The following is a 48,436-nucleotide window of genomic DNA, read 5'->3' as shown; positions in this document are numbered from 1 at the left end:
GCTAGTTCTTGCTCTCGCTGACTAGTACTGGTGTCTTTCTTCGAGTTCTTTCGCCACCCGTAGATTTGAGATTCATGTAAAGAAAGCTGTCTTGCTGTCGCAGCTACTCCCACTTTATCTGCTAACTTCAGGGCTTCTGCTTTAAATTCAGGGGAATGTTTAATTCTAGTTTTCTTAGTTGTCATTGTTCACCTCGTTAGTGATTGTACTCACTTAACTCAGTGTCCAAAACTGCTGGGGCGGATCAAAGTATAAGTCCGTGGCTACATATGCGCCGATGTCTTTCTTTTTATCAGAAGAAGATTGTGCATTTTTAGACAGGTGTTTAGATACTTCCGCTCCAAACTTTTCAGACAATGGATGACGTCGATTTGACTGATAAATCTCAGTGGCAAATTTATCAAAATGTTCGAGTTCTTGTAGACGGCCTTTGATGAACGGAGAGACAAGACAGTAGCATACCGCCACCAGTAAAAAGCAAATTATTGTGAGTGACATGCTATTCAATGGGTTTGTCAAAAAAACAATTATCCCAAATTGAAGAGAGATGTATCCAACAAGAAAATGTAGCGTTTTCATTCCAATACCTCCACCACAGGGCTATTCACAAAGGGATCTGGCATGGAAAGCAACAACCGCCCCCCAGTTGCATTGAGCAATTCAATATTCAGCGGTTCACTGTCATCATTTGTCGCCCTGACTCCATATGTCATGGTATGGCTTTGGTCTTTAAAGGAAGTTTGATACGCAAAAAAGCATGTGGCATTGGACGCCTCAGACTTACAAACTTTTGTTACCAAATTCACAGACTGCACCCCACCATGAGCGACAGCAAAATCAGGCCACTGAATCGCCTTTGAATCTATTGTTGAGTTGTCCATTGCATACAGGTTTAAAATATACTCGCGTGATGATTTTTCCATCATCGTGTAATCACTGAATCGATTCGCTCTCGTTATCCACATCATCACGGTAACAATAGTGATTAAGGCCACAAGTCCACACACCAGAAGCCATGTCACCTTCACGTTGTTGCCTGATTTTTCATTACATTGGTTAGTACTCAACATCCATAACCTCACTCATTCTAATTACTACTTGAGACATTGGAGCCTTGGAGTCCGTTGTTTGCCTCTAGCACGAACGAGTAGTCTTCGATGGACTTAGACCACTTATGTAAGTCCGAACAATCAAGACTCTTCAAAGCATAATTTTGCAATGAGTGGGCAAGTGGGTGTTGGACTGCAATGGAGATCGCCACAAATTGAAGCCCAGTAAGCTCCACAGACGTTTCTACGACTGAATCATAAGGAATGTTACATTGGGCGGAAGCATAGCGTGACAAATAGGCGATGGTGTCCCCACACTCCGTTCCACACGCTTCTTTGTAACGACTGATTATGTCGTCACTGGTGTTAGCCATAGCTGAACTCATGAAGACCAAAGTGCTTAAAACCATAGTTAGAATTTTCATTGCATAGTGACCATTGTTGGGGTGTGATTTTCATTGTAAGGAGCGGTAGAAATAAGTTTTTCAAACAAGGAAGGTAATTTGGACTTTAAATTGACAAGCAGGTTTTGGAGCCTGCTTGCCTATTTGGGAGATCATTTGCATAACTTATTTTCTTTCAAAGAAAGGACATTGTTATGCGGCGTTTTCGACTTGTTCTTCGTCTTCATTTTCCAAGTCATCCATGTCAGTCGCAAATGACTCGACCCGACGCGTCTCTAAAATTTTATCGATGGCTTGGTCTTGGGTGTACCCCCGTTCCATCAGAGCCGCTAATTCCATTTTGTCTTTCGGGTCCGTGGAGTACATCAGCAGCATTGCAGGAGGCGCGTAAAAACGCACAACCTCTTTGATGTCATCACCAATTTGGAAGAAGATTTCTGAGTACCTATTTTTACGGGTCCTAATCGATTTGAGAATTTCGAATTCTTGGTCTGACAATGCCACCAGCTTGTCATTTTTAACTTGATTAATCGTGTCTGATTTCTGATACAGGAAGCAACGATATACACAGTTGGCGGCTATGGCTTTACCTACAGATGAACCATACAAGTCACTCAACAATTGGGTAATAATCCAAGCACTAGCATCCACCTTCCTAAAACGCCTAAAGGCACTCTCAAGGAACGATGATACTGGGTTAGCACCTGTGGACCCTTGCTTTTCTTGAAGGAACTCCCAACACTCATCCACAATGAAGGCTTTCGAACGACGCTGAGAACCGGCTTGAGCATCACCCAAGAAGAAATGTTGGTAACACAGGTTGATGATCTGCATTAAGGCAATTACCTGCAATTCCGGTTGCGACTTCAGCTCTTCTAATTCACAGACAATGAATGGGTTGTCCAGCGTTGGGGGCGGCTTATTGACCGTAAACATATCGCCAAACATTTCGCCTTCACGGAATGGTTTTAACTGTTCACCAATGTCATTAAGCTCTTTACGAGAGCTCGCAGAACACATATCAGCGAAGATAGTGACACTTGAGTCGCGACCATGCTTATCCCACATCAGTTTCAAAATGGTCGTCATACCACGCTTCTGTAACGTCGTGAGCGTACCATTGGGCTCTGCCATCACCGACAGCATTTCCAAAATCATACCAGCCTGCCCTTCCTTACCACTGAACTCAACAATGGACGGGAAAGGGTTGAGTGAGAACTTCATATCTTGACCGAAACTGATAAATTGACCATTCAACGCTTCACACAAACGGTAGTAGCTTCGACCCACATCGATAATCATTGCCATACCACCATCGCGCTTGGCTTCAGCAATATGTTGAGCGGTCTTCATCAGCTTATCGATTTCTGACTTGGGTAAATTCATCATGTTCCATAGATGCTGGCTTGGCATCTTGCCTGACCCCAATATGCACGTCACAATGTATTGGACGAGAACCGACTTGCCCGAGCCCGACTCCGCGACAACGATACCGTTCATTGAGCCATCGGTTTCAAAAGGATTGAACCCAAACATCGACATGTCTCTGGTTACAAAGGGGATCACAGGTTTACTTGGTGAGTTGCCAGATGAACTGGAAATTATCGGGCTCATGAACGCGCAGACATCAGACGGTACTAAGTTATAGCGGTCTAATCTTTTGCGAGTCACAGGGTCTGGTGCGAAAGGTAATGAATGCAGGAACATAGGTGGAGTCATGTACTTGTCTTCTTCCAATTCGAATCCTGCAGGGGTTGAAGCTACTTTCTTGAAGCGTGCAATCTCCGTCTCTAAATGCTCCTCATCATCACCAAAGATCATAAACTGAAGATACGCATTCACCATCTTCGACTTCTTTTGCTCAATTTTGGTAAAAGCTTCATCAAAGTCAGCTCGCTGCCAACGAACAGTATCATTCCAGTTTACTAATTTGTTGTTTGCCTGCATTGTCATGTATTTACGGCGACGCTTAATCTTACCCTCTTCTTTTTTAGAGTTAGGGTAATGGACATTCAATACAATCATGAAGTTCGACCATGCTGTAGAATGCCCATATCGCCAATCACTAAAGACATTCAGCATGTCACCAAAGCCCAGTGTTTTTGGGTATTCTTTGGGAGTAAGCATCGATATAGGCCGCTCATCAATGATGACCTTCGAATCGGTAAACTCGATTTTACCGCCCTGCTCCTGAACTTGATCTCGGGGCATGTAGGCTTCGTTTTTATTAACGTCTCCTTTGCGCCAAGTTGACGAGTCCTTTCTGTTCATGAGCCTTTGCATGAAGTGTAGCCAGCCCCACTGATCCATCGGGGTACAGAACAAGCCGACCTTGTTCAACGACTCTTCTGTATCAGTACGTAGATTATTGAAGTGTTTAAGTTCCTTTTTGGTAGGCACGCCAAAGTTGCCTTTGATTGGAACCTTCACTACGAAGTAACAATCAAACATGCGAGCTCGACAGTCGCTATCACCAAACCCTGATTGTGATGATTGCTGGAAGTGGTTAATCAGCCCCTTTGAAATCGAATTCAGTCTGTCGTTTGCCTCACCTGTTTGTCGACCTCCGTGGTACATAGAAAAGCTATTGGTGAAAGGGCTTAAATTATCATTCGCCCAAAACAAGACCTGAATAAACGTGTCTTCCGGCCAATCGGCCTTATAGATTTGTTCTAATAGCTCCTGTAACTCATCGTTAACGGCTGGCACCGTTTCAATCTTGTACATTAAGCCAATGTAACTGTCTTCGAGCTCGAAATATTTGTGCTTTCGGTTGTAGTCCAAGACAGGGAGAAGATCGCCAAATTTGGAGTTTTCGAATTGCTTAAAAAATCGTGAAATCGCACCCATGATATATGCCCCCTTATTGACGCAGTTGATCGATTAGCGAGTTCGCATTACTTCTGGCATTCTCTCTTAACTCAGAGTCGCTGATAGCCGGTCTTGCATTGCGTGACTCGACGCCAATCTGACCATCATCATTCACATCGTAGTTTTGCTCTTGGCTTTCCTTTCTGACATGGAAATTGACGTATTGAGAGTCATTGGTCTTAGCGCTTCTATCGACGACCCAAGTTCGCTGTGTTGCTTCGATGAATCCATAACCAGGGATCTGTAAGGTTTCTTTGTCTGTATATGGACGCACCAGTGTACGAACAATATCGGCAGGCTTTCGCATGGCTAGGGGTTCTGGAGCCGGAAGAAGTAAATGCTGATATGCCGCTTCGGGTGAAGCTAACGCTGGAGCTTGAGAAAAGTTTGCGTGTTGTTGGGTTTCATTCACTGATGCTGAGTCAGCCTCAATGTCCGTTCCGTATTTTTCTTTGTATTCTTTCCCTGTGATGGTTTCGCCATCTTCGTCTGTGACCATGACACGTTCGTCACCTGTCGCCTTCGCATAGTCTTCAGCATTGTTATAGACATTGGTTAGCTCATAAACTTCTCGGACGGACGCACACGCTACACCACTTTTCGCGCCTGGACACACACCCTCTTCTTCGCCTACGACAGAACAACCGGCTAAAGTAAGCAGCGCAAATGAGATAAATATGGATTGTTTAATCATAGGTCGATTCCTTCTACGATAATGGACGTGAGTTGAGCCTTGCTCGTTGGTAGCCCAATGATGGAAGATGTTTTATTGTTAAAAAACGCAGGAAGTCCAACACGCCCCGGACTCATTATTTGGAGAGACGCGTAAGTTGAATTCACTTTGGTAATGGCTTCTTTACATTGGCTATTCGGTGGGCGGGGGTATTTCGCTTCAGACCAAGTACCTTCATATAAGGCGCGTAGAGCTTTGTCCGGATCATCGGAACATTGTGCTAACAACGTGTTTTCATACTCCTTATCATCAAAGACTGGCACGATGGCTATACGGAACCTTTTATCTGGGTGTTGTTTCTCAAGGATTTCAACGAAGTCACCGCAATGTTTACATCCCGTTGGTGCAATAAAGAGTGTCCCTCCGAATACCTTGGCTAACGGGTTTAAGTTAAACCCCGCAAAATCTTCTTCTGGGTTGATTTTCATTTTCTTCAAGTCGACATGTGACGCCGCGTAAAGTTCTTGAGGGGAGTTAACGAATTTGGTGTGGACAGTTGAGAACAATGAACCGCCCTTAATAAGAAATTTTCCATCACCGGTGGCCAATAACATTTCACCTGTGTCCAGCTCCATCATAATCAGCTTGTCGGTTTCAATTTCATAACTGGAAACCACGTTGATGTCGGCATTGAGGAAATCTTGCGTCGGGGGTTCAGCAGTTGCTTGAGTGCTGGCAAGCAACCCTAAACCCAATATTCTGTGAATTTTGTTTGACCATTTCATAGCAACACTCCTAGTTAGTCCCACGAGTTTGCCAAACTTAGATATGCAGAATTTAAATTAGTGAGCCTTATTTCACGGCTTAATTGACTTTCTGATTGGAGAAAGAGGTGATGTGTTGCAGTTAAGAATGGATTTCAATTTGCAGTAATGAGTAGATGAGGTTCGCTTTCTCAGTATATATCGCACGGTATTGTGTTCATGAACTCCTCCTTTAGAGCTGGGTAATTCATTTTCTTATACTGAAATAAGAGGTCAGTATTCATTTTCATAATGTCATTGAGGCTGTCTGCCATTAATGAAGTCCCACATTTATCCATATACATGCTATCAAGTGTCACGATAAAGTGACTGATTACAGGGGAAACCCCGCTTAGTGCGTTGAGTAATATGTCCTTCTCCGGATCCCCCGTATTTGGGTACTGAGCTTCTTTCGCTAAACGTGTAACAGCTAGAGAGGGATCGGTATACGACAGGGTTTCCAAATCTAGCTTTTCCTCGTAACTTAAGTGTGGTGCTAACCTCTCGATGTCATTCCATGAAATTTGAGTTTCCTCTTCGTTTTCCACGGACGGCTTTGACCAGTTTACCGTCCGAGACTTATCAGGGGTGTCACCAATTAGGGTGTGAGTAGGTGTTGTCTCTACGCGTTTATACTCCAATGTCGATGGTATATCGGTCACATCCAATGCCGTCGTAGTCATGAAGTCTGGAGTTACCGGCACCTCAACGACTGGTCCATTATTCAGGGTATCAACAGAATGTGAAAGTTCGCACTCATCTGACAAATAATGCGTGCCTGTCACTCCGAGAATAAAGCTAACGCTACTTGAGAGTAATAATTTCATGATACCCACCTATATCAATTCTAACGCTAAATAATCACTTTTAATCATCTGCAGCAATTGTCTTCAAATTTGCAACATAAGACTTCATAGTCTTACGTTTCAGTAACTTGCATTTGTTTTATGCAGACTATTCGTGCAAATATGCGAGAATTGTGCAAACTATGAGAACATTTCTTGCAAAAACGTTACCCGTTTGATTTGTCCCTTGCTTTTAATCTCCCCTCAATATCTTTCGCACAAAAGGCTAAAAGCGTTACAGGCAGGCACAACAGCACCGCCCCACCTAATAGGGCTTTAAACCAATCATCTTCATTCCCTGAAATTAACAAGTATTCCCATGGCGCATCTCCTGGAGTAATCATTTCAACTCCGGTCATAAACCATATGACCATGAACAGAACAACGCCACAGTATAATGTATGCATGTTATTGACGCCGCTGACCTTGGAACCTTTACAGATACACGCCAGAGCAATTAAAAAAGCGATCAGTTTAAATCCATAAATAATGTCGTCGTACATAAGAACTTCCTCTCATCCCTAAGTCATGATTTATCCGCAATTGAGATTGCCTATTTGTTTGTCTATACCTGTCATTAGGTAAGACACCTTTCCGCTGTAGTTAGTCTTTCTAAGGTATCGGTTAGAAGACCAAGTGATAATTGCTGGTCGACCAAAATACATTTCGACGTTCCTGATTGATTGTTGCCGTTCTTCAAGTCCCCCATACCACGTAATTGCAAGTCTGCCTCGGCCAAGCTGAATCCATCAGAGTGATTGACCAACAAATCTAGTCGGTCTATGGATGGCGCTTTGAGTTTTGTTGTAGGTAGTAGGTCGCAATGTCCGATACCTCCTTCCCGCGCTACGCGGCCTCGGATCTGGTGCAGCGTAACCACACCAAGATTTTCAGGGTTCAGCACAACGACATAGTTCAGTTTTGGTATTGTGATCCCAACCTCAATCAATGTGGTCGCAATCAATATTTTCCCCTCACCCGACTTCATTGCATTTATGGCAGTCTCATTGTCTTGTTTAGACAACCCGCCATGGGACAATTTAACGATGTCACCATACATCGCTTTCCAGTCATCAAAGAGCTGTTCAGCACTGGCTCGATGTGTGGCAGCTTGAGCTTTGGATTCACCCTTCATGGTGCTGATAATTAACACCTTGTCACCTCGATTGATGCGCTCTTCTACTCGACAGATAACCTCATCGATTTGGGTATGCTCGTAACGAGTAATAATCACTTCTCTAGGTGTGTGGTACTTGGTCAGTTTGAAGTATGGGATCATGCCAAAACTCATCATTGCTTGCGTTCTAGGAATGCACGTAGCACTAGATAACAACAGATGAGTCCGACCCTCAGTTATTAATGTGGATTCTTTTTGTTCAAGCCCCATTTTTTGCTCTTCGTCGATCCAAAGGAGATCGATGGGCATATCGTTGTGATGATGGAGCAAGGCCGTCGTACCAATCACGACACGGGAGCCTTCCGTCATCTCGTTGATGCATCGATAGCCTTTACCTACGAAGTTGTCATGCTCACTCTCAGACAATAAAAACTCGATGCCAATATCTGGCCAACAGTTGTCGATCTCTTTATAGATTTGGGCTCCTAATATTAGGTTGGGAACCATAATGACGACACAACCACCAGCATCAACAACATGACGTGTCAGTATCGCGCCAATGACGGTTTTCCCCGTACCCACATCTCCGAATAAGACACTTCGTGGTGCTCTATTGTTAATCGCGGCTTTGATACCGCTCACGGCATCCAATTGTTCATCCGTCAATTGGAATGGGACCACATCGTTGAAATATGTATCGGCTTTTTCGAGCTGCAATGGGTGAGTTAAATTTGGTTCGCCTTCCACTTCTGAGAACAACAAAGTAGCGGCGATTCTTTGTAGGATAGCGTTGCATTGTTCACTTTCTTCCAATGAATTTGGGAAATGCACAAATCTCAAAACATCTTCTAAACACAACGAGTGCGCTTCTAATAACCGTCGAATTTTCCCGTTGCTTAGGTTTAGTTTCGCTAACTCTTCTCGTATCTTTCTAGCCGTCAAAGGTATCAATTCGTCAATATGCTGCTCTAGAACCTCGGCATACTTCAGACCTTTGAGTTGCTTATTTTTGACTTTATAAACCGGAGTGATTTTACCAATGAATTTTTCATTCAATGGCTGCGGGTGGTTGATAAACAGCGCGTTTCCTACTTGCTTCACTTTGCACAAGTAATAACCACGCTCATTAATTCGACTTGCCAATTCTTGTCCGTATTCACTGTCTAATTTGGCAAAATGAGAAAAACGTTGAGCGACGTTTCGGGAGTCAACAATGCTTCCATTAATGACGGTCGTTCGATTGTATGATTCAGAAATAGAGGTCACAGTCCCTTGGACAACCATACAGTCACTATCCGTAAGATAGGAAAAGTCGGATACCACTTGTCTCGTGTCCAGATACGATTGAGGTAATCGCAACAACACTTGCCAAACAGGAACTTTAAATGTGTCTTTGATGTACTTTAGATCCAGCATTCTCGCGCTTCATTCTGATTCAATAATGCAGTAGTTATACACGCCTGAGCACTATCATTTAGTTTTGATGGCTCTCAGTAATATGAAGTCGATTTAAAACATCTTTGCGAGCGAGCAAATAGTCCTCTTCTGTCACTAATGCATTTTGAGAGATGCAACGATCGATAAAGTCCTTAATATGAGGAAACACTCCTCCCCACACACCCATGATTTCCAATTGTTCCTTGGTGATTTCTTTCAAAGGATAGTGCTTCTCCCCCCTATCACGTAGCTCTATGATTTTTTTTAGTTCCTGTGATCGTAAATACGCTAACCAAGCAAAACATACAGCCAACAATGGTGTTGCCCAAATGAGTTCTGATACATTTCGCTCTATGCCAAGTTGTGTGCCAAGGTCATTTAGTACAAAAGCAGCAACAATAACCGTAACGCCCAGAGTCAACATGAGCATAACCGAGAAAACATTTTGCCAGTACTTGCTACGTATTGTGATAGGGGTTACCGGGGTTAGATTGTTCATAAAAGTTATCCTTGATTTGTTACTGTCATTACGAGCGCTTACTGCTTTAGAGTCAGCCCATAAACCTTCTCGACCGGTTCTTCGATGTACCTACGTGTAACCGTTAACTCAACACCGCTGGTGGTTTTGGTTATTCTAAAGTTTTGGTTTGGAGACTGAGCCAAAACAGAGCCGTCATCATTAACAATCACGTCAACGGGTAATCGTTTCCCAAACGCCTCAATGTAGTCAGCTCCGACGTTAAATTCTGCAGAGCCATCCGACGATACAGAGTTCCATTGACCAACATAGGCGTGAGTTTTATCGAAAAAAGAAGAAGAGAACTTTAAGATAAGAGCACCAGATAACACGAGTACACCACATAGGGTCAGTGTCTTTCGATTTATACGTATGGACATAGTGAATTCCTATAAACATGAGTAATCCATATTAGTCATGTTTTTGTGTGGTTTTGCTAAATAGCGAAGGAAATTGGGGCTACTATTTGCGAGGTTTGAAAACTAAGGTATGTCTAATCTTGATACCAATATTTAGAACAGTTCAAGGCGGGTCGTTTCTGAATGTAGTCCCAGGTTTGCATTGTTCTGATCAAGTAGTTTGTTTTGATGTTGACGGTCTTTGAGTTATAGCAACCGACAGCTTCCCAGACATGACCCTTAGCGTAGGTGAGGCATCCTTTGAATATATCGGCACTGATGCGGATATTGAGATCAGGGTCAGTGGCAACATCTACCCAAGACTTATTAGGATAGTTTCGTAAGATGTATTCTGAATGGATTGTATTCACCTGAGCGGGACCCAAGTCATAGGAATCGTTAGTATTTTTTACTTTGCTGCCAACTTTGCCCCCCTCACCAACCACAAGTAAGTTAAGGAAGTCTCTTGGGACATACTTCTCTCCAGCGACTTCAGCAACAATGCTGCATCTACTCGCGTTGGAGAGAGCAACAGTATCTAATTTGGTGTCATGGATATCTGGCAAGAAAAACACAGTGATTCTCCTATTCGTGGCCAATGATTGAAAGTCAGTTCATAAGTGCTGACTAAGTATGTTCCTGTGGTGATACACCTTTTCTCTTCATCTTTAACCTTCACTCGTTAAGCGGAGGTTTTCGATGAGGGAAGTACCCGAGAAAGGACCATTCTACTTTGGTGTTTCGACTAGCGAAGGCGCATTTCTTAGCTTGAAGCATTCAGACTCGATACAAAGCTTTGCCTCTAGCCTACTGTCTTCTAGCCCAGTAATTGATACCCGTTGCCCCTTAAGGCCACTTACCGCACCGATCACCATAAAGTCGCCTTTACTCGTACTTATTTGAGTCGAGACTGGTTCTAATAACGATGTTTCAAGATACTGTGCTGATTCAAACTCACCAACACTATGTGCTTTATTATCTATTAACTCTTTATCTACAAAGGGCTTCATCAAGCCACTGAGTTGACCAAACTTTTCATCTAGCTCCGCATCATCAAAACCCGACAAAGCGATCACTTTCTGAAAACCAAATAGCATGACTGCGAGCAACGCCAACCTTACAATGAGCATGATTACCTCCTTTGACAATTAGGTGCAGATCTTTATTTAAACAAGCTCGTGCTTCTGAACCATTCTAATAAATTCGGAATAAATGCAGCGAACGCAATACCGCCAAAAGCAATGAGAAGAAATTTAATAGAAAGAATGTCCTTTTCGTTGAGCTGGAACTGCTGCACGAGATTTTCGTCAACAAAGTTAGGCACATATAACGTGTAGATAACTAGAATCACAATTACCACTAGCAGCTTCATTGTTTTCGCTCCTTACCCCACTGCCAGTCTCGATTTGCAAGACCAATAGCCCCATAAATCGCAATGAGCACACCAAAAAGCCCAATTAAGCTACCCCAAGTCACAGTAAAAACATCCAATACACCCAATGCATTTAGTTTGGAAACGACGACAAGAAGTACACCCGCAATTAAAGATATTGCTTGCACTCTCAAACTTAAAAAAAGACGTACAAGTATGTGTTCTTCTGCTGTAATTAGCCTTTCAATCTCAGCTATTGTGGGTTTGTGCTTTGTTTGATTCGCCATCGTCTTTTCCCTACTTTTTTGGTTGAAGCTCAATAAATGGTCGAGCAACCATAATCGACATGCCAGCTATCACGTATAGAATTGCTAGAAGCTTGTGATTGGCAAATTGCACACCAAGTATCACCAAAAGCGGTCCAATGACGTAGGCACGATACCCGATAAAAGGATTTATTAACCCCAATAACTTGTTCATTCTTTTCCCTCTAGTATTTGATTTCAGTGTTGGACTAGTAAGGACTAAAGTTCTATGCGCCTTCTGCACACCAATCTCTGGGACCATACGCCGAGCGCTTATAATTTTGCGATCCAAATTGGGACTCTAACGTCATATTTATAAAGTCAATGGCTTCGAATTTGTTCGCAACTGGCTGTCCTAGTCGATATTCATGATTAACCAATATAAATACTGAGTCGCCTTTTTCTGTAAGCGTTATCGCAGGTTCAGCGCCGCCTATCGGATAACAACTAATAAAATGTGAGTCATGGGCAATCGATAATAACAACCCACCATAGTTCGCCCCTGCTGCAAATCCACAGCGGTCAACTACGGCTTTTATTCTATAAGGCGGTATATCTTCCGATTTTAAAGCTTCATTAAGTGAGCTATGTACGGGTTTTGATATCCAATCAATGGGGTTCTTTTTTTTAAAAAACATACGCTCCCTTACTATGTTTTATCTCATGATAAGTGTCTGAATCTGTGCAATTTTCAGTATCAATTTTCATTGAATCAAGTTCAGCTAAGTCATCAAACAAACGAGATGAGCTAAAGCGGATTATCAGAGAGAATAATGCAGCATTATGTATTTCGATAAACTGTTCACGCTTAGGTTCGGTTTGAACTAAATACTCCGCTATGGTTTCCACCTCAAAATGCTCCTCTACAAAAGCTGTCACGGGCGTAATTGTGGTGATTGTTGGTGCGGCCAAATAAAAGCAAATAGGACATAACAAACCAACCAACATGGGTTTATCTTGCGTTAACCATTCAATGTTCATTTCCCTTTCTTCCTTCTACTTTTTGTCTGACGACACCCACTACCAACTATTTGCACTTTTACTAGGAGCAATTAACTTGCTGAACGTAAATAGCGCGAACGCTGACAATGGAAACAAGTAAACTTTCAACATATTTTCTTTCCACAGTGGACCGTCAATATCAAAATCGCTTGTTACGCAGCTACAGGTTTAAGTTCTACGATTTCGTAGTTAGGAGATTCCTCACATCTCGCAACTCCAAGCACTTCAACTTCAAATGAACCTTCTTCATCCAAATCAATTCCAACGCATTCAAGAACCGCTGTTGCGCCTTCATCGATGAGGTCATTTTCAAACACGTCACAACCTTCAAGAGAATTTAGCCAACGTTCATCAACTTTAGTGACAGCTGCACTTTTCTTGATACCAACAGTGAAATGAATTGTTGCTGCGAAGTTTGGTTTTGCTACATGCATTGCTTTCCCCTCGTTATCGACTTATGCAGCGCCATAGCTGCTTGAAAGTGGCATTTGTATGATGCTTGCGATCAGTGAACCATTCTCTGTATAAAACGCCTTCAGCCACACCTATGTTTCCTTGATTTCCCGCTAACCATGCTCGGTGCATTTCAGTTTTAGCAATAACTCGCCTAAACTTGCGTGATAGAAAAAGCTGTTCATATCCAATGAAATACAATTGTTCGCAGATCACCTTGTATGGATTAAGCACTCCTTTTCTCCTTAGCATCCTTCTGGTTCACCAAAGTTCTGTCTGTATGCTTCTACGTCAATATCGAGACATGTATTCTTAGCGCTACACCACCAAGCCCCACTAGCACCCCTGCAATCACAGTTACATCCCATTTATATTTAAATTCTTTCACCGTTTTGCCCTCTACGGCTCGTTTTCTTGCTTGAACTGGATTTTGTGAGAAACATTACCAGTAATCACGTTTACCTCTTCATTTGACAAGTTTTCAATGTCAGACATATCGATGTTCACAGTCTGTTTAAGACCGTTCAGATCGCTTACTTCTTGAGTTACGTTGACAACTTTTGTACCAAATTTTCTATCTTTCATTTCCTATAAACCCCACGTTACATGTAACTACAGATACGCTACTGTTTTACATGGTTTTGTTTTAAGTTGGGTGTTCATAGCTCTGTCCCTCACTAGTCATTTGAAGCAACTAGCTTCAAGCTAGGTGGAGTTAAACCAAATTTTGCTTTAGGAACTAACCCCCCGATTATTTCTCCGTCACGATTTTTTATTACATGACCAGTGAATGCGAACTGGTCTAAAGCATCGCGCAGTTCAGGATCGTCTGTTCCGATAGTCGCGAGGTACAATTCAGGCTCGTAACCGTAGGCTTTCAATAGCTTTAATGCTTTTTCCTGAGCTTTTTTTTCCTTTTCGGTTCGCAAATAAACAATCGCCTTTTGGACTGCCAATGTCGCTACCACAACTGAAAATATGAATAGAAGATTTGTCATTTGCTATTTTCTCCTTTGTACGAACGCTCTTTATTCACATTTATCTACAATGCAAAGTTCTTCACGGTTATTCTGGTATAGGTTTAGTGTCAGTTCGTCGCCATGCTCTAAATGGAACGAGAAAGCGCGACTCGTGTTGTAAAAACCGTCGTCACTTAGAAGTAGTACTGTTCTATTGAATAAAGAAAACTTGGTAACAACGGTAAGTGATTTGCTTTGCACCAATTCATTTGGGCTTGTTGCTATGCCGTACACAACCATACTGAGCATCAAAATAGGCACCGTCAGAATACCAACCGCTAGTGTTATGCCCGTTTTCTTATCCATTGAATTCTGCTCTGAACTAACCATTTTCCCCTCAATATCCATGTTGTATTTACTGCTTCAGCATTAACGATTCAATTTCCTTTATTTCCTCATTTGATACTGAATGCTCCATGGCAATACCGAGCGAACGACATGCCGCTTTTACATCCAAAATGACTACACGATTCGGTAATATTTCTCGTTCATTGCACCAGTCAGCTATCTTTTGTAACTCTATATTTTTAAACATTTCATCGGCCTTCTATGAATCGATGTTTTGTTTTCACTTAATCACGCAAGTCATCAATATACTCAATAAGAATTTGGCATCCGTTCTTCTTTGGGCATTCTTTAGAGACTATCGATTGCTGTTGAGTTAAATACTCATTTTTATCGGCACCTAATCCAAAATACCCACCAATGTCCAATGCACGAAGACCGATGTATTTCGACATCCTTTTTATGTAGTCCATCTCCACCGTCGTGTATTCAAGAATGATCTTGTCATCTCGGTCAACAAAGTAGTGTATCGACGTGACGATGCTTGGTTCTCCGGCAATATTTGAAACCAATTGTTCATGAGTAATTGGAGCCCGCTGGAATTCACACATGCCTGCAACTGTTCCATAGCAAGCAACTGAATTTGCGGGGAGCTTTAGCGTCGTTTCACTATTTGAATTATCAGCGAGTGCTACCGAAGCGACCGTCATCAAACTCAACAACACAACCATATTTTTCATTAACTACCTCGGCAACTCTAAGAAGATTTAGACTCTGACTGTCAGTTATACACGTCTAATCACTTGGGTTTACGAATTAGCGAAGCCATTTAAGCTTCTTATTTGACAATGGCACTCGAACCCAATCACATGATGAGGGATCGTCTTCAAATGAGGTAAACAGGTAAAATCGTCCCACTAATTACATTTCTACGTCAGTGTCTATGCCATATTTCTCGTACTGGTTGTCTTGATGAATGGAACTGGAAACGTTATGGAAATGAATACAAAGTGTGTCCCTGTCAGAACCGCTGCGTGCTTAATTGTCGCCTTTGCGTGTTTGGCCGTGTATATGCTCACACCCAGCCGCACCGATTATTTAGATGCACGAGTAAACTTGTTATTTTCTCAATGCAGCTCAAGTCTTTTGGAAGATGAATTCAAAATGGAACCATGTGAAGAGCTCTATCGAACCTACGCCAACATCTCGCGCAGTACCGCTTATCACTACATCTCGGATAACGTGATGTTTAAACTTCATGGCGAGATTTCGAAGCTGGGCTACTCGTTGGACATCAACCAGGTCACCGATGGATTTATGCAAAAACTTCCGTCAGGCAAATACCACACGACACGACGCAATAACATTATCGACGCATGGATTAGCTCTCCCACAGAGTCCGTCGAATTTGATTATGAGGGAGGCATCGACGCCTCGCTTTAGTAATTTGGGAAACCCAAAAATCCAATCGTTTGATTGTTACGATTGAACCCACTCCGTTGTTAACTTTTTGGGTTTCCCTACCACCTCCCCCACTCAATTCTCTAAATTCACTCTCAAAAGTTGTATCAACTATGTCCTAGTATCCGATGGGCATTACCATGTTAAAGTTTAATTTATACCACCCTGTGATAAACCTCATCCTCTCCCATGATGGCGTTATTGACGAACTCGACCTAGAAACTAACGTTGTCAGTGATACAGCGACACGGGTTCTCATCGATACCTGCTTCAAATTGCACGAAGATAAACAATCAATCGATTTAAACACGATTAAAGCGCGTGTATACGCTGAGTATGGGCAAGAGGGAGTCGACGCGATTACTACAGTTGCCATGGAGTCACTAGCGCAACCAGCAAACATAAATGCTCTTTCTGACTATGTTTCGCAAATCAACGACACTAACAACAAACGAACACTTCAGGTGGAGCTTCAAAAGCTATTAACACAATGTTCGTCAAACAAGACGACCGATGAAATCATAGGTTCGATGCATTCTGTTGTTGAGTCTTATGACGAAGTGGAAAAGGACAATGAGCAAGGCCCAATTTCATTGAAAGATGCCTTTGCTGCAACGCTGGACAACATGGAGCGCAGAAGCAAAGGGGAATTTAATGCATTTAAGTCGGGCTTTGCATGCTTTGAAGCACTTGGTGGATTCCGACCTGCAGATTTCATCATCTTTGCAGGCCGTCCATCTCACGGAAAAACCACCTTACTCCTGAACGTTATCAAAAACTCAAGTCATCAAAACGATGCACCATTCTTATTTTTCTCCCTTGAAATGAGCTCAGAATCGATTGGAGAGAATTTGCTATCTAACTTGGCAAGCGTACCACTGAGTAATATTCGAAACGCCAGCATGAGTGATACTCAATGGGCTGATTGTTCATCTGCGCTAGGTAGATCCGGTGATTACAATATTGAGATGGATGACGGTTCAATGACCGTCGAGGAGTTGTGTCGTCGCGCACGTCGCTTTTATCGGCAGCATAATGGAAAGATTTCTGGTATTGGTGTGGACTACATTCAGTTGCTAACCAGTGAAAAATACAAAACTGATAATAGAAACTTAGAAGTCTCAGAAATATCACGACAGCTCAAAGCGTTGGGGAAAGAGTTACAAGTACCTGTTGTAGCACTATCCCAATTGTCTCGCGATATCGAGAAGCGTGCTGATAAACGCCCAGTGAATTCCGACTTACGAGAGTCAGGTTCGCTAGAGCAAGATGCGGATATCATCTGCTTTATTTATCGACCGGAAATGTATGATCCTCAAAATGAACCTGGGGTCGCTCATTTGATTATTAGCAAAGCTCGTAAATCAGCTATAGGCTCTGCAAAAACAACCTTCATTGGAAAATACGCTCAAATTAAAGATTCCTTCAATTACACGCAAAGCGCACCACCAGCTGCGTCACCGATTGCTGATCAATACCAAAGGACCGACAACAAAAAGCAGAATACCGAAACTAACGATACTCTGCCAAACAATAGTCCCAATGGGAGTGGAATTGAGTTCATCAACTAAGCAAGCGCACGTTCCCATGACTTAGAAAGTGACTTATGTGCGCCTAGCTTTTGTAAGGCGCTTGTCTTAACTTGGGTATATCGAGACGAGGAGAAACCGAGAGATTCAACCAAGTCGTTTCGATTCAATGTACCGGCTACTAATCCCATCTCATTCATGATGACAATTTTCTCGTTCGCATTGAGGGTCTTTAACTGGGCAATCAAGTGCTGTCTCAACTTAAGATGCGTCAAATTCGACACCACATTGTCGCTACATCCACTAGCTACCCCATATCGATTATCGTTCGAACCATGCTCAAAGTCGTACAATGGTTTGGGTAAGTACGATGATGCACTGGAATCTGGGGTCAGCTTGTTGTTGGTTTTCTCGGAATTAATTTCAATTGCTTTTGAATACGCGCCTGAGATGTCCCGGTCTGATACTTTCACCATCAGTGTATGGTGGAGCTCTTTTCTTGATACAACGGTCTTAACGCGAGCGCTCGCGTAAGTATCAAAGCTCGCTATACCCGTATGCTTATAGCAGCGTGCAGCACGAATCGTTTCCAAGGCAGCCTCTTGTACACGATCTGAAAGATAGTCGATATCATAGTTATGGCGGCGTAGTAACTTGCGGAAACTGTTTAATGACTTCAGCGTTACGTTCTGGATAGCAGTATTCAAATCTTTGAGCTGAGTCGGCTCAGGGCAACCTCGTTCCACCATTTCGTAAACCACGAACGCTGTCACTTGTAATTCGTTAAGAACAAAGTCGTCAGTTGCCTGTGACTGAAGTAGCTCTGCTGGAGTGTGTCTGTTAGAGACAACGTGGCCAACATAATTGGCGCAAGTTGCATCATTGGCAATTTCTGAAAGCTTCTGCCTCCAATTCGGTGTTGTTTGAGTAATTTCTTTGAACACCTTCCTTGTTGTAGTGGCCAATGTTTCAAGCACTTCTGATTGCGATTCTTTTACAGAATTAAAGCTTTCTGTAATGAGGGAATTCATTCTACTGATCGGGTCCATAGTAACGCTCCATACATTTTTTCATAACTGGGGTGGGTAAACTCATTATGGTTTTCCCCGATCATCGCGTCAATTTTCTCCCCCCGTTTCAATCTATCTCGAAAAAAAGTTCTCTTAATTGAAAACATAACGTTGTTCATCGAGCACTATGTTACGACCACTCAAATCGAGGAATCTAATGATGGCACCTTTGTTCAAGAAGACAGCGACGACTTTATTCACAATTTTGGCAATTGGTTCTGCAGCTACCGCATCAGCTTCTGAAGTTGAAATGTCACAACAACAATTCAACTCGATGCTTATGAAAGCGTTCCAATCAAACCCTGAACTCTTAATCGCAGGAGTGGAATCCGTGAGGACATACCAAACAATGAAGCATAAACAAATGTTTTCAAAATCTTTGTATTATGATGAAGATACGCCAGTTCTTAATGAAGCTGGAGAGATCACTATCGTAGAGTTTTTTGACTACGCATGTGGGGTATGTAAGAGAGGTGCAACAGAGTTGGCTCCCCTAATAGGTAAAGACAAACGCATCCGATTCGTGTATAAAGATGTGTCGATTTTAGGCCCTAATTCGGCTGAATTAGCGAAGATAGCCATTGCTGTAAATCAGATCTCTCCCAATGCGTATCCAGCATTCCACAAAGAGCTTCTTTCAATGCAGCAGTCCATCCCACAGAAGGCATACGAGCTTGCTGAACTGATGGGGCTAGACAGTACGCTTATCAAAAAGACTGCGAATTCGTCACAAGTAAGTGCTATTTTAAATAAAAATAATAAACTTTTTAGAGATCTGAAACTTACTGGAACTCCAACTTTTTATATTGGTGAAAAAAAGTTTGGGGGCCTAATCAGTCGTCAACAGATGATCGAAGAAGTGAACCTTCAGTATAGCCAACTGGTAAACCAAACTAATAGGCAGGCAGTTAGTAAATAGGAAGCATCGTATATTGGTGTGGAGGTATTTACTCGTATGGCCCTGCAAAGTCACTCCAAGGAGGGAGTGGAGCAGACTAACTACAAGTAGTAAGGCATAACTACGAAATCACCACACATACTCCCCCGTTCTACGGGGGTTTTTTTTAGCTGTAGTACCACAACGTAATCACTATATTGCTACAAGCGTGTCATCATTGTGCCACAACCTTTCCTGCGGCTGCTTCACCAAGTTCAAAGTTACGCCAACCGCTTTGGATATAAACTATACAAATCCGCCTAGCATAATTATAATTAATTCAGTTCTCAAAACCTTCTAAGTTCTCTACCACTATCCGGTAGTTCCCTTATTAGTCGGGTGATATGTCCCGTTGATCATACCAGTCCTCGACTGAATTTATTGAAAATGTATTTTTCACTGATCCCTCACCGCGTGTAGCAAACGTCACACAGCACACCTAAGCAGATTGTCACAGTCTTCTTTGGCGTGCTGTGTGGTGACAGTTACGTGTGGTGAAAAGTCGGATAACCTGGGGATAGGCTTCGACTTAACAATAATAAAAGTTGCCCTGCATTGGAGCAGGGCCTTTTTTTACCCACAAAAGACTCTTTACCCTTGGCATTTTTGCTTTCCACGCTTGAACAACACTTTGATTTTCATTTTCCTTCATAGAATTGGTCATTGATGTATACAAAAGAAATCAACATGAGATAAGAAAAAGGTTTTCTACCATGACAAAAGTAACTTTGTACTTACTTCCGCGAGGGAACACTCATCACGCTCACCCCGACTTCTATAAATTCATCGGTTCAACTTACAAAAAGGAATTGGAACTGCCTTCTGAGCTGATCCAAAAAGGGGTAATTCTAACGTTCGGTGATGGCGAAGATTCCTATCATGTGTGTATCCAAGAAATCCACTATCTAGTGAATGAAGCAATAACTGAGGTGCTGTGTAGCTACTGCAACAATGATTTTAATGAAATGGGTATATTCGGTAAAAAAGAATTCTTCGATGCCTTTATAACGCGGCTGGTGGCTGACCATTGGGTGGTTTCAGACGACAATTAAACGAAAAAAAAGAACCCGACACACATCGGGTTCTTTTTTTTTAATAGGTAACCATACTTAGTGACTATATCGACTTTATGTGATTTTCAGTCTCTTTAGCTTACTTGAGCCAACTTAGATGAAATGAAAGCGGCAAGCTCATCTAATTCTCCATTAACCCACTGGTTAAATCTCTTGGCTCTCAATAACTTTACACTGTCGATTAATTCACTTTTTGATAACTTGATATTATGCCCAGTTTCCAAGCGGCTCATCAGGCTGTAGAAGTGTTCGGATTCAATTATTGTCTCACCATAAGTGAGTTTCTTAAGATGGCCTTGCACTTTATGTAGCGCTTCTACAGCAACATCTTTATTGGCATTTAAATCCATTGAAACTAAGTGAGCAATACGGTCTATGTGGTGTTCATCGTCATAGGCAGATATTGTGTATTCAGATTCTAATAATTTAAATTTTCGGTAATTCGCGAAACGTCTAGTTGTATGTGTTACATATTTAAACAATAGGTCATCGCGGAGTGCATCTACGAGTACGTTACGTTTCATCTCATCTGCTAACGCAAACTTGTTGACCAACGGGTTCATTATCGTTGGAGCATTCTTTTTGCCTTCCTTGAAGGTTGAACCTGTAGCTTCTATCATCTGTTTCTCATCACAGTCAATTACGGCCACGTAGTTACCATCTTGATTCTTTGTGAATGAAATATAGTACCCGCACAAATTGTAGTCTTTGGTAATCTTTTTATCATTGCGCATCACCAAATCACCAGGTTTGCATTTATAGATTTCCAACGCAGCTGTGATGTCATTATGAAGCTTTTTATCACTCCCATCGAAAAACATATGTTCAGCAATTAAAGATAGATCCAAAGACTCATACCCTACTCGCCTCACACGCAGACACATGTAGAAGAGGAGTAACAGAGGGTCACCAACTGCAATCTGTTTGGGTAAAGTGAAAAATACTTCTTTCTTAGCCAGAATTTCGATTAGTTTGGGATGAAACGTATAGAAGAACAGTGTCGGCTTTACTTCCACGCCGTTTTCATTGATAACGGGGGCGAGTTTTGAGTTGGTTTCCAGTTCAATAATGAACTGGAAGTCTTTTTGCGTGAACAGTTTCTGAAGTTCTTCATCTACAATCACACCGTCTAGATCGGTCCACTCATAAACTGTGTGACGTAATTCTTGAATTTGTTCTCTTATGCGATCACGAGTCTGACCGTTGTCACTCAGACCACGTAGATACAAAACCTCTTCTAGTTTTGCAGCACACTCAGTATTTTCGAACGGACGCGAAAACCGCTTAGTTTTCATTGCTCGGGCGTTATATGCGATAGCTAACGACAATAGTGCCATTAAGGTTTGGATAGCACCTTTAGTCGATACTTGTTCATGCCCTTTTGCAGCAACCGTATAATTACCACCTTTTGGATGCTTGAATTGGACAAGCGCTTTAGGGCTGCCATTCCTCTTGTTTGGAGCCAGTGCTATGTACTCAGTAGGTAAGATTTGTTTGTCATAAGGCATACCCTTTGGAAGATAAGGTCGCAGATCAACATCCTGTTGAGATAGAGATTTCTTCTGAAGAGCATTTTTGACACTTTCACGATTAGACTTTTTATTGCCTTTGGGACGATTGCGATCCGTTAGGGAGTCACGATCAGCAATTATAGCTAGGTCAACTTTTTTAGCTAAGGTGTAAATATTTGAAGTAGACCGTTTTTGACCGTTATGAGTGACTTCATGTAAGACTAAGAACCCTAAGTTCTTAAGCTCCATCAGAGTACGTCGAAGGGTTGCAGGTTTAATTTCATAACGTGCCTCTACGCCTTCTTGAAATACTTTATTGGCTATGCCACTGTGTGATTTAGCTAAGGCGATCAGGTGTTGAGCAATAGTGCGTTGTTTCAAGCCTAAACTCATGTCCTGAATTGTATCAAATAACTCAACATCAGCTGGGTCGAAAAGAAAAAGAGTAAAACGCCTTTTCAGGTCAATTTTTTCTAGCAATTCAGGTGAGATATCGTTGAGTTCTATCGGCATGTGCTCTATCACTGTTTTTCATGATGCTTTAATCATAACTGTTGAACAAGAATAAGCAACCCTATCATGATCATCCAGATTATTTTGATTTAAGTTATTAAAAATATGATCTTTTTATAGATGATTTCTTTAGTTGATAAAGGTTTAGTGATTAGTATGATTACACCCATACCTAACCGCTGATATTTGTTTATACAACTCTTGATCGCTCAATTTAGTGCGGTGATACATACGCTCTACGTAAGTCTATGTTTTATAGTTAAATGCTACTCTTTTAACTTCATATTCTTATGATCGCTCATTTAGGAGCAGTCATAAAATTGGCTTGTGGATAGATCACGCTTTGATCTTTTGATCGCTCAATTGGATCTTTTGATCGCTCAATTCCCAGCTCTTGATCGCTCAATTGCATCTTTTGATCGCTCAATTGTTTATTCTTGATCGCTCAATTGCTTTATACAGCTTATACAGAGTTACTCACACATTACCAACAGGTAATACACGTCAGGTGGATGCTTTAATCACTGGTAAAATGTTATGATCGCTCATTAGAAATGTTATATAATTTCTGAATAATTCTTTGATCATCAATGGTTTAATATCCTCGCTATCACTGCATGAAACTTTTCTTATTATGTGAGCAATATCCCAAAGAATTTCACCACAGCCTTTCTCACTAAGATGGCCATTAGCAATGGCCTTTTATTTGAACTTACCCCAGTAGTGCAATGAGCGATCAAGAACACATTCCTCGGCAAGCACCGCTGTATGTAGCTTTCACATCCCTGCGCCATAATGAGCGATCATAAGTGAATTGAGCGGCAAGTCCCATCATATAAGGGTTCTGCATCACTGCAAGGTAATGAGCGATCAAGAACACAACGTCCAGCAAGCTCCGCTGTATGTAGCTTTCACATCCCTGCGTCATAATGAGCGATCATGAGTGAATTGAGCGGCATTCCCCATTTGATAAGGGTTTAGCATCGCTGCACTGCAATGAGCGATCATGAACGGCTTGACTGGCATGCCCCTTCGGATAAGGGTTTAGCATCACTGCAAAGTAATGAGCGATCAAGAACGGCTTGACTGGCATGCCCCTTCGGATAAGGGTTTGGCATCACTGCACGGTAATGAGCGATCATGAATGCATTGAGTGGCATTCCCCATTTGATAAGGGTTTGGCATCACTGCACGGTAATGAGCGATCATGAACTGCTTGAGTAGAATGGCCCTTCGGATAAGGGTTYTGCATCACTGCAAGGTAATGAGCGATCATGAACTGCTTGAGTAGCATGCCCTATCGGATAAGGGTTTGGCATCACTGCACTGTAATGAGCGATCATGAACTGCTTGAGTAGCATGCCCTATCGGATAAGGGTTTGGCATCACTGCACTGTAATGAGCGATCATGAACTGCTTGAGTAGCATGCCCCATCGGATAAGGGTTTGGCATCACTGCACGGTAATGAGCGATCATGAACTGCTTGAGTAGAATGCCCCTTCGAATAAGGGGTTAACATCGCTGCACGGTAATGAGCGATCATGAACTGCTTGAGTAGAATGCCCCACCGGATAAGGGTTTAGCATCACTGCACGGTAATGAGCGAACAATTTCTATTTCATCTAATGAACCCGCGAACGATTGATTTCAATACTGGGTTGTATTTATACGACTTAGGTGATTTGTCCGGATTTTATACCGGTTATATATTGGTCAGTCGTAAATATTTCAATGGCTTATGTATCGCTGTTTTTCCTGACCATCGCCCTCAACATTCTGAACTTGATATGACTGCACAGGCTGACTGTATTGAGTCCGTATTTGAAAATGATATGACTGTACGGCGTGATTATACCGTGTTAGTTTTTGAAAGTTACATGACTGCACGACGTGACTATACCGTGTCTGTTTTTGAAAGTGGTATGACTGCACGGCGTGACTATACCGTGTCAGTTTTTGAAACTGACATGACTGCACGGCGTGACTATACCGTGTCAGTTTTTGAAAATGACATGACTGCACAGCGTGACTATACAATGTCATCATTTGAAAATGACATGACTGCACAGCGTGACTATATGGTGTCTCGATTTGAAATTAATATGACTGTACAGCGTGACTATATGGTGTCTCGATTTGAAATTAATATGACTGTACAGCGTGACTATACGAAGTCTTCAGTTGATACAGATATGAATCGTACTCAACTTAAATCTGATATCCATACCGATATAAGCGTCTCCCCCTTTTCTTTTCAGTTAGATAGAAGCATGTGTTCAACAGTTTTGTGTTTACCAGTTGTTCTTTTGTGGTTCAACCATCTATGACTGTTCGCCCTGACTGCAAGGTCAACCAAAATGAAATTGATATGACTGTTCGCCTTGACTATTAGGTCAACCAAAATGAAATTGATATGACTGTTCGCCTTGACTATTAGGTCAACCAAATTGAAATTGATATGACTGTTTGCCTTGACTATTAGGTCAACCAAATTGAAATTGATCGAATCTTCACCACTTTAATTTTGTACTCCGATGTACATCGCTAAACAAAAAAAACTAACAGTCGTTACCGCCTCAAAGAAGCCGTTACTTGCTGGCGTCAGCGGCACTCGATACCGAGTAGTGATCGGCCAAAAGAAATTGACGCCTGATTTGGTACAAGCATCTCCCACCAGGTGACCTATATAGCCAAATGTCAGCGAGTATGCCCAAGGAAACTCATACGTCGCACATAAGAACCAAAGCCCGAATGCGGCAAGTAAACTATGTAGCGCTCCTCGATGCCCGAGAATGCCTTCAATCGGTATACTCAAAAACGGAACAATGCGCCCTACCCTGCTATGTCTGGTGTCAATGTCAGGCAGTAATGCTCCTAACATCGCGAAACCCATACCTGCAAATGACATCCAATAGAATGTGTCTTGCATCGTATTCATGCAGATGTAATAGGCGCTTGCTGTTGTTATTTGATGATTGATAGCCTTCACACGGCACCACCCTACTCAACAGCGTTGCCGTTTGTAGCCTTATCTACACGACGCTCTAAGTCTTTAAAAGCAATGTCGCTTGCTGCTCGAACGTCACGGAATAAGTCATCATTGCCATCATTGTTCGAATCGTATGGCATGAATGACAATAAGTAGACGCGGTACTGAGTACCTTCACGGATAATTTCTGTATCCGTTACGTCATAGTCAGAGAGCTGTGCGTTCGCCACCAGCTTATCGATTGTCTTTTCGGTCAACGATACGACTTTGCTTTCCGTGGTCGCTGAATTGGTTGTTTCTGATGTGTACGCACGTTCACTGCCCGATACGATTTGGCGATATTTCTTGGCCAATTCAAACTCAGCGTTAATCTTCGCTTTAGTTACCGCCATGTCTAAGTCAGAACTCATTCCTGTTCCGGCTGCAAAAAAGCCTTCACCGTTAGACTTCGGTGATTTCATGTACCAAGAAGGAATGTTACTCAGCGTCTCATCCACACGGTCAATCGTTGCGTCATGCTTCGCCTTTTCTACTTCCAATTTGGTCATGTCGTTAGATGCACAACCGACTGCCATGATTGAAATCATGAACGCAGCTAACGTTTTCTTTTGAGTCATTTTCATTGGTCTAGTCTCTTTTTAATGAATTAACGCTTTTGTTATACATACGCGAACTCATAGTTGAGAAAATAAATTTAAGTAGCGTTATAGCGACTGGGACTGTTGCGATGATTGCCCCAACACTCATCAAACCTGCCATTTCTTCCAGATAGATATTGACGCTGCTTAGAACGGTTGTTGTGTGTGAAGCTGCGTAGATTAAGCCGACATAAGTAAACACCCCAATCCAAAGTGAGCCAGCCATTGCGATTTTGATGTCAGTGAGAGATGGAAGCATGTGCAGTGTTACTGAAGATAAAACCCAGATGAGAAACCACTGTTGCCACCCTGCTTTATTCATGAACAACGTTAGGTCAATTGTGTTGTTATTAAAAAGATACGGTGTCACTTGTGGTGAGAGGAAATACAGTGCGACGATGCCTGTGAAAATTGGGCCAATACTGACTATTACTTTTCGAATTGAACCGGAGATGGACATTGGGTATTCGTAATTTACGTAGCCGAGCACGGGATTATCTTGAGTCGGCATTTGAAACAGTTTCACTTCGGTTACCTTAAACCCAACCAATTTGCACATCAGGTAATGTCCGAGTTCATGTAAAGGTACACCAACTATTCCCGTGATAAACACGAGTACTCTGCTCTTTTGGAAGCGCTCCATCAGATACTTAAGTACCCAAATGGCGGCAGCAATAGTTAGGAAGTGGATCATAGAGTTACCAATAAACGTAAAGACGGTAATAAGGTAACGTTTCCCTCAAACGATGTTTTCAATTAAAGAGCCAATTTTCGGGCGTTAATTGACAATATTTATTGTTGACCGTGCCGTGCGTCTATCTTTCGGACCTTTATTTGATACAACTCACACCAATGGAGAACTTGTTGAAGTCTTTCTGGTTTCGTAGATTCATCGATCAAAAGCGCAGCCGCATTAGAAAGCTGTAGCTGTTCAAAATTCAATAGCCGCCCAGCTACACGGCCATCATTGTCATAATCCGCGTTCAGCATCTTGGCTTGATATTGGCACTTTGGAAAGGTCGTATAAGGGGAGTCTGACAGTATCGCGACTTCTCCGGATACATTGCCCAGCAGCAGGCTGACTTTTTCCGTCACGGATAATTCACACTTCTGGCCACGCAGGTCGATAACAGAAAGTACAAACGGCGACTCGGGGATAAGCGTTCTTGCCCAAACACCATTGAGCTTCACATTTGAGGGCAGAGAATGTCTCGCAAAGATATTGAGAAACAACTCATCAGGAACAGCCTTTGGTCCTAAGTTCAACCGGGTGATTATAAATTTCTTCGGTATCTTACCGAGCTCCACCAGCGTGCTCGTGAGCATTGATTCCATTTCGGCTTCTTTCAACAACACCCCGCCTTGCTTTATCGGCAAGTTAAAGCAATCACCATAAAGTCCTTCACCATTTGCGAGCCCTTTCGATTTCAATATCAACGGAACACCTGCGCCACTGCCAGTATTTTTTCTGTGTTTGGCGTATGGAATTACATAGTTCATACCTAGCATCTTCGTTGTCCATTTTTGATTCTGTCATCATTGGTTATACACCGATTTTGGACTGGTTTAGACAGTTAGGATTTCTTTCAAAGACATTGATATATAAGGGATCAAGGTGAATTCGCTAATTTTCAAAGTGGGGGGAGATTACTACTAAAAAACGGATTTCGTGATGTATATTCATAACATCACAAACAAGTTTAAGAAGGCATATTATGATTACTGAAATGATTAGCTCGCTAAGAGATTCGGTTACTCCATTCAAATTTGATGGTAGTACTTGTGATGTGCTTAAGGCATACAACAAAGATGGGTCCCCGAGCTGGCTTGATGAAAAAGGTGAGCTCATAGAGGGGATTTACATTGGCATGGAGAACGAGGTTTACCATGCCCTACCCGCGTATTCATCATCTCAGTTGAAGCTGCTCGTAAAGAAATCCCCTGCCCACTTTTACAGAAAATACATAAGCGATATTGACCGTGGTAGAACCGTGTCGAAGTCGCTGCAACGCACCTTTGATGCAGGCACCTATGGTCATGAGTTGGTCCTAGAGCCTCATGAGTTCTATGACCGGTATTACCGCGATATTGTGCCAGCTGATTACCCAAATGCCCTTAGAACGGTCGCAGAAATGCAAGCGCTTGTTGAGAAGCTTAACATCCCTAATGTGCCAAAAAGCGCTAATAAAGAGCGTTTGATGAAAGAGTTATTGGCAGTAGAACCGACCCTGCAATTTTGGGATACGGTTTTAGAAGAGCACAACAATAAGACTATCCATAAAGGTAAAAAAGCGATTGATGCCATTGTCTGGGACGATGCACACCGCGTACACGAAACATGTCGAGATAATGTTGATGCAGATGCATTGATTCAAGACGGGTTACCAGAGATCTCCTTTATCGCTCGCTGCCCAGAAACTGGTCTTTGGCTCAAGTGTCGCTTTGACTGGCTACGCTTCGACTGTATTGCCGTTGATGTAAAAACAACTGCGAGTACGGACCCTGATGCGTTTGCCAAGCAAGCGGGTAACTTGGGATATCACATTCAAGAAGCGTTCTATACCTACGTAGCAAGCTTGCTTGAGGTGAACTTGGGTGCCTTCTTGTTTGCATGCATTGAGTATGTCGATGCTGATTTATGTGAAGTCTATGACTTACAAAGAAAGGAAGAATCGATGATTAAGTTCAAAGATGGGCTACATACATTGGCGACTTGCCTTTCTACAGGCGTATGGACAAAACGCGTGAATCTATCAGGAATCACTTCTATCACTATTCCGAAGTACTGCCGTTAATTGGAGGGCGCTATCATGACTAATCAATCACTAGTATTACAAGCAGTCGAGGCTGCACGTCCTCATTTTTCGACTATCGTTGCTGAGAACCAATCGGGTCTTGATACAGACTTAGAGCTGGAATATGTCGCATACATTCTGGAAAGCTTTGGTGAGTCGATTACCTCTAATATGGATGCGAACTCAGTGTATTGGAGCATACTGAACCAAGCGACCATTGGTTTGTCTGTTGAGGAAGGCTTGAATCACGGCACCTTTTTGTATCGTCACGATTATGTATCGAATTTCTTCGTGTTGGAATTCATGCCGACATACCACGGACTGATTCACTTAGCGTTCGAGTCAGGTGAAATGGCGCAAGTTACAGCGGATCAAGTTTTTAGCAATGACCAATTTGTCTATCATGGCTCTCGTTCACTGCCTGAGCATACTTCTCAAGGTGCCTATGCAAGTGGGGACTTACTATGTGCTTATGCTATTGGGGAGACACTGGGAGGGCATGTTTATTGTGAAGCACTATCCCGTGAAGAGTTGGATGAGATAGAGCTTATGGCGGCTATGAGTTTCAGTTCTAACCAGTCGGTTTGGAATACTGCATTTGTTGGTCAGATGCGTAAGAAATCTGCAATTCGTAGAATGATGCGCTTGTTGTTCAATCAACTCGGTTTCGATAAGCCTCATTACCGCAGTCGTATTAAAACGCTCATGAGCGTAGAAGATAATATGTGGACGAACATGAAATCCACCATGGACCAAGAGATCGCTCGTGGAAAGAAAGAGAAGCAATTATTAAGTTCAAACCAAAACAACGTTCCTGTTAACACCTTTGGACAGCCAATCAAGAACACCAATACTGTGTGTACTTCGAAGGTAGTTACACACACAGGTGAGTCTGCTGCTGATTTGATTAAGCGTGCAGGTTCCACTGATGGACCAAAAATGGAATTTATTCCTCCGGTTCAAGATGCAACAGAACAACCGTCAACTGATAACCCATCGCCAACCACTCTTGGTTCTGATGGCTTTATGGGCGGGTGGGGGTACTAATGACGAACACTGAAACTTACAACGAACCTGAGCGACTGCCTAGTGCGAATATCATCACGCAAGGGAAGAAGAATGTATTCCTCACTCATTCTGTAGTGAGTGGTCGCTCCAAAAAACTGATCTACAAAACTAAGCGCAGCGATACCGGCTCTGTCAAAGAAGTTGAGTGTACTCAAGAGCAGGCCGATGTGTATATCCACCAGCAAGTCGTGAAGAGTTTGCGAACACATCCTGATGACATTAACTTGCCACATATGTCTATGTTAGGTCTTCCCAAGGAATATAAGGCAGTGCGTGAAAGAGATGTACTGGTCCGTTTTCGTGTTCCCGAGGCGTCAATGTCTTGGATAGATAACGACATCCTCTCTGTTGACTCCACGACATGTTTCAATTCAGATTGCAGTTTTTTTCCTACTTCTGGCACAAGTAATTTTACCCTTGCTGTTCTGACCATTTACCCTGTGGATTCTGGATATTTTGCAACGTTGAAAACTGAACAAGGGTATACCGGTCTTCCTATGAGCCATTGGATGTCGTTAGTACCGATATGGCGAAAAACGATGGTGAAGACAGAAATTGCGATTCTGATTGACAGTGAAGCGCAATCTGATTTACCTGGTCTTGCAAAGATGGCGAATAAACGCGGGTTTACTTGCCTCGGAGCGATATCTGGTTTCTTCAATAAAGTAGAAGGCAGTTCTGAAGCTCTCCTTAGTCAGCTATCTGCCTGTAAGCTGTTTGCTGATGCTCGTGTCCCGGTTGAACCTACTATGGACGATGAGTTTGGGTTTGCCTTTTCCATGGCCACCAATTCTGTGTATCGATTCGATGCAAGACGCTCAATTTTACTGACCATCATTGATTTCGATTCAAGCACCAATACATGGGTACTTGGCTTTACTGATACCGGTGAGCGATTAACACAGATCCCTTATTCTTATGACGACTTCTTTACGATGGGTTACCAAATTGCTGTTGTGGCGAGTTTTCGTGAGCAAGAATTAGTGAAAGTCTTTAGCTATCAATTCCACTCTAGCTGGCTTGAAGAGTCCTCTTCAAGCCAGCTAGAGGCGACAGTTTAATATTCGATGCTGCACCTCAAAGCCAATCTCCCCCCGTTTTCTATTCTCGGCCCCTGTTTATGCCTACCTAACGCCAATATGGGGGGAGGGGGTGTTTTGTTGATTTAGTATCTACTCATCAAAGACAAGAAGGTGATAGATACATGAATACAACTAAAGTGCCGAGCACTCACTCTGATCACGACACACAACCTGTACCCAGTCAGTTAATTGAATCGATGGAACGCTTTGAATTTGATTCGATGACAGAAGCACAGGTAGAAACCGCTTTTGAATACCTAATGGAGCAAGTGTCGTAGAGTATATCTCCGGCATTTTACCCGTGTTCTAATCTGTCATCATGACAGAATAGTAAGAGATTTTGATTGTTTGGTGTGACTAGCTTCATTCTGGTTTGCTTTCATCTTGTTGGCATTACCACATTCTCAACACACCTGTTTGGTCACTACTACAACAAAATTTCTTTCTCATATATTGAAGCCTAACATTCAGTCAGTTCCCGCGTTTATGTATCGCAGAGCTGACTTTTCGTATGTTAGTGGTGGCTTCAAACCCATTACTCCTTACTCACGCCCGTTTATGAATTGCACAACATGGCCGATAAATACAATAGTAGGACGCGTCCTACTATTTTAAGTTGCTGTTTTTGTTGTGTTTTATTTTTTCCTCTATCGTTCCCCTATCTTTTGTAGAAAAGTACATCATTAGTTTAAAACTGTATCGTAAGTCGAATTTCAATGAATTTATCCAAAATTGACTTATTATATCTTTTCTTACCTTTAATATTGGTTCATACTAGCTTTCAAACAGGCCACTGGTGGATATTGCTATGGGAACAATGACAGAGAAACAGCTCAAGACGCTTGAATTAGTTGACGAACTTGGGGACGGAGGTGCTAAATTCTTGGAATTGCGCCGCGAAACAAATGAAAAGCAACCTCGTTCTTTCACACAAGCTGAGGCATTGAAGTACCTCGAATGTTCTCAAAAGGTATTGACCGATTTAACGAAAGCGTTAGGTATCGATCCTAAACGCTATGCTGAGGTTGGTATTCAGTACTACCTGACTCTTGAAGAGCTGTACTTGATCCGCGATAACATGCCGAATACCACCGTTCTTAAGAAAAGACACAAACCATTCCAAAGAACAGCGAAACAAAAGACGCAGATTATTGCCGTTCAAAACCAAAAGGGCGGGGTATCTAAAACGTCACTGGCCAATGCAATAGCGACAGGTTTGTCGATTAACTATCATGTTGGTTACAAGATCTGTCTTATTGATATGGATGGTCAGTCAACCCTGACGAGTTTCTACCCTCCAGTTCATAAACACGAAACCAAACACATAGAGCGAAATGGTGCTAAGTATATTTCAGACGCTCGCACCAGCATTGGCGACTTGATGGCACTTGATCCAAATACAGACACGTTTCAGGACGAGGTTCGTAACGCCGTTTCAGATACGCTCATCCCCAATCTGAAAATTATCCCTGCGTCTCAGTCCGATAGAGACTCGGAATCTTTGAGTGCCAGTAACCAATTAGCGGGACAGAACGTTGACCCTACAACCCGTTTGAAAAACATCTTAGATGCTCTCGACGGTGAGTTTGACATTATCCTAATTGATACGCCGCCTTCATTGGGCTTTGCTACGTTGAACAGCTACTTCGCTGCGACTAGCGTGTTGATTCCGTGTAAGGCGGAACATAATGATACCGATGCGACCTGCGCCTACTTTCAATATCTGGATAGCATCATTGGTAACTTCATTGCTAAAGGTCATCAAGGCTACGATTTTGCGAAGATTGTCATTTCTAATTGGAAGGGCAGTGACTCGGAACTGGACATTTTCAATGCTCTAGTCAGTCAGTTTGGTGATGCAGTGTTGTCGACCAAAATGAAACACAGTGAAGCCGTAAAACGTTGTGCGTCTGAGCATAGCAGTGTTTTCGAATTCTCTAGGTCAATGGACAGTAAGAAAGGCAAAGCGTTAGAAGCGGCACAGGCGAACTGTAAAGAAGTCGTGGCCGACATTCATAAGCTGATAACGGACGTTTGGAAACAACAGGACAAAGGTGAGGAGCAATAATCATGGCCAATAACCGTCTAAAGAAAATCGCTGCAGCTAACGCTGCTAAGGCCGCACAAGAATCACCTTCAATCACTGAACCTGAAGTGGAGAGTGTGTCGAGCTCACAACGCAAGCCCCAAGCCTTCATGGGTGGTAATGAGCGCGAAACCACTATGACCTTAGCACAGGGGAAGTTGGCTTCCATTGAAGCTTCGCTAAAGGAGGGCGGCATTAGTCTTCAAGAGTTTTTAACTGAGACTAAGAAGCTGGACTTTACGCAAACAGGTCGTGAGATTAAGTCCATTGATGGTACAAGCTACCGCGCTATCCAACGTACCTTGTCATACGATGAGATTATGACTTTGGTTAGGATTGACGTGGACAACGTTCGTGAACAGTCGAGCCGCAATACGATTCAACTCAACAAGATGAGTGATGAAATCGAGTTCGGTATGCAAATTTCACCTGTACTTGCTTACCAAGGTCAAGATGGCCTGATCTATGTCGTGGATGGCTCATGTCGTACTGATATTGCCATGGATAAAAAAGTGGGGCTGGACTTTGAAATATTAGATCAAATCCCAACACCTGAAACCATTACCTGGCTGGTGGCGTCGTCTGACATCAAAACGTCTTTCAATTACTACGAAAAGGGCAAGCTCTATTCTCGTTTGATGGAAGTGAATGATTGGTCGGCGTACAAATTAGAGAAAGAACGTCTATACGAAAAATCAGACATCTCACTCTCCCTCGCTATCTACTCGATGCCTGACAGTCTGAAGAGTCTGTTTTCAAACTATGCCTTTAGTAGCCGAGATGCCAAGTTCCTTCGTAAATTGATCGGCACGGTTTCAGAGAGTGAAGATAAGCAAAGTTCCTTCACGAAATGGATTGACGAAAACCGCTCAGAATTCGAAGCCATGAATGCAGAGGAAGTGAACAAAGAGCTTATTGCACGGTTGAAAGATTGGAGTCCTGTTTCTCCTAAATCGGGAGGCATTAATAAGGAACCTCAATCGTGGGCAAAGAATGGGAAGGTATCGGTATCATTCCAAGTCGTGAGTAAAACAAAGTCGAAAATTGAACTGAACAATGCAACGCCTGAGCAGATTGCTCAATTAGAAGAGTTCAGCAAAACTTTGTTTGGTTAGGGCGGTTTTTGGGTAGTAGGACGCGTCCTACTATAAACTCAGTGGCATAATTATCTCTTGATGCTGGTGGTCAAGCAGCCATGTAATGAAAGGGCTGTTGTCTTGGGGCAATACAGTTTGTACACAAAGCCAAGATTGGGATAATAAAGTTTGTACAGTAGTTATTAAGGCCAAGTAAAACATGGTGTTAGAGGTATGACTTACCGCAAGGTGTAGACAGAACCAAAGGGTGCAGCAAACCGATTACTCCTATTAGTGTACAAACTATATTGTACCAACTACCGTAACTATCTGATTTACTGTCCCGTTATGTACAAACTTTATTATGCGAGAACAGTAACAAGCAATAAAACAGACAAATAATCATTAAAATTAAACACCAACTATAAAATATAGTTGCTTATAAATCAGTAATTTAAACAGGCTTAGACATGAATCATCTACCACTACAATCCATATTAGATTTGCAACCTGGAGATATAATCTTCTCTAAAGGCACAAGCAAGCATGGCCGATTGATTGGCAAATTTGCTAATGTAGCAAACGCTCAGTTTTCCCATGTATCACTCTATTTAGGTGATGGCTTGGTATTCGAAACTATTGGTAACATTTCAAAAAGGGAAAAGCGCTCCCTTAAAAAGCAGAGCAATGGAACTGATCTAAAGTATCTATTAAGTCAGAGTAACTTAAAGAAGGCTTTGATAAGCAAGTCGCCAAACATTCTTGATACAGGTGGCAGTGGTATTCGATTACTGGAAGTCTCCCTAAGTGGCATTTCTAAAAACCATGATATATGCGTTGCTCGTGCCGGAGTAAGTTTCTCACAATCGGAATTGTTCAAACATTGCCAACCTCTCCAGGGGGTTAGCTATTCAATTGTTGGTGCTTTCATTGCTGGTTACAGTGGAAACCTGGATAGAAAATCATTCGAAATCTTTGATCGGCATATTAATGGCGAAAGCGAACTCCACAAGAACATTGCGAAGATAAGCTTACGAACACTTAAAGGGGCTCGAAAGAAATCAGAAAAGGCTAAGTCAAAATACAACCTTCACAAACTCGGTAAAGGTAATAACCGGTATTGCAGTACACTGGCTATTGTTACGCTGGATGAATACTGTAAGAGTATGTTTAGCGAAAATCACAAAATTCTTAGTAACCCTTCAATTCTGCTAACCCAACTAGCGCCCAACGATCTATTATCAGAGTGCTATCAGGACTCTGGATTCACCACATACAAGATCTCCTATTCAGCGCTACCCTCATCAATCAAGCAGAACGCGGTCTAATCACTAGTCTATGTGTTCGATTATATAGATAACAAAAAATCACAAACCCTAGTGTTCTCGCACAATAAAGTTTGTTCCAAGACAGCTGTGCTATAACACGATACGAAATCGACTCTGCGGTCTATTGTGGATTCAAAAAAAAGCTCCCGTGATGGGAGCTTTCGATAACGATAAGTTATTGATTAAGAGCGTCTTGTAACTGCCCTAATACAAATGCCTTATCTTCTTCACTCTTTAAGTCTAGGGCTTCAATAAACCCTACACTGTTAATGAGTTCCTGCAATTTAACTTTATCCAAAGTTGGGCCAATTAACTCAAGGATATTGTGTAACATATCGACTTGAGCGTAAGGACCATATCCCCGACCCAATTCATGAGAATGGTCGATGAGGGAGTCTGTAAATGAGTTCATAGGTGAGCTTACGGCAGCATAGCTCAACTTTTAGCAACAAGTCGTGATTTACTGAGTGTCTGTCCATTAAGAGGATCGACACCGTGCCACAACATAAACTAGAACAAGCCATTGCCGCGTTTGATCACTGGCGCCAAAACCGAACTAAACGCACTCACACTCCTAACGAACTTCGACAATTGGCCGTTGAATTAGCAGACAGTCACTCCCATAATCACATTGCTACTGCGTTGAGGATTAACGCTCGACAACTCAAGATTTGGTGTGACCATGCTGCTGTCAATTCCACCGCCCCCTCTGACTTTATGTCATTGCCTATCGAACACGAATTTGAGCCTAATACAGAGCATCGTTTGAGCATTGAAATGACGCTACCAAACTCAAGTCAAATTCGTATTAGCGGAGAGCTGTCACTTCATCTGCTCCAAACCTTGCTGCAAGATGTGGGGGCATTAGCATGATCCATCTAACTGCGCAGACCCAAATCCTTCTGGCCATTAAGCCTGCCGATTTTCGTTGTGGAATTGATGGCTTTGTCGCCCTCTGTCGTCATCAGCTCAAACAAGAGCCACGTAGCGGTACCCTGTTTGTGTTCACCAATCGACGCCGAACCATGTTAAGGGCGCTATGCTACGATGGTTCCGGATACTGGTTGATGAGTAAGCGCCTGACCAAAGGGCGCTTTCAAGATTGGCCGAGGAAATCTCAAGAGACGATCACGCCTTTAGTCGCTAGGCAATTGAAAGCCCTGCTGACAGGGCTGCCAGGCTGGCAAAGAGTGTGAACAAACGCACAGTCTACGGGTTCAAACAAACGATCGTTTCGATCGAGTTGACCGATCATGCTGAGCTGAAATAATGAGATACATCATCAGAGCACATTAGCCGACAGGATAGAAAGTGGCGCAAGAGTTTACCGACATAGATAGCGAAGAGTTGGATGGACTTATCCAGCGAGTGCAGGAGGCGAAAGAGCATGACCTGGCACTGAGCGCGGAAGATTGTCATATCCTGTTGAAAGCATTAAAAACGCTGGCGGCCTTACAAGAGCGCTTATCTGATAACGATATTACCTTGCATAAACTGCGTAAACTGGTGGGGATGGTCAGATCGTCAGAGACCATGGATACCCTGCTTGGCCAGAAAGCCAAGAAGAAAAAAAAACGTGGTCAAAAACGGTCCAAACCTAAAGCGACTCAACCTGATGTGCCGGTAAAAACAAGAGTTACTCAGCACAAATTAACCGACCTAAGGAAAGGCGATGCATGCCCGGACTGCCATCAAGGCAAGCTGTATAAGTATGAGCCAGCTACCTTGCTGCGTATCACGGGGCAAAGCCCATTCGTAGCTGAGCAGCATGTTATGGAACGCTTGCGCTGCAATGCGTGCGGTCAGTACTTCACGGCGACATTGCCTGATGATGTCGTTGAGGATGGAGGGCCGAGTCAGAAATACGGTTACAGTGCTCGCACTTTAATGGCTCTGCATAAGTTTTTTGCTGGTGCGCCTTATTATCGCCAAGAAAGCATGCAGGCTCTGATGGGAGTAAAGCTTACAGCGTCAACCATTTTTGACCAAGTTGAGTTGGTAGCCAATAGCTTACAACCCGTTTATAACCTGCTTAGAATTTTTGCAGCCAACGCCGAGCATTACTACTTAGACGACACGAGTAATCGAATCTTAGACAAAGTCCCAATCGAAAAACCGCAACGCAATAGCACCAAAATGCGAGAGCGCACCGGCGTTTACAGTACGGGTTTAGTCGCTGGGTTAAAAGGCGGGCACAATGTGGTGTTATACAAAACGAACATTGGGCATGCGGGCGAGTTCATTGACGAGTTGCTGAGCGAGCGCGGTAAAACGCTATCTACTCCCATATTGATGAGCGATGCCTTATCCAGCAATCGCCCATCTCTTGGTTATGAAGTCCAACACTGTCTGTGCAATAGTCACGGGCGGCGGCAGTTCGCGGAAGTGCTTCACTCATTCCCAACCGAAGTTGAACAGGTATTAACGTGGTATGGAATGATCTGGGATAACGATCATGAGGCCAAAGTCTTGAGACTCAGCAGTAAGCAGCGACTTGCGTGGCATAAGAAAGTATCTCTTCCGGTGATGGAGCAGATCCGTGAATGGGGAGAGACAGAACTTAATAGAGGGCGTGTTGAAGAAAATAGTGGTCTTGGCAAAGCGATTGGATACTTCAATAAACACTATGACGGGCTTAGCGCGTTCTGCCACATCGAAGGGGCTCCGATAGACAATAACAAAGCGGAGCAAGCCCTCAAACTGGTCGCCAGAAACCGTAAGAATGCGATGTTCCATAAAACTCAAGCTGGCGCCAGTATTGCTGATGTGGTGATGGGAATGATAGCGACGTCAGCCGAAGCCGGTATCAACGTCTTGGATTACTTCAATACGCTGCAGCGTAAACAAGGTGAAGTAAAGGCGAACCCACAGCAGTTCCTACCTTGGAATTACCTATCTAATATCTAACCAAGAAATGCTCCTGCTTCGTCTGAAGCCAACTCTGCGCACCGATGTAAGCTATCTTCCCGTAAGCTCACGTTCATAGTAACTCCATACTTGGTGTTCTACCGTACAAAGACAGGTAGGTTGGCGGGTTAGTGTGGTTACTTAGTTTCGGTAACTACAATGTCAGTTCCTGAAAACGAAACAGTGAACTTCAGATTGTTGAGGTTTTGCTTCATGCCAGAGTCCCTGAACGCTTCATCAAGCACTTTTTCAATCAACACTTCAGGGCTTGACGCTCTGAGGTTGCTGTACAACTTCTCAAGCAGATAATTGTCGTGGTCTTTGTCACTTTCACAAAAACATCCCCATTCATCATCGTAATCGGCATAGATCCCTAGTGCGGTCGATAAATCTTCTTTTTCTGGAATAATCAACGTTCCATAATCAAATTCATCACCTGACACAACTACGGCATCCATTTCTATTACTACCTGTCCATATTCACCTTTCAGAGTGTATTGGTCGCACAGAACGATAGGTATTGAATACTTGCCATTGAGTGTGGCCACCGAAGTAGGGTTAACCAATTCGATACTGACATCGAGTTCACTCACTTCACGGATTTCACACTGGTGGATCCAATGGTCTGCATGCAAGCCCCTCACGTCGACAAACAACACATTTTCTAAATACATCAGGTAGTTGATGTTGATGGTTTCGTCTTCACTATCATGCTCCGGGAGCGCAAAGAGTAAAGATGATTCCACTTCAGCGCGAGACATCGGCTGTTTAAGTTGGCTATGTTCTACGCCGTCATATCCAGCGAGTCCAAGCTCGTAACTTTTGCTTTCCCCAATCTCTCGCTTCGTTAAATAGTCAACGGTGTTGAGAACTTGAGGGGCATAGTTCACGGCTTTTCTCCATAGTAAACGGTCGAACGCAAACGACTGGCCAAGACGTTTCAGCTCTTTTTGGAGGAACTGCATCATCAGGGTTTGAACACTCGTTCGAATTAATTGCTTGACAGTTGCTGCATCTAACAATTCAGCTCGATCAGGCATTCTTGCTTTTACATCGTCGTTCAAGTGAACGATATGATGAGGGTTTAACTGGTTTGAACTGGTGACCGCATTGGTGCTAGAAATCAGTGCGCCTTGCAGGTATGCCAGCCAAGATAAACCGTTGTGTTTAGTGTCAAAATAGATACTCCCGTATTCGAATTTGTGCTCGATGTATTGGATCGAACTTTCTAAAGTCATTCTTGAGTGATGTTTAAACATCAGTACTCCATTAAGAACGACGTCAATGTCATAGCCTTCACCAATTCGATCAACCTCACGGTCATATTTGCTAGAAGTTAAATAGCCAAATAAAGTGTCGGAAATGCCTTCCATTAGAATCAATGTACCTTTACCGAGTGGGCTATCTTCGATTTCTATAGATTCACCTGAAACGATGTCTTCAGTACTTGCTGAGAGCCTTTGATGCTGACTTTGAATCGTGATGTGTTCGCACGCAAACAAAGTGCTTAAAAAGCCCATACCATATGGGTTGCATTTAGCCACATCGCTTGACCAACCGGATTCTGCAACCGACAGAAGCTTTTGCATGTCAGTGATACCTGAACCATCGTCCAGTACGGTTAAGTTCGCACGGCCATTTTCTACTGAAGTCGTGAAGGAAATGGTTGTGGCGTTGGCGCGAGAGGCGTTCTGAATCAATTCATTGATCACTTTTCCGGTGTTGGAAAAAATGGCACCAAGGTTCGCGAGAAAATTGGATTCGTTAATTTTGATTTGAACTGATTTGTTTGAGTTAGTCATAGTCTTATCCTCGTTACAGGGTAGGTAATGAATCTGCGAAGTACTGGGTGAGCACAACACAAGGGGTTACAAGCCGGTTAAAAGTGCGTTCAACGAGACATCAATGTCTGAAGGAGCATTTGACCGGGAAGGTTCATCCGGTGGGATGAGGCTCGTTGTCATTGTTGGACAATGAGGTTGGTTCGTTGCTGGTGGAAGTACCAGGTGCTAACAGGGGGTTAGACTCTGTGTTTGTGAATAGTAAACGTTAGCCAAAGGGTAATGCCTGCTGAAGCCCAAGAGAGTAGGGTGATCAACAAAACATGACGCCATGTTTTACAGAATTCGACCACATCATGGAATGCAGAAGGGAACTCTGTGCCACGAACAACAAGAACAGGGTGAATACAGAAATAAACCGTCGCTAAACCAAATAATATGGTGAACAGAGTGCTTAATTTCATGGATAGTTCCTCACGGGTAGGTGATATCGCAGGTACACAAAAAACACCCAAGGGTGTGTTGAACCGTTGATTGGGGTTAATTACGGGTAGTAATGCGAGTGAGTAACTCTTGTTGGTGTCAAAGTGCATTGACAGTAAGGGACATGCAAAGCATGGGAGAATTGGAAGCTCTCCAGCTTGGAGAAAACGATCACTAATACTAGTGATGATGTTTTCGGGTTGAACCGTATCAATCTAGCGTATGGGGCTGAAATAAATGGCAATTAACGAATCCAAAATACATGTTTCGAGCACTCGTTCAGTGGGTTACGTACTAAGTGGGGGGAGATTGCTAGGCCAGGTATGGGAAACGTCGTATATTGAATTCAACGAATAGCCTGGGAGCAACAATGGAGAATGAAGTAAAGCGGGTAAAATGGCATAGCCATGGATGTCGTGAGCTGATTGATGTGATGAGTTCATTGTCTCTCAGTGACATCCAATATCTGTGTGAGCAGCCAAGCCCAGTCACCACTGAATTTATTGACGAGTTCGCTCATTCAAAATGTTATGTCTTGTGCGAGGGTTTGATTGTGGCTGGAGAACGTAGCCGGTTACCGATTCGAGGTGTGATTCTGTCTGAGTATGGCGTTGACCTTCATTACCTCAATGCTTTTGATATTGAAGGGCAAACGATATATATCGATGCCTATGGCCTATTTACACGTATTGAAGATATCTCAAGGCGCTATCAGATCGACGAAGCAAACATGACGGTTTTTGAGTTCGACTTTTATGGACTACAGTGCCGAAACCCTGACATGCCAGTCGTCGTCCTTCGGGAAACATTAGATGCGCTTAGACATGGTATTGGTTCTCCCGTGGACTACGTTCGCTTTAGAGACAATGCTTGTCGTCACTTGTTATTGAATATTCAAAATGAAATTAACTAGGAGGGAAGTATGTTAGCTCAGTATTTTGATCGTATAGATGAAAGCATCGACGCGTTGCTGGCCACCGACTTAACAGAGACTCAGAAAAAAGCGATCTTGGCGTTGGTGAAAGACTCTAGCGAAGAGGTGTTGGCCTCATACAACAGAGCGGTTCGAGCAGAAACCAAAGTCAATGTTATGAAGACGAAGTATGACACGATCTGTTTGAGTGCGATGGATACCGCGAGTGGGGTGCATTAAAAAAGGCCACTGTGAAAGTGGCCAAGCTGTGTTGTTTGCTTGTTTTATTGGTTTTGTTACTCCGATTGTTGCGAAGCCAGCCTGTTCATTTCATCGACGGACATTAGCTTAACGACAAGAGAATCTGGTAACTGACCATGCACACTAGCTGCAGGTAGCACCACTTTCCCTTCAGAGTTCAATATCTGGATCATGTTGTTGTTATATTTTTCTATAGCAGCAAAATCATAACCCTGAGATTTAAGAGCCGAAAACGCTTTACCAAACGGGTAAAACACAATGGGGTGTTGGCTCAATGACGTTTCACTTTGTTTGTCGATCACCATCATGGCATAAGCCATTACCCCTGATAGGACCATTAACCACACTACGATGATCTTCGGCAATAGATTTGACGTCTTACTTTCCGTTTGCGTTTGCGTTTGCGTTGGCGTTGCTTCAATCACGGTCGGTTCTTCGTCGCCTTTAGGTTCGTCGGGCATTGTTGGTTTTGATGCCTTCTCAATGAGTTGTTCAAGCTCCTGACTGGAATTCGACGCCTCAGTTGGTTGGTCATTTTTCTTTTCATTATCACCAGTGGCCATATTAGATCTCCTTAAACGTCAGTTTTAAAGGGGCTTGAAGTAGGAAGGTCACTTCTTGCATTGCTGGTACGTCAACGGTTGGCCAGATTTCTTCCAACATTTTTACGTAGTATTCCGAAATGCGGTCCAAAGATGAGGCGCCGCCTTGGAGTACTGCCGAGGTGCCTAGTGTCCCTAGATCGGGTGTTTGAAAGCCTGTTCCGTCAGAGTTGATGTCGACACCCGGCACCCTTGATGGGGCAATACCTTGTGCCAGTCCAGAAAAGAAACCCGCCCACATGGAGCCTTTCAATACTTCACCGTTTCGAGCAACTAACGTGCCTGGAATCCCTGCCTGACCGTCAGAGCCAGTAGCAAAGCCTTGCGCCGCTGCTTCTGCAGTGAGTCCGTCCTCATCGATGCAGACCACTTTTTCTAGTCTCATGTAGGCTCTGCGGTCTGACAATTGACCAATGCCGGATAATAGTGCCTGACAGTCTCTTAGGTCAGCACGATAACCATTTGGCAATAGTGCATCTGTCTTGATTCGCATGACCGCCGGAAGGGGCTCTCTCGCTGAACCAATACTGGTTGGAGCTTGCATGCCTGATAGCAAAGTGCCGGTTACAAGGCTGGTGGTTGGCAATGAAATTGAATACCCTTTTTGCTCAGGTTTTTGCTGATAGTTCTTCAAGGCAGCAGCCAACTCCATTTCTTTTTGATTCAATGCCTCACGTTTTTGCGCCTCTGACATTTCATCTTCATCGACCAGTTGGTTCGCTTCTACTAAGGTTTTTACACGCCCGTCTTGCAACAAAATCGCATCATTCCCTTCATCGACACTTCGAATGCCTGCAAGCGCTGGGGGAGGGGAGCTGCGCAACTGGCTCACTTGTTGGTTCGGCACGCCATTAGCATCGACAGTGATTTCCGTTGCGTTCCCGTGTCGATCTACAACGACTTGGCGGCCTTGTCGGATTTGGTTCGGATCATAGTTGGTTCTTTCCAATTGGCGTTTGCCTGACTTCCATTCGGCAATCTCAGCATCTTGATCTGCCATTTTTTGACGAAGACCATCGACCTCTTGTTTTAACTGGTCGTACTGGTAATTGTCATTGCGTGCCGACGACTTTTTATCGATAGCCGAAATTTCAACTAAGGCGTCACGAACTCCGTCAACGTCTTCCCTCTCTAGTTGGGTACGTGTGCTCGAAGGCATGAACACTTTTTCGATTTTATTCGCGTCTGCGTTCGGTCGTTGAATTTTGCCCGGATGAATAAATTGCATCGCAACATAGGCGGCAGGAACAATACAGACGCCAATTACCCCATATCGGAAATTTTTGTTGGTTTCCCAAAGTTCTTGAAAGTTGATCTTCATGGTTCACCTCGATTAATCCAGAAGTGATGGACGTTCATTGCGAGAATGCATACGTTGGTAGTACAGTCGGTCGCGCAATACATATACTTCGGTTTTTTCTGATGGCTTTAAGGTCGCTTTGTTTAAGATACCCGTCGCGATCACGTCATCATCTACCCAGCAATCCTGCTCTCGCAAAACCACATTGCGATTCGAAACGTTTTCAACCAATACAATGTCAACGATTCGTCGAGACGATATTAAACGTTGTTTCGTCTCTGCATATGTTCCAAACCGACAAGGACGTAACGCGTCTCGCGGAATGTTGGTCTGCAAGTCAAAACCTGTAGGTGTTGCTTTTCCTGCCGTTTGCGCAAACAGTTTGTTGATACCCTCGACGTATGCAGATGACTTAACTTCAGGATCACTGGCAATGGCCAATGCAGATTCCATATCTTGAATGCGTTTTTCTTGCTCAATTTTATCCTGTTCTTTTGACGCCAATACGCGGTTCACTTTTGCTTGTAATGCTTTGTTGTATCGGACATCGACTTGTACCATTGCAGGCATGACATCAAGTGGCCAAATCGTTAAGTTTACTTGGGTTTCAGGCACCCCTTTTTCGAACATAATGATATTAAAAGGGGCATCGTTGTTAGATGTGAAATAGATAAAGCTACCATCCACTTTCATGACCACATTGGGATCTGAACTGCGAATGTTAATTTCTTTGAAAGAGGTGCGAATACTGTTGAGAATGTACTTTGCTGCAGGCAACGTAATATTGTCTGAAGGGCGTAGTTTGTACTTCTGAACTGGCTTAAACTTTTTCGCCATTTGTCGCTGCATACGTTCGAATGCAGTCAGAGAAGGTTTCGGTGGTATGGCCGCTGATGGTGTTGCGACAATCACGTTCTTGTCTGATTGGGTGACTCTTCCAAATTCATCGACGGAATTTGTGCTGACAATAGGCTGCTTGGCAGCTGGGTCATTGACAGGAGTGAATTGACTTAATGACTCTTGCTTATCGGTCGGTAAAGATTTGACTACTTGGTCAACCATTGCCGCAACAGCCGCTTTATTTTCTGGTTGCGTTGTTTGTCGCTCCACTTTAGAGCCAACAGGTTCAATAGGGATGACGTTTTGGTTTGCCATTGCACCGAATGATAACGTGGCACAAATCAAGGTCGTATATCTGGCAAGTTGATGTGAATTTTTCATAACGGGACCTACTTGTCTTGCTTGCGTTCGATACGATTGCGTTCTATCTGCGGAGCGCCTTCGTATTGGTCAATGGACTGCATTTTTGGACTACCGTGTGCATTGGCAATCTTGAGTTCGTATGTCCAACGTACTGCACGGCGTTCATTGCTTTTATTGCCGCGTTTCTTTCGCTCGGTAAGCTTACGCTCGCCGTAAACAATCACTTTGTCGTATTTGTTGTCGTAGAAGACATCTAATACGTTGAACTCTTGCACTTGGTCCCTGATGTCTAAAGCTTTCACATGACTGATCACTTGCTCATTCAATGCTTCGTAATCTCGAATGGAGAGCATTGGCTTGAGCGTATCTAAGACAATATCCACATTACGGACATTCACGTTACCAAGCATGCTGGCAATGAATATGCCCCACTGCTTTTTGTAACCTGAGTTGGCTTTGTTGCCGATCATGACAATTTCTTCAGAGAAATTAGGCGGGGTAACAACGGTGATGGGTTTCACTGTCATTACCTTAAACGCTAGAAACGCGCAGATAATGATGGACAGCCCCATCATTTTTGTCATTTTGTTACTGTGGTCGATGGCTGCTTGCCAAGAACGTTGGACATTCGAATCTGAATCATGCTCCAGTTCAGACTCATCCTGCCCCTTTTTTTTGCGGTTAAATATATTCATAGCAAACCTCAAACTTTTGCTAAAACAACACATAGAATTTAAAAACGGAACGCTACAAAGAGTTAGCGAAAATAAGTACGGTTAAATGCTTCTGGAAACGATTTACGGGATTTAAAGTTAATGATTCCAGCCCACCACAACATGTGTTTGAGCCGACCTTTGGGATAGTTATCTTTGACCCATGAATAGGCGAGAGCGAGAAGAATGGCGATTCCACCGATAAGTAACAGGTTCTTGCTGATGTGTCCGATAGCGATACCGACAAGCAAAATCCCCGCTGTATCCGACTCCATTCCGATCACCGATTGTTTGTCGTTTACTCGAAGTGGCACATAGGTTTGATTGTTCGGTAGTTGAGGACGAGCATCATTATTGATGTCTAACTTACTCATATGACCCCCTTATGTACTTCTGGGCCTCTTCTATAAGGCCCAGAGACATCTGTTGTTTTATACCGGAAGACCGGCAGTTAGCATGGTAGTGATAATGGTTTGAAGTTGCGCCAGCACCAGCATGATGATGACAGAAACACCAAGACCGATAAGGTTTGGTCGAACCATTGAGAAGATGATGATCCCTGCGAAAGAACAGAACGCGATAATTTGTCCAGGAACACCTTCAGCAAAGCTCACTAGTTCATCAAATAAGCCTTGGAACGCATCACCACCTGAACCGGCAATGGCCGAGACGGTAAAAAACATAAGCGCGAATGTAATTAAGCCGAGGTATGTCGTCTTTGAATCTACTTTTTGTACATCATTGACGTTGATTGTGTTTTGCATAGAAATATCTCCAATAATTCCGGTAAATACCTTTTAAGTAGGCCCTTGAATCATTGCAGGTAACCTAATTTTGAATTCCAAATAGTGAGCCGTTTTTTTAGGTTTAATTGTTTTTTTACATAAGCACCTGTTATTTATGCTTATTTTTATGTGACAAAATCTTGATTTATCCAAAATCTCATTGTTGACAATCAATATGCTTTATTGAGTTCCATGCATCTACCAACTGTGACTTTCATATTTCAGGCGGATGACGGGTTCTGAGTACAGAGCTGCAGCCAGAATAGAAAGGGCTTCGATGGCGATGATTTCAACCACCAGCGATACCAAACGGGGGGAGGTTTCTAGGTACTCCGAGGAGGGGACGTTACTATCAATAGACAGCGTTTTTGCCGAGGAGAAGAATCATCTTAATTTTCGGCATGGATACCTCTTCCGTAGTCGCGAAGCGCGAATGGAGGGGAGGAAATGCCGCTCCTCGTTAGACATTTAACCTTATTTACACTCACAAGAATTGGTGTATTTTTGTGAGTTATGAAAGAAAGAGCTTACAAATACCGCATTTACCCAACCCCTGAGCAAGTAACCTTACTTGAGCAGACGTTCGGCTGTACGCGATTTGTTTACAACTCTATTCTTCGTTGGCGTACTGACGCTTACTACAATGACCAAACCAAGATTATCTACAACAAAGCATCAAGCTACCTGACTGAACTCAAGAAAAACCCTGAGTTTCCTTGGTTGAATGATGTCTCTTGCGTACCTCTTCAACAATCGTTACGTCATCAACAAGTCGCATTTAAGAACTTCTTTGAGGGGCGAGCTAAATACCCAACCTTTAAAAAGAAGCGCTCTAAACAATCTGTTGAGTTCACCAAATCCGCCTTTAAGTACCGTGACGGGCAACTATTTATTGCCAAGTCCAAACAACCGCTTAATGTGCGCTGGAGTCGTGAACTACCAAGCGAACCTACCACTATCACAATCAGCAAAGACAGTGCGGGTCGCTATTTTGTTTCTTATACGGACCAAAAATGGGCAAATTTTTTACACGTGAGTGAGTGAAAGTGCGATTTCATTACGTTTCAATGAGCCTAGCCTACTGGTGAGTGTATAAAAAAACTGATAGAAAAAAATTTGTGAAATAATCGCAAAATATCGGTATATTTCCGACACATCATTACCAAAACAGATCTTAGCACTATGTTCCATATTGCACTGTTCACACCCAAGATTGCTGCAAACGCAGGCAACATTATTAGATTGGCATCTAACAATGGTTGTCATTTACACCTCATAGAGCCGCTGGGTTTTGATTTAGAGGAAAAAAAATTGCGTCGTGCGGCATTAGACTATCGAGATCTTGTAAGAGTAACTGTTCACCCAGACTACGATTCATTTCTTTCTGAGATGGGGGAGCGTAGGATTTTTGCTTTGACGACCAAGGGATCACGACCTCATGATGAGCCGCGTTATCAAGAAGGCGATGTTCTTTTATTTGGTGCCGAGACTTCAGGCCTTCCAGATGATGTACGCAATGCTATTTCAGAAGAGCAGCGCATACGTATCCCAATGCTACCCGATGCAAGAAGTATGAACCTCTCGAATTCTGTTGCTGTTGTTACCTATGAAGCTTGGCACCAACTAGGTTTTCCTGACGGTAGTTGATAGATGTGAATCATTAAACAAATAGAATTTTTGTATATTAGCCCATGCGTGGACTTATCAATGTGTGATGAAGGGTGCCATTGGCACTCACAGCACGTCTCTGAACAAAAATTTGCCAGTGACTTAGCTGCATT

General features: G+C 43.0%; 57 protein-coding genes. 19 read left to right on the top strand and 38 right to left on the bottom strand.

Translation table 11 applies throughout. The features are described from left to right. The 23 genes from L1D55_RS10070 to L1D55_RS09960 form a co-directional block, all read right to left on the bottom strand. A partial coding sequence (locus L1D55_RS10070) for a transposase (protein WP_239917338.1) occupies positions 1-185 on the bottom strand: 185 nt, incomplete at its 3' end. A gap of 28 nt (positions 186-213) precedes the next feature. Beyond that, complete coding sequence (locus L1D55_RS10065) at positions 214-579, bottom strand: hypothetical protein (RefSeq protein WP_239917337.1); 366 nt, start codon at positions 577-579, stop codon at positions 214-216. Then, positions 576-1,070: a hypothetical protein gene (locus L1D55_RS10060; RefSeq protein WP_239917336.1), complete on the bottom strand. Its 495-nt coding sequence runs from the start codon at positions 1,068-1,070 to the stop codon at positions 576-578. Before L1D55_RS10060 ends, L1D55_RS10065 begins: the two co-directional genes overlap by 4 nt. Before the next feature lie 575 nt (positions 1,071-1,645). After that, positions 1,646-4,303 (bottom strand): TraC family protein, encoded by a 2,658-nt coding sequence (locus tag L1D55_RS10055; protein ID WP_081230272.1) that lies wholly within the window; start codon positions 4,301-4,303, stop codon positions 1,646-1,648. 13 nt (positions 4,304-4,316) lie between these two features. Further along, positions 4,317-5,018, bottom strand: coding sequence for a TraV family lipoprotein (locus L1D55_RS10050; protein WP_086714968.1), 702 nt, complete (start codon positions 5,016-5,018; stop codon positions 4,317-4,319). Further along, positions 5,015-5,782, bottom strand: a complete 768-nt coding sequence (locus L1D55_RS10045; protein ID WP_086714969.1) for a hypothetical protein — start codon at positions 5,780-5,782, stop codon at positions 5,015-5,017. The genes L1D55_RS10050 and L1D55_RS10045 overlap by 4 nt, the downstream gene beginning before the upstream one ends. Positions 5,783-5,952: 170 nt before the next feature. Continuing rightward, on the bottom strand, positions 5,953-6,627 hold the full coding sequence (locus tag L1D55_RS10040) for a hypothetical protein (RefSeq protein ID WP_239917335.1): 675 nt from the start codon (positions 6,625-6,627) through the stop codon (positions 5,953-5,955). Positions 6,628-6,812: 185 nt separating this feature from the next. Then, positions 6,813-7,148 carry a hypothetical protein gene (locus L1D55_RS10035; RefSeq protein WP_239917334.1) on the bottom strand — a complete coding sequence of 112 codons (336 nt, stop codon included), beginning with the start codon at positions 7,146-7,148 and terminating at the stop codon, positions 6,813-6,815. A 74-nt stretch (positions 7,149-7,222) separates the two neighbouring features. After that, a complete protein-coding gene (locus tag L1D55_RS10030) occupies positions 7,223-9,178 on the bottom strand; it encodes a helicase-related protein (protein WP_239917333.1) in 1,956 nt (651 codons plus the stop codon). Positions 9,179-9,236: 58 nt separating this feature from the next. Then, entirely contained in the window at positions 9,237-9,698 is a 462-nt protein-coding gene (locus tag L1D55_RS10025; RefSeq protein ID WP_239917332.1) for a hypothetical protein, read from the bottom strand. 38 nt (positions 9,699-9,736) lie between these two features. Continuing rightward, the gene (locus L1D55_RS10020; RefSeq protein WP_239917331.1) at positions 9,737-10,096 is read right to left on the bottom strand and encodes a hypothetical protein; all 360 of its coding nucleotides are present in this window, start codon (positions 10,094-10,096) and stop codon (positions 9,737-9,739) included. A 113-nt stretch (positions 10,097-10,209) separates the two neighbouring features. Beyond that, complete coding sequence (locus tag L1D55_RS10015; protein ID WP_102423810.1) at positions 10,210-10,689, bottom strand: lytic transglycosylase domain-containing protein; 480 nt, start codon at positions 10,687-10,689, stop codon at positions 10,210-10,212. 153 nt (positions 10,690-10,842) lie between these two features. After that, a complete protein-coding gene (locus L1D55_RS10010; protein ID WP_239917330.1) occupies positions 10,843-11,244 on the bottom strand; it encodes a hypothetical protein in 402 nt (133 codons plus the stop codon). Positions 11,245-11,276: 32 nt separating this feature from the next. After that, entirely contained in the window at positions 11,277-11,486 is a 210-nt protein-coding gene (locus L1D55_RS10005) for a hypothetical protein (RefSeq protein WP_239917329.1), read from the bottom strand. Continuing rightward, the gene (locus tag L1D55_RS10000) at positions 11,483-11,773 is read right to left on the bottom strand and encodes a hypothetical protein (RefSeq protein ID WP_239917328.1); all 291 of its coding nucleotides are present in this window, start codon (positions 11,771-11,773) and stop codon (positions 11,483-11,485) included. Before L1D55_RS10000 ends, L1D55_RS10005 begins: the two co-directional genes overlap by 4 nt. A gap of 245 nt (positions 11,774-12,018) precedes the next feature. Beyond that, the gene (locus tag L1D55_RS09995; protein ID WP_239917327.1) at positions 12,019-12,429 is read right to left on the bottom strand and encodes a hypothetical protein; all 411 of its coding nucleotides are present in this window, start codon (positions 12,427-12,429) and stop codon (positions 12,019-12,021) included. Then, positions 12,419-12,772, bottom strand: a complete 354-nt coding sequence (locus L1D55_RS09990; protein ID WP_239917326.1) for a hypothetical protein — start codon at positions 12,770-12,772, stop codon at positions 12,419-12,421. The genes L1D55_RS09995 and L1D55_RS09990 overlap by 11 nt, the downstream gene beginning before the upstream one ends. 173 nt (positions 12,773-12,945) lie before the next feature. Beyond that, the gene (locus L1D55_RS09985; RefSeq protein WP_102423811.1) at positions 12,946-13,227 is read right to left on the bottom strand and encodes a hypothetical protein; all 282 of its coding nucleotides are present in this window, start codon (positions 13,225-13,227) and stop codon (positions 12,946-12,948) included. A gap of 418 nt (positions 13,228-13,645) precedes the next feature. Then, entirely contained in the window at positions 13,646-13,831 is a 186-nt protein-coding gene (locus tag L1D55_RS09980; protein ID WP_239917325.1) for a hypothetical protein, read from the bottom strand. A 92-nt stretch (positions 13,832-13,923) separates the two neighbouring features. Beyond that, entirely contained in the window at positions 13,924-14,244 is a 321-nt protein-coding gene (locus L1D55_RS09975; protein ID WP_239917324.1) for a hypothetical protein, read from the bottom strand. Between the two features lie 30 nt (positions 14,245-14,274). Further along, complete coding sequence (locus L1D55_RS09970; RefSeq protein WP_239917323.1) at positions 14,275-14,571, bottom strand: hypothetical protein; 297 nt, start codon at positions 14,569-14,571, stop codon at positions 14,275-14,277. A gap of 49 nt (positions 14,572-14,620) precedes the next feature. Beyond that, on the bottom strand, positions 14,621-14,800 hold the full coding sequence (locus tag L1D55_RS09965) for a hypothetical protein (protein WP_239917322.1): 180 nt from the start codon (positions 14,798-14,800) through the stop codon (positions 14,621-14,623). Positions 14,801-14,837: 37 nt separating this feature from the next. Beyond that, positions 14,838-15,290 (bottom strand): hypothetical protein, encoded by a 453-nt coding sequence (locus L1D55_RS09960; protein ID WP_239917321.1) that lies wholly within the window; start codon positions 15,288-15,290, stop codon positions 14,838-14,840. Between the two features lie 253 nt (positions 15,291-15,543). Here L1D55_RS09960 and L1D55_RS09955 point away from each other — a divergent pair, with 253 nt between their 5' ends. Then, entirely contained in the window at positions 15,544-15,993 is a 450-nt protein-coding gene (locus L1D55_RS09955) for a hypothetical protein (RefSeq protein WP_086714976.1), read from the top strand. Between the two features lie 158 nt (positions 15,994-16,151). Next, positions 16,152-17,582, top strand: coding sequence for a DnaB-like helicase C-terminal domain-containing protein (locus tag L1D55_RS09950; RefSeq protein ID WP_239917320.1), 1,431 nt, complete (start codon positions 16,152-16,154; stop codon positions 17,580-17,582). Here the strand turns inward: L1D55_RS09950 and L1D55_RS09945 are convergent. Continuing rightward, the gene (locus L1D55_RS09945; protein WP_239917319.1) at positions 17,579-18,589 is read right to left on the bottom strand and encodes a hypothetical protein; all 1,011 of its coding nucleotides are present in this window, start codon (positions 18,587-18,589) and stop codon (positions 17,579-17,581) included. The genes L1D55_RS09950 and L1D55_RS09945 overlap by 4 nt on opposite strands. Positions 18,590-18,767: 178 nt before the next feature. Between L1D55_RS09945 and L1D55_RS09940 the strand changes: the two genes are divergently transcribed. After that, entirely contained in the window at positions 18,768-19,529 is a 762-nt protein-coding gene (locus L1D55_RS09940; RefSeq protein WP_157938864.1) for a DsbA family protein, read from the top strand. A gap of 731 nt (positions 19,530-20,260) precedes the next feature. Next, on the top strand, positions 20,261-20,599 hold the full coding sequence (locus tag L1D55_RS09935; RefSeq protein WP_171369609.1) for a hypothetical protein: 339 nt from the start codon (positions 20,261-20,263) through the stop codon (positions 20,597-20,599). Between the two features lie 95 nt (positions 20,600-20,694). Here the strand turns inward: L1D55_RS09935 and L1D55_RS09930 are convergent, their stop codons facing one another. Next, positions 20,695-22,644, bottom strand: coding sequence for a replication initiator protein RctB domain-containing protein (locus L1D55_RS09930; RefSeq protein ID WP_239917318.1), 1,950 nt, complete (start codon positions 22,642-22,644; stop codon positions 20,695-20,697). Between the two features lie 1,599 nt (positions 22,645-24,243). On the opposite strand from L1D55_RS09930, the gene L1D55_RS09925 reads away from it, so the two are divergent. Then, positions 24,244-24,972, top strand: coding sequence for a hypothetical protein (locus L1D55_RS09925; protein WP_239917317.1), 729 nt, complete (start codon positions 24,244-24,246; stop codon positions 24,970-24,972). 191 nt (positions 24,973-25,163) lie between these two features. Here L1D55_RS09925 and L1D55_RS09920 read toward each other — a convergent pair whose 3' ends face one another. The 4 genes from L1D55_RS09920 to L1D55_RS09905 form a co-directional block, all read right to left on the bottom strand. Continuing rightward, a complete protein-coding gene (locus tag L1D55_RS09920) occupies positions 25,164-25,634 on the bottom strand; it encodes a metal-dependent hydrolase (protein ID WP_239917316.1) in 471 nt (156 codons plus the stop codon). Between the two features lie 11 nt (positions 25,635-25,645). Next, complete coding sequence (locus L1D55_RS09915; RefSeq protein ID WP_239917315.1) at positions 25,646-26,257, bottom strand: hypothetical protein; 612 nt, start codon at positions 26,255-26,257, stop codon at positions 25,646-25,648. Between the two features lie 4 nt (positions 26,258-26,261). Then, a complete protein-coding gene (locus L1D55_RS09910) occupies positions 26,262-26,966 on the bottom strand; it encodes a hypothetical protein (protein WP_239917314.1) in 705 nt (234 codons plus the stop codon). 98 nt (positions 26,967-27,064) lie between these two features. Then, the gene (locus tag L1D55_RS09905; RefSeq protein ID WP_239917313.1) at positions 27,065-27,772 is read right to left on the bottom strand and encodes a hypothetical protein; all 708 of its coding nucleotides are present in this window, start codon (positions 27,770-27,772) and stop codon (positions 27,065-27,067) included. Positions 27,773-27,987: 215 nt separating this feature from the next. Here L1D55_RS09905 and L1D55_RS09900 point away from each other — a divergent pair, with 215 nt between their 5' ends. From L1D55_RS09900 to L1D55_RS09870, 7 genes are all read left to right on the top strand, one after another. Next, entirely contained in the window at positions 27,988-29,067 is a 1,080-nt protein-coding gene (locus tag L1D55_RS09900; RefSeq protein WP_239917312.1) for a PD-(D/E)XK nuclease-like domain-containing protein, read from the top strand. Between the two features lie 15 nt (positions 29,068-29,082). Then, on the top strand, positions 29,083-30,114 hold the full coding sequence (locus L1D55_RS09895; protein ID WP_239917311.1) for a recombinase RecT: 1,032 nt from the start codon (positions 29,083-29,085) through the stop codon (positions 30,112-30,114). After that, on the top strand, positions 30,114-31,196 hold the full coding sequence (locus L1D55_RS09890; protein ID WP_239917310.1) for a hypothetical protein: 1,083 nt from the start codon (positions 30,114-30,116) through the stop codon (positions 31,194-31,196). Before L1D55_RS09895 ends, L1D55_RS09890 begins: the two co-directional genes overlap by 1 nt. Before the next feature lie 143 nt (positions 31,197-31,339). Continuing rightward, positions 31,340-31,495 (top strand): hypothetical protein, encoded by a 156-nt coding sequence (locus L1D55_RS09885; protein ID WP_154724030.1) that lies wholly within the window; start codon positions 31,340-31,342, stop codon positions 31,493-31,495. Between the two features lie 530 nt (positions 31,496-32,025). After that, a complete protein-coding gene (locus L1D55_RS09880) occupies positions 32,026-33,285 on the top strand; it encodes a ParA family protein (RefSeq protein ID WP_081230251.1) in 1,260 nt (419 codons plus the stop codon). A 2-nt stretch (positions 33,286-33,287) separates the two neighbouring features. Continuing rightward, positions 33,288-34,418 carry a hypothetical protein gene (locus L1D55_RS09875; RefSeq protein WP_239917309.1) on the top strand — a complete coding sequence of 377 codons (1,131 nt, stop codon included), beginning with the start codon at positions 33,288-33,290 and terminating at the stop codon, positions 34,416-34,418. Positions 34,419-34,849: 431 nt separating this feature from the next. Then, the gene (locus tag L1D55_RS09870; protein WP_239917308.1) at positions 34,850-35,707 is read left to right on the top strand and encodes a hypothetical protein; all 858 of its coding nucleotides are present in this window, start codon (positions 34,850-34,852) and stop codon (positions 35,705-35,707) included. A 175-nt stretch (positions 35,708-35,882) separates the two neighbouring features. Here the strand turns inward: L1D55_RS09870 and L1D55_RS09865 are convergent, their stop codons facing one another. Beyond that, on the bottom strand, positions 35,883-36,119 hold the full coding sequence (locus tag L1D55_RS09865; protein ID WP_086714996.1) for a hypothetical protein: 237 nt from the start codon (positions 36,117-36,119) through the stop codon (positions 35,883-35,885). An 83-nt stretch (positions 36,120-36,202) separates the two neighbouring features. Between L1D55_RS09865 and L1D55_RS09860 the strand changes: the two genes are divergently transcribed. From L1D55_RS09860 to L1D55_RS09850, 3 genes are all read left to right on the top strand, one after another. Then, positions 36,203-36,580, top strand: a complete 378-nt coding sequence (locus tag L1D55_RS09860; RefSeq protein ID WP_225480831.1) for a hypothetical protein — start codon at positions 36,203-36,205, stop codon at positions 36,578-36,580. Further along, on the top strand, positions 36,577-36,903 hold the full coding sequence (gene tnpB / locus L1D55_RS09855; RefSeq protein ID WP_188046902.1) for an IS66 family insertion sequence element accessory protein TnpB: 327 nt from the start codon (positions 36,577-36,579) through the stop codon (positions 36,901-36,903). The genes L1D55_RS09860 and tnpB overlap by 4 nt, the downstream gene beginning before the upstream one ends. 115 nt (positions 36,904-37,018) lie before the next feature. After that, on the top strand, positions 37,019-38,614 hold the full coding sequence (locus L1D55_RS09850) for an IS66 family transposase (RefSeq protein WP_239917307.1): 1,596 nt from the start codon (positions 37,019-37,021) through the stop codon (positions 38,612-38,614). Positions 38,615-38,751: 137 nt separating this feature from the next. Here the strand turns inward: L1D55_RS09850 and L1D55_RS09845 are convergent, their stop codons facing one another. Continuing rightward, entirely contained in the window at positions 38,752-40,416 is a 1,665-nt protein-coding gene (locus L1D55_RS09845; protein WP_239917306.1) for an ATP-binding protein, read from the bottom strand. A gap of 218 nt (positions 40,417-40,634) precedes the next feature. Further along, positions 40,635-40,859: a hypothetical protein gene (locus L1D55_RS09840; protein WP_081230246.1), complete on the bottom strand. Its 225-nt coding sequence runs from the start codon at positions 40,857-40,859 to the stop codon at positions 40,635-40,637. Between the two features lie 389 nt (positions 40,860-41,248). Here L1D55_RS09840 and L1D55_RS09835 point away from each other — a divergent pair, with 389 nt between their 5' ends. Next, positions 41,249-41,791 carry a hypothetical protein gene (locus L1D55_RS09835; RefSeq protein WP_239917305.1) on the top strand — a complete coding sequence of 181 codons (543 nt, stop codon included), beginning with the start codon at positions 41,249-41,251 and terminating at the stop codon, positions 41,789-41,791. A 9-nt stretch (positions 41,792-41,800) separates the two neighbouring features. Next, positions 41,801-42,031, top strand: a complete 231-nt coding sequence (locus L1D55_RS09830; protein WP_239917304.1) for a hypothetical protein — start codon at positions 41,801-41,803, stop codon at positions 42,029-42,031. A 56-nt stretch (positions 42,032-42,087) separates the two neighbouring features. On the opposite strand, the gene L1D55_RS09825 is transcribed toward L1D55_RS09830, so the two are convergent. The 6 genes from L1D55_RS09825 to L1D55_RS09800 form a co-directional block, all read right to left on the bottom strand. Then, positions 42,088-42,615 (bottom strand): hypothetical protein, encoded by a 528-nt coding sequence (locus L1D55_RS09825; RefSeq protein WP_239917303.1) that lies wholly within the window; start codon positions 42,613-42,615, stop codon positions 42,088-42,090. 1 nt (position 42,616) lies between these two features. Continuing rightward, a complete protein-coding gene (locus tag L1D55_RS09820; RefSeq protein WP_239917302.1) occupies positions 42,617-43,975 on the bottom strand; it encodes a TraB/VirB10 family protein in 1,359 nt (452 codons plus the stop codon). 12 nt (positions 43,976-43,987) lie between these two features. Continuing rightward, entirely contained in the window at positions 43,988-45,175 is a 1,188-nt protein-coding gene (locus tag L1D55_RS09815; protein ID WP_239917301.1) for a type-F conjugative transfer system secretin TraK, read from the bottom strand. 8 nt (positions 45,176-45,183) lie between these two features. Further along, a complete protein-coding gene (locus L1D55_RS09810) occupies positions 45,184-45,852 on the bottom strand; it encodes a type IV conjugative transfer system protein TraE (protein WP_239917300.1) in 669 nt (222 codons plus the stop codon). A gap of 62 nt (positions 45,853-45,914) precedes the next feature. Next, on the bottom strand, positions 45,915-46,244 hold the full coding sequence (locus tag L1D55_RS09805; RefSeq protein ID WP_081230239.1) for a type IV conjugative transfer system protein TraL: 330 nt from the start codon (positions 46,242-46,244) through the stop codon (positions 45,915-45,917). A gap of 57 nt (positions 46,245-46,301) precedes the next feature. Continuing rightward, positions 46,302-46,634 carry a hypothetical protein gene (locus L1D55_RS09800; RefSeq protein WP_081230238.1) on the bottom strand — a complete coding sequence of 111 codons (333 nt, stop codon included), beginning with the start codon at positions 46,632-46,634 and terminating at the stop codon, positions 46,302-46,304. A gap of 534 nt (positions 46,635-47,168) precedes the next feature. Here L1D55_RS09800 and L1D55_RS09795 point away from each other — a divergent pair. Continuing rightward, the gene (locus L1D55_RS09795; protein WP_239917299.1) at positions 47,169-47,699 is read left to right on the top strand and encodes an RNA-guided endonuclease TnpB family protein; all 531 of its coding nucleotides are present in this window, start codon (positions 47,169-47,171) and stop codon (positions 47,697-47,699) included. Between the two features lie 138 nt (positions 47,700-47,837). Continuing rightward, entirely contained in the window at positions 47,838-48,302 is a 465-nt protein-coding gene (locus tag L1D55_RS09790; protein WP_239917298.1) for a tRNA (cytidine(34)-2'-O)-methyltransferase, read from the top strand. Positions 48,303-48,436 lie beyond the last annotated feature (134 nt).

It is taken from the genome of Vibrio sp. Isolate22, assembly GCF_022398115.1.
Lineage (GTDB): Bacteria > Pseudomonadota > Gammaproteobacteria > Enterobacterales > Vibrionaceae > Vibrio.
The sequence above is the reverse complement of the archived record's forward strand: the minus strand, read 5'-3'. Positions and strand labels throughout refer to the sequence as shown.

What these genes read in the sequence shown, in the direction of transcription:
- L1D55_RS10065 (WP_239917337.1), bottom strand. Translation starts at nt 579, where the DNA reads ATGAAAACGCTACATTTTCTTGTTGGATACATCTCTCTTCAATTTGGG.
- L1D55_RS10060 (WP_239917336.1), bottom strand. Translation starts at nt 1,070, where the DNA reads ATGTTGAGTACTAACCAATGTAATGAAAAATCAGGCAACAACGTGAAG.
- L1D55_RS10055 (WP_081230272.1), bottom strand. Translation starts at nt 4,303, where the DNA reads ATGGGTGCGATTTCACGATTTTTTAAGCAATTCGAAAACTCCAAATTT.
- L1D55_RS10050 (WP_086714968.1), bottom strand. Translation starts at nt 5,018, where the DNA reads ATGATTAAACAATCCATATTTATCTCATTTGCGCTGCTTACTTTAGCC.
- L1D55_RS10045 (WP_086714969.1), bottom strand. Translation starts at nt 5,782, where the DNA reads ATGAAATGGTCAAACAAAATTCACAGAATATTGGGTTTAGGGTTGCTT.
- L1D55_RS10040 (WP_239917335.1), bottom strand. Translation starts at nt 6,627, where the DNA reads ATGAAATTATTACTCTCAAGTAGCGTTAGCTTTATTCTCGGAGTGACA.
- L1D55_RS10035 (WP_239917334.1), bottom strand. Translation starts at nt 7,148, where the DNA reads ATGTACGACGACATTATTTATGGATTTAAACTGATCGCTTTTTTAATT.
- L1D55_RS10030 (WP_239917333.1), bottom strand. Translation starts at nt 9,178, where the DNA reads ATGCTGGATCTAAAGTACATCAAAGACACATTTAAAGTTCCTGTTTGG.
- L1D55_RS10025 (WP_239917332.1), bottom strand. Translation starts at nt 9,698, where the DNA reads ATGAACAATCTAACCCCGGTAACCCCTATCACAATACGTAGCAAGTAC.
- L1D55_RS10020 (WP_239917331.1), bottom strand. Translation starts at nt 10,096, where the DNA reads ATGTCCATACGTATAAATCGAAAGACACTGACCCTATGTGGTGTACTC.
- L1D55_RS10010 (WP_239917330.1), bottom strand. Translation starts at nt 11,244, where the DNA reads ATGCTCATTGTAAGGTTGGCGTTGCTCGCAGTCATGCTATTTGGTTTT.
- L1D55_RS10005 (WP_239917329.1), bottom strand. Translation starts at nt 11,486, where the DNA reads ATGAAGCTGCTAGTGGTAATTGTGATTCTAGTTATCTACACGTTATAT.
- L1D55_RS10000 (WP_239917328.1), bottom strand. Translation starts at nt 11,773, where the DNA reads ATGGCGAATCAAACAAAGCACAAACCCACAATAGCTGAGATTGAAAGG.
- L1D55_RS09995 (WP_239917327.1), bottom strand. Translation starts at nt 12,429, where the DNA reads ATGTTTTTTAAAAAAAAGAACCCCATTGATTGGATATCAAAACCCGTA.
- L1D55_RS09990 (WP_239917326.1), bottom strand. Translation starts at nt 12,772, where the DNA reads ATGAACATTGAATGGTTAACGCAAGATAAACCCATGTTGGTTGGTTTG.
- L1D55_RS09985 (WP_102423811.1), bottom strand. Translation starts at nt 13,227, where the DNA reads ATGCATGTAGCAAAACCAAACTTCGCAGCAACAATTCATTTCACTGTT.
- L1D55_RS09980 (WP_239917325.1), bottom strand. Translation starts at nt 13,831, where the DNA reads ATGAAAGATAGAAAATTTGGTACAAAAGTTGTCAACGTAACTCAAGAA.
- L1D55_RS09975 (WP_239917324.1), bottom strand. Translation starts at nt 14,244, where the DNA reads ATGACAAATCTTCTATTCATATTTTCAGTTGTGGTAGCGACATTGGCA.
- L1D55_RS09970 (WP_239917323.1), bottom strand. Translation starts at nt 14,571, where the DNA reads ATGGATAAGAAAACGGGCATAACACTAGCGGTTGGTATTCTGACGGTG.
- L1D55_RS09965 (WP_239917322.1), bottom strand. Translation starts at nt 14,800, where the DNA reads ATGTTTAAAAATATAGAGTTACAAAAGATAGCTGACTGGTGCAATGAA.
- L1D55_RS09960 (WP_239917321.1), bottom strand. Translation starts at nt 15,290, where the DNA reads ATGAAAAATATGGTTGTGTTGTTGAGTTTGATGACGGTCGCTTCGGTA.
- L1D55_RS09955 (WP_086714976.1), top strand. Translation starts at nt 15,544, where the DNA reads ATGGAAATGAATACAAAGTGTGTCCCTGTCAGAACCGCTGCGTGCTTA.
- L1D55_RS09950 (WP_239917320.1), top strand. Translation starts at nt 16,152, where the DNA reads ATGTTAAAGTTTAATTTATACCACCCTGTGATAAACCTCATCCTCTCC.
- L1D55_RS09945 (WP_239917319.1), bottom strand. Translation starts at nt 18,589, where the DNA reads ATGGACCCGATCAGTAGAATGAATTCCCTCATTACAGAAAGCTTTAAT.
- L1D55_RS09940 (WP_157938864.1), top strand. Translation starts at nt 18,768, where the DNA reads ATGATGGCACCTTTGTTCAAGAAGACAGCGACGACTTTATTCACAATT.
- L1D55_RS09935 (WP_171369609.1), top strand. Translation starts at nt 20,261, where the DNA reads ATGACAAAAGTAACTTTGTACTTACTTCCGCGAGGGAACACTCATCAC.
- L1D55_RS09930 (WP_239917318.1), bottom strand. Translation starts at nt 22,644, where the DNA reads ATGCCGATAGAACTCAACGATATCTCACCTGAATTGCTAGAAAAAATT.
- L1D55_RS09925 (WP_239917317.1), top strand. Translation starts at nt 24,244, where the DNA reads ATGAGCGAACAATTTCTATTTCATCTAATGAACCCGCGAACGATTGAT.
- L1D55_RS09915 (WP_239917315.1), bottom strand. Translation starts at nt 26,257, where the DNA reads ATGAAAATGACTCAAAAGAAAACGTTAGCTGCGTTCATGATTTCAATC.
- L1D55_RS09910 (WP_239917314.1), bottom strand. Translation starts at nt 26,966, where the DNA reads ATGATCCACTTCCTAACTATTGCTGCCGCCATTTGGGTACTTAAGTAT.
- L1D55_RS09905 (WP_239917313.1), bottom strand. Translation starts at nt 27,772, where the DNA reads ATGAACTATGTAATTCCATACGCCAAACACAGAAAAAATACTGGCAGT.
- L1D55_RS09900 (WP_239917312.1), top strand. Translation starts at nt 27,988, where the DNA reads ATGATTACTGAAATGATTAGCTCGCTAAGAGATTCGGTTACTCCATTC.
- L1D55_RS09895 (WP_239917311.1), top strand. Translation starts at nt 29,083, where the DNA reads ATGACTAATCAATCACTAGTATTACAAGCAGTCGAGGCTGCACGTCCT.
- L1D55_RS09890 (WP_239917310.1), top strand. Translation starts at nt 30,114, where the DNA reads ATGACGAACACTGAAACTTACAACGAACCTGAGCGACTGCCTAGTGCG.
- L1D55_RS09885 (WP_154724030.1), top strand. Translation starts at nt 31,340, where the DNA reads ATGAATACAACTAAAGTGCCGAGCACTCACTCTGATCACGACACACAA.
- L1D55_RS09880 (WP_081230251.1), top strand. Translation starts at nt 32,026, where the DNA reads ATGGGAACAATGACAGAGAAACAGCTCAAGACGCTTGAATTAGTTGAC.
- L1D55_RS09875 (WP_239917309.1), top strand. Translation starts at nt 33,288, where the DNA reads ATGGCCAATAACCGTCTAAAGAAAATCGCTGCAGCTAACGCTGCTAAG.
- L1D55_RS09870 (WP_239917308.1), top strand. Translation starts at nt 34,850, where the DNA reads ATGAATCATCTACCACTACAATCCATATTAGATTTGCAACCTGGAGAT.
- L1D55_RS09865 (WP_086714996.1), bottom strand. Translation starts at nt 36,119, where the DNA reads ATGAACTCATTTACAGACTCCCTCATCGACCATTCTCATGAATTGGGT.
- tnpB (WP_188046902.1), top strand. Translation starts at nt 36,577, where the DNA reads ATGATCCATCTAACTGCGCAGACCCAAATCCTTCTGGCCATTAAGCCT.
- L1D55_RS09845 (WP_239917306.1), bottom strand. Translation starts at nt 40,416, where the DNA reads ATGACTAACTCAAACAAATCAGTTCAAATCAAAATTAACGAATCCAAT.
- L1D55_RS09840 (WP_081230246.1), bottom strand. Translation starts at nt 40,859, where the DNA reads ATGAAATTAAGCACTCTGTTCACCATATTATTTGGTTTAGCGACGGTT.
- L1D55_RS09835 (WP_239917305.1), top strand. Translation starts at nt 41,249, where the DNA reads ATGGAGAATGAAGTAAAGCGGGTAAAATGGCATAGCCATGGATGTCGT.
- L1D55_RS09830 (WP_239917304.1), top strand. Translation starts at nt 41,801, where the DNA reads ATGTTAGCTCAGTATTTTGATCGTATAGATGAAAGCATCGACGCGTTG.
- L1D55_RS09825 (WP_239917303.1), bottom strand. Translation starts at nt 42,615, where the DNA reads ATGGCCACTGGTGATAATGAAAAGAAAAATGACCAACCAACTGAGGCG.
- L1D55_RS09820 (WP_239917302.1), bottom strand. Translation starts at nt 43,975, where the DNA reads ATGAAGATCAACTTTCAAGAACTTTGGGAAACCAACAAAAATTTCCGA.
- L1D55_RS09815 (WP_239917301.1), bottom strand. Translation starts at nt 45,175, where the DNA reads ATGAAAAATTCACATCAACTTGCCAGATATACGACCTTGATTTGTGCC.
- L1D55_RS09810 (WP_239917300.1), bottom strand. Translation starts at nt 45,852, where the DNA reads ATGAATATATTTAACCGCAAAAAAAAGGGGCAGGATGAGTCTGAACTG.
- L1D55_RS09805 (WP_081230239.1), bottom strand. Translation starts at nt 46,244, where the DNA reads ATGAGTAAGTTAGACATCAATAATGATGCTCGTCCTCAACTACCGAAC.
- L1D55_RS09800 (WP_081230238.1), bottom strand. Translation starts at nt 46,634, where the DNA reads ATGCAAAACACAATCAACGTCAATGATGTACAAAAAGTAGATTCAAAG.
- L1D55_RS09795 (WP_239917299.1), top strand. Translation starts at nt 47,169, where the DNA reads ATGAAAGAAAGAGCTTACAAATACCGCATTTACCCAACCCCTGAGCAA.
- L1D55_RS09790 (WP_239917298.1), top strand. Translation starts at nt 47,838, where the DNA reads ATGTTCCATATTGCACTGTTCACACCCAAGATTGCTGCAAACGCAGGC.